A 57,671-nucleotide genomic window follows, 5' to 3' on the forward strand; every position below is an offset into this window, starting at 1 on the left:
AATTACTTCTGCAGATGTAGACAATGGTTCTTTAGACGCTTGCGGTATTGCTAGTATTACTTTAAATATTACAACATTTAACTGTGATAATGTAGGTGAAAATATAGTTACTTTAACCGTGACAGATATTAACGGAAATATAGCCTCGGCGGATGCAGTGGTAAGTGTAGAAGATGTTATAGCGCCGGTTGTACGAACACAGGATCTTAGTTTGGAATTAGATGTTAATGGAGAGGTTTCAATTTTGGCTAGTGAAATTGATAATGGTTCTTCCGACAGCTGTGGAATTGAAGGCTTATCGGTTACTCCAAGTTCATTTACTTGTGCAAATGTAGGAACTAATACCGTAACATTAACTGTCGTTGACGTAAACGGAAATGTTCAAACAAAGGATGCCATTGTGACTATCTCAGACAATATTGAACCTACGGTATTGGTGAATGATATTTCAGTTGTTTTAGAGGACGGAATAGCGACTATTACACCTGAAGATATCAATAATGATAGTTTTGATAATTGTGGAATATCTAGTTTGTCACTTGATATAACTAGTTTTGATTGTAGTTCAATAGGAGATAATACAGTTGTTTTTACCGTTGAGGATTCAAATGGAAATTCAGTGTCTAGTGAGGCAAATGTAATTGTAATAGGTGAGATTCCTACAGTTGAAATTTCTAGTTTTACAACCGTAAATACGCAATCAGAAAATACAATTTATTTAGGTTATGGTCCTAGTGAAGTAACTTTAAGTCCTGTTGTAAGTGGAGGAACTGGTTTTGTGTATGATTGGAAATCGTCTACAGGTGAAGTTGTAGAAAATATAGAAAATCCTACAATTAGACCAATTGAAAGTACTACTTATACGGTAACCGTTACAAATTCAAATGGTTGTTCAGCTACGGCTTCCTTAGATGTTTGTGTTAAGGATGTAAGAAGTTTTGATAGTAAAGGTAGGTTTAAAGGAAAAGTATTAGTTTGTCATCATGCCGGACCGAATGGAAAACAATTTGTGATTAGTATTAGTAAAAATGCTGTTGCTAGTCACCTAAATAATCATGGAGATAGCTTAGGTAATTGCGATTCTCAATGTGTGGGTACTGATGCTAGTTCTTCAATGCTGAGCAAAGCTCATCATGATGAAGAGGAAGCTATGAAGCCTACTGTTTCAATAGTGCCCAATCCGACAAATAATAAAGCAATTGTAAGGTTAAATACCGCTACTGCTGGTGAAATTCAGATTTATGAAATTTCTGGTAAAATGCTTTTTAATGAATACGCTACAGATTTAAGTTCTGGAGTTGAATTTAAGATTGCTCGACTGAAAGGCGGTAATTATTTAGTGAAGATTATTACTGAAAACGGAGTGTATACTTCTGTAATTGTCAAAACAAAATAAAGATTAATTAAGATGAATTGAAAAGGCTAAAGTGTTCTCACTTTAGCCTTTTTTATTGTAAAACCTCAATAAAACAGAAACCGTAAATACACAAACTGTCTGAGTTCTTTTTTCGAGAATAGTTATTTACAAGTAGCTATTAAAATCCTTCAAAAACACCCAAGCCAAATAAGGCAAAATCATATTTTACAGGATCCTTAGGGTCTAATTTTCTTAAAGTAGTATCTAATTCTAAAAGCGCTTTTCCGTCGTTTTGTTTTCTTTTTAAAATTTTTAACTTTCGAGCTACGTTGCCAGAGTGCACGTCTAAGGGACAGGAAAGTAGGGCTGGGGAAATACTTTTCCATAAGCCAAAATCAACACCAAGATTGTCTTGTCTTACCATCCAACGCAAGTACATATTGATTCTTTTGGCTGCAGAACCTTTTAAAGGATCGGAGACATGTTTTGTGGTTCTTTGTTGGTGGGGAATTTCAAAAAATAGTTTTTTGAATTCGTGAATGGCAGGTTGTAAAGATGTGTCTGATTTGTGTTTGGCGAATACAGCTTCTAAGCCCTGGTGTTGGGTATAGATGTTTTTTAAAGATTGGATAAAAAACTTAAAATCTTCTAAATTAAAGGTCCGATGAACAAAATGTTCAAAATTGTCCAAATCGGTATCGGTATGGCTCATCACAAAATCATAAGGAGAGTTACCTAAGAACTCCATCATTTTATGACTGTTTTTGATAATCATAGGTCTTTTTCCCCAAGCAATAGTTGCTGCCAAAAAACCTGCAATTTCAATATCTTCTTTGCACGTATATAAATGCGGAATTTGAACAGGGTCTGAGTCAATAAACTCTAAGGTATTGTATTGAATAACCTTGGCGTCTAAAAATTCTTTTAATTCAGATTTGTTCATTTATAAAGTTGTATAACACTATTAGAAGAATAAGTCAGCAAAAGTTTTAGACGGATCCTTTTTAAGTTTTTCCGGCTGAACCTGTCGAAGCCCAATTAAATTTTTATTTTACCAATTACCAATTACCAATTACCAATTTACCCATGAATAGATTCCGTATTGGCTAATTTTTTCATAATCTCTGCTTCGTACACCAACAAGTCGTCCCAAAGTTTGTCAACTTCTTCACGAACACCAAAATCTCTTGCAAAAGTCAAAAATAAAATATAGTGATTGGCTTCAGAAACCATTAGGTCGTGGTAAAATTTAGACAATTCAGGATCTGCTAAATTTTCAGAAAGTAAACGAAAACGCTCACAGCTTCTGGCTTCAATTAGGGCAGAGTATAACAAACGGTGGATAAGATTGCTTAATTTACTTCCGCCTTTAGGGAAAAATTTAATCAGTTCTACCACATATTTATCACTTCGGTTAGGACCTAAAGGAATACCTCTTGCAATTAATTTGTCATGTACCATTTTAAAATGGCTCATTTCTTCCTTCACCATGGCCACCATAGCGGTAACAAGTTCGGTACGTTCAGGAAAGCTTAGGATAAATGAAATAGCTGTAGAGGCCGCTTTTTGTTCGCAATAAGCATGGTCAATTAAAATTTCTTCAATGTTTTTTTCTGCAATATTTACCCATCTTGGGTCGGTAGGTAATTTCAATCCTAGCATTACTGAATCCATAGTACTTGTATTTTAGTTTCTATTTAATAGAATTATTTTTCTCTATAATTTTTAACAATCGGGTAGCAAAATCTCCCATTGCTTTTATTTCTTTTACACTGGCCAAACGTTCTTTATGCAATATTAATAAGCCATTCGGACCCGATTTTATGTGGTAATAGGTGTTGCTTTCAAAAAATAAAACCAGTTCATCGGTAAAGAATTTTTCAATTTCTTTTTTATTATTTCCATATAAGAAAAACCGTTTTGAAAAGTCGGGATGCCCTTCAATATCAAGATCATCATAACCCGCTAAATGATAAATATACTCAAACATTCCTTCCCTATCTAAGGTGAATTGTGGGGGCGGACTGTCCAATTGAATATGGATCATGGTGCTCCTAATGACTTGCTTGGCAATAAATTCTCCTTCTGTATAAATAACATCGAACAGGGTGCACTTGTCGTTTTTTAAAACATTTTTTATTTTGTCGATGTTTTTTGTTTCAAAATAACTGAATTCTTTTAAAAATTCAAATGGCTTTTTACGAATTGGTCGGTAGGTCCAATGGAAATCTTTGGCAATTGCTTTTAGTGATTTTTGTCTTTTGGTTAAATTTCTAGAAGCAATACGTTTTGTGGCACTAATTCTTCGAAGAGCAAAGGGATGTCCGGTATGTGCACCATGTAAATCCAAACCGATAACTTCAAAATGGCCTCCCTTAGAATTGAAAGATTGAATATAGTTATTTAAATTTTCCATGACTGTATGATCGACAAAAGAACAGCGAGAAAAATCGACAATAACATCTTGGTTTTCGGGAATTTGATCTAGTTTCGATTTTAATTTTGAATAATTTAAAAAGCTACAAAAATTGACGACACTTACATAGTAGTTTTGTTTTTCATCCGCTTCTTTAAACATCAAAACATTTGGTTTTAATACATTTCTTGTAAAGAAGAAAATACTTTTCTTTAAAACGATATGAATGACAAAAGTGATGGCAATTCCGCAAATAATTCCGGTAATTAAATTGGTGAAAATAGTCACCAATAAAGTGGTTAAAAAGATCAATAATTGCTCTTTTCCAATTTTGAAAATTTTGGCAATATTTTTCGGAGCGGCAAGTTTATAGCCTGTAAATACTAAAATAGCAGCCAATGCAGGAAGCGGAATCATCCGCAATTGGTTTTGGAACAATAAAACAAAAATCAATAGAAAACCAGCATGGAAAAAATTAGAAGACCTGTTGGTGGCTCCGTTGTTTACATTTACAGAACTTCTGGCAATTACAGTAACCACATTCAATCCACCTAAAAAACCACTAATCATGGTGGCAAACCCTAGGGCTTTTAAATCTTGATTGATATTTGATCTTCGACGTAGCGGATCTAGTTTGTCTACCGCTTTAACGCTTAATAAAGATTCAATACTGGAAACTAAAGTTATCGCAATAACCACATTGACGAAATCCATATCAAAAATTTTACGGAAATCTGGAAAGGCTAAATTTGAAAGCACATTTTCTGGAATGCTAATTAATAAAGCTTTATCAATAGGGTAGTCGTACGGAGAAATAAAGTTGAAGTAATAACTCATTCCCACGGTTAAAACCACAATCCACATTGGCGCAGGAATTAGTTGAAAAATACGATTTCTTATTTTTGGATAATAAATCATGATCAGCAAACTCACAATACCAACTTCACCAGCGGTAAAGGTTGATTTGTTTGAATTGGTAAAAAAGTTGAGCAGTGTATCCGGAATTTTTAACAGTAAATCTACCGTGTTTCCTTGTATGGATGCATAGCCAAGCATGACGTGAAATTGCTTGGCAAAAATTCCAATTCCGATAGCTGCCAGCATTCCTTGAATGGCTGAGGAAGGAAAAAAATCGCTAAGGATTCCCATTCTTAAAAAACCAAGTACAAGCATAAACCCACCAGAAATAACAATGGCGGCAAGGGTGTATAAAAAACCTTGATGAATATCTCCTAAGGCCAAAGTGGTAATGGCACTAAGCAGTACAACGACCAATCCGTTACCTGGCCCTGTAATGGTTACATTTGAACCACCAAGTATGGCTACCATAACACCACTTACCACGGCAGAAATGATCCCTGCAATTGGTGGCGCTTCAGAGGCAATGGCCAAACCTAAACCTAGTGGCAAGGCTATTAAAGAAACGACAAACCCAGAAAATATATTCTTAGGCAAGTCTTCCATAAATGTTTTTATTGCTGTTTGTTTTTTTACCATCTATTATTTTACAATTAATACGTCTGTAGGAAGTTCTGATAGAATGTATTCAATATCATGCGGGAAAATACGGTCTAATAAATTTGTTTTGTTAGGAGCGTTCATAATTAACAAATCGGCTCTTACAACACGTGCATAATGGCCAATAGAATAACCTCTTTTTCCAAAAATACTTTGTGTTTTTATAGAAATCCCTTCTTTTTTATCTTCATCAATACAATTTAAAAGATCTTTTACACGGATATCTTCTCTATTGCTAATTCGTTCTTTGGCAATTGTTGCTCTACGTAAAGAAGTGTCGTCATTAATCTTGACATCAATTTCGCTTTGCATAATTTCTTCTACAATAGTAATTCTTTTACAACCTATAGCTTGGGCTACGTAAAAAGAAGTGTCAATAGTTTCTGCCGTTTTGGGGTCTTTCAATCCGTTTACAACAATATGGTTACAGGGAACACGAACAATAGAGTGTTTGATCAATAACAAAACCGAACAAGGAGCATTTCTTGTTAATTTTCTAGCAATAGATCCTATATAATATTTGTAGATGTTTTCTTTTTGAAGCGCTCCCAAAATAAGTAAGTCAACATTTTCTTTTTGACAAACATCTAAAATAACATCAACTGGACTACCTGTTTGAAATAATACTTTTACCTCATTTTTGGTTGTAGGACCTTCCTTTAAAATACCTTGTATTTTTTCTTCTTTTTTTTGAGTTCTAGCACCTACATGAACACAAACCAATTGTGCATTAAACATATTTGAAAGTCGTATACCTTCATAAATATTTTGCTTTAGGTTTGGTGAAAAAGCAATACCGATTAAAATTTTATTGAATTGATGCAAGCGATTACAAATTTGTTAAGTGAGCAAGATATTAAAAATTGTGTTTTGAAAAAGGAGGCGTTATAAATCCAATCCGAAAACATTTTTAAGTAATTCTATATGTGGGTTTAATTCTTTGAGTTTGTCATATTTTTCTTGAGGGGTGTAAACAAACTTTTTCACCTCAGTTTCTACAACTTCAATATCCAAATCGACACTAAAGTTATTTAAGTTTTCTCTGATGTATTTTAAAAGTTTGGGTTTTAACCTTCCCAATTGCTCGGCCATTAAATTATTTGGCAAAGCGTATTTTATAGTTAAGCCTGCTAAAACCGGTTTAGAGGCTCTTAAAATAGAAGCCAAACTTTTGTCTCCTTGTCTTATTAAAAGTTCAGCATAGGCATTCCAAAGTTCATGAAATCTGCTTTCTGCGAATGGATCTTTTGGTAAGGTATTTCTATCAATTTCTGATTCGTCTATTACAGCAACAGCTTCTACTTTTTGAGTTAAACTTTTTAAAGACAAAGCTGAAGCTCGTCTTCTAGAAGTCCGTAAAGGAGCATGTACTTTTTTTACTTCAGGTTCCGGTGTTTTTTGTGCAACGGGTTCAACTGTAGTAACAGGTTTTACTGGGGTTGATATTTTTTTTGCAACAACGTCAAGTTGTTCTTTTACAATGGCGCCTCTAAAAAATGAAGTGGGAATTATGTAGTTGCTACTTTTTTTTTTTCTGCCTCGAAGGTGATAGATGCAATTTGCATAAGGGTCAATTCAACTAATAATCGCTGATTTTTACTGGTCTTATACTTGAGGTCACACTCATTTGCTTTTTCTATTGCTTGTAATAAAAACGGAAGTGGTGCTGCACTCGCTTGCGTTAAATATTGTTTTTTAGCATTGTCACCAACTTCTAAAAGAGGAATGGTTTCCGCGTCTTTGGAAACTAATAAATCACGAAAGTGAGAGGCCAATCCGTTGATAAAATGGTGTCCTTCAAATCCTTTGCTTAAAACGTGGTTGAATTCAATTAATACTTGAGGAATGTTATTTTTAAGAACCAAATCAGTTACTTTAAAATAAACATCATAATCTAAAACATTTAAATTTTCAGTAACAGCTTCACGGGTTAAATTTTTTCCAGAGAAACTGATCACTCGGTCAAAAATAGACAAAGCATCACGCATGGCACCATCTGCCTTTTGAGCAATAATGTGTAAGGCGTCATCGTTGGCAGTGATTCCTTCTTGCTCAGCAATTTTCTTTAAATGATTTTTAGCATCAATAACACCAATTCTCTTAAAATCAAAAATTTGACAACGCGATAATATGGTTGGAATAATTTTATGTTTTTCCGTAGTTGCTAAAATAAAAATAGCATGTGCTGGTGGTTCTTCTAGCGTCTTTAAAAAAGCATTAAAGGCCGCTTGTGATAACATATGTACCTCATCAATGATATACACTTTGTATTTTCCTGTTTGTGGAGGAATTCGCACTTGTTCTGTAAGAGACCGAATATCATCCACAGAGTTGTTAGAAGCAGCATCCAATTCAAAAATATTAAAAGCAAAATCTTCATCAGCATGAAGTCCTTCTTCATCATTTATTTTTTTTGCAAGAATACGTGCACAACTCGTTTTTCCAACACCTCTAGGACCTGTAAATAGCAAAGCTTGCGCTAAGTGATTGTTTTTTATGGCATTCTCTAAAGTATTTGTAATGGCTTGTTGCCCCACAACATCCTCAAAAATTTGAGGGCGGTACTTTCTAGCTGATACGATAAATGGTTCCATGGATGCTTGAAAAATTGAAAGACAAATGTAGGGATAACAAAAAGGAAATACAACAAAAATATGGATGTAAAATTGAAAGGGATTTTAAAGGAGGAATTCACTTTTCGACCGCTCAAGGTTCGGGAGGATTTTGTTTGATTATTCGGAGGCTGAGCCTGTCGAAGTTTCGAAGTCACTATATTTTTTTTATATAAAAAATTAAGAAAACAACCTATTAAACTTCTTAGGTAAATCTGCCGACTGAAAAATAGTTTCTTTTGTAAAAGGGTGTGTGAATTCTAAGGAAAATGCATGTAAATACAAACCATTGCCAAACAAGGTTTTTTCTGAAACGGCATATTCTTTATCTCCTAGAATTGGATTTCCTATAGAAGCTAAATGTATTCTTAGTTGGTGTTTTCTGCCAGTTTCCGGCTTTAGTTCTACCAAATTTAAAAAGTCAAAGCGTTCGGATACCAAGCTTTTTTTGACTTCAAATTTTGTTGATGAAATTTTAGTATCGATAGGAGTGTCAATAATACCTTTACCTTCTTGCTTGTTTATGGTAACTGCGAAGTAGGTTTTTTGAATTTCTTTTTTTTCAAATAAATGATTCAAAGTAATAACGGCAGCTGTCGTTTTTCCGATCAATAAAATCCCACTGGTAGGATGGTCTAATCGGTGTATAGGTTCAGGGTGTAATAAGGCATCCTTTTGTAAGCTTGGTTTTAAATTGCTTCTTAGTGCATTTTCCAAGGTCCATTTTTTGTTTCCACTAACGGTAATTCCAGCAGGTTTGTTTATAAAAGCTAAATAATCATCTTCGTAAATAACAGTAAGGTCTAAATCAATGGTTGTTTTTGTAGATTGATCGTCCTTATAGAGTTCTAAAAGTTCACCACCCTGAATAAAATCGGCGGTTGTAGCTTGTTTTTTATTCAGGTACACTAGTTTTTTTTTCAAGACTTTCTTTAAGGAACTTTTGGTTGTAATGCTCTCAAAAAATCCTAAAGGGTAATCTTGTAAACGTGTTTTTTTCTCTAATGGAGGTACGGTGTGACTTGCTATTTTTACAAATTTGCTCATGCATAAATTGGATAAATTACTTTATTCCTGAAAACTCCAAACTAAAATTCGGCTAATTTTTTTTCCATGCGCCATTGGAATAACTTTTACGCTTTTTGCTTTTAATTTCTTCAAAGCTACTTTTAAAGGCCTAACATTTTCTTTTTTAGAAACAAGGCTGGTAAACCAGGTACATTGTTCTTTAAAATATTGACTTTCTCGAACCATGTTTTTTAGGAATAATAATTCTCCTCCATCGCACCAAAGCTCGTTGCTTTGTCCGCCAAAATTTAAAGGCTCAGGATTGTCTAAGTTTAAATTTTTATATTTTTTTAGATTTTCTTTATCTGCTGCCTCTTTAGAACTGTGGAAAGGCGGATTGCAAATACTAAAATCAAATTTGTCATCTTCTTGTATAAGACCTGTAAATATGTTTCTAGGACTTTTTTGATGTCTTAGTTGGATTTTTTCTTTTAAAGAAGGAGTGTGGTCTAAATTTGTTTTGGCAGAACTTAAAGATTTATCTGAGATGTCAGAAGCTATAAAGCTCCAACCGTAAATTTGAGTTCCTAAAATTGGATAAATGCAATTGGCACCTGTTCCAATATCCAAACCTTTTAAACCTTCTTTGTTTTCAAATAAATCGGCTATATGATGAATATAATCGGCTCTACTAGGAATGGCAGGACATAAAAAACCTTTCGGAATTCCCCATTTCGTAATATTATAATGTTGAATCAGTAAACTTTTATTCAATTCTTTAACGGCTCTTGGGTTCGAAAAATCGATGGTTTGGTCGTTCAACTGACTGCTAATAATAAAGGATTTTAAATCTGGATTCGATTTTAGCAAAAGATTGAAATCGTAACCATCTTTATGTACATTATTTGGGTGAAATGAGTTTTCTGTCATGTTTATTTTTTTTCTTTAAAGAAATCGTTGAAAAATACGAATTGATATTTGATGGCATTGTTCCAGTACTTCCAGTCGTGTTTTCCAGGTCGTTCAGTATAGTCGTGCGGTATATTTCGTTCTAATAATTTTTTATGCAAACGCGCGTTGGCCTCGTAAAAGAAATCGCCAGTACCACATTCAAATATTAGTTTTAAGCTTTTCGGGTTTAGTAAATAAGCTAAATTAATGACAGTATTGTTTTCCCAATTATCTTTGTTTTCTGCATAGCTTCCTAATCGTTTTGCAATATCCCAGTTGTTAGGGAAAGGTCGAATATCTACACCACCACTCATGCTTCCTGCTGCTCCCCAAATATCTTGATGTTTGAAAGCTAAGTAAAAAGCACCATGGCCACCCATGCTTAAGCCAGCAATTGCTCTTCCTGATTTGTTTTTTATGGTTCTGTATTTGGCATCTACAGCTTGCACAAGTTCTTTAGAAATATAGGTTTCATATTGCATTTTAGGATCTATGGGACTGTCAAAATACCAACTATTAAAACCACCATTAGGACAAACAACTATAATATGGTATTGATCCGCCAAACGTTGCACATTTGAAGTTTTTTGCGACCAATCTTTATGGTTTCCAAAGGCACCGTGTAATAAATAAAGTACAGGGTAATCAGCTGTTGAATTTTTATAACTATCAGGTGTGATAATAATATTTGGAATTTCTTTGGTCATAACTTTACTATGCACCAATAAACTATCGGTTTTGGCAGCCTTAGAGGTAAAAGAAAAAAGAAGAAGCAATAAAAATAAAAGGAACTGTTTCATGAGAAAATTAGAATGTTTTGGACAAAGATAAGCCGAATACTTAAGCAAACAATTTTTTGTAGACGTCTATCGTTTTATTAGTTTTGCTTTTCAAAATAATAGATATGATTTCTGTAGATGCAATTGCGGTAGAATTTAGTGGTGAAACCTTGTTCAAGGATGTTTCCTTTGTAATAAACGAAAATGATAAGATTGCCTTAATGGGTAAAAATGGAGCAGGTAAGTCTACCATGATGAAAATTATTGCGGGCATGCAAAAAGCGACAAGAGGAAATATTCGTTGTCCGAAAGAAGCCGTTATAGCTTATTTGCCACAGCATTTGTTAACAGATGATAGTTGTACTGTTTTTGAAGAAGCATCAAAAGCTTTTGCGCATGTTTTTGAAATGCGAGACGAAATGGATGCCTTAAATAAAGAATTGGAAACAAGAACAGATTATGAGTCGGATGCTTATATGAAGATTATTGAAAAAGTTTCTGACTTGGGAGAGAAGTTTTACGCTTTGGAAGATGTGAATTATGACGCAGAGGTTGAAAAAGCCTTGCGAGGACTTGGTTTTTCTCGTGAAGATTTTACGCGACAAACTTCTGAGTTTAGTGGAGGTTGGCGTATGCGAATTGAATTGGTGAAAATATTGCTTCAAAAACCAGACTTAATCTTATTAGATGAGCCTACCAATCACGTAGATATTGAGTCGGTTATTTGGTTGGAAGATTTTTTATTGAACAAAGCCAAAGCAGTGGTTGTAATTTCGCATGACAGAGCCTTTATAGACAATGTTACCAATAGAACCATTGAAGTAACCATGGGTAGAATTTACGATTACAAAGCAAATTATTCTCATTATTTGCAATTAAGAGAAGAAAGACGTTCGCATCAAATTAAGGCCTACCAAGAACAGCAAAAATTTATAGCCGATACCAAAGCGTTTATCGATAAGTTTAAAGGAACATTTTCTAAAACCAATCAAGTTAAGGATCGAGAGCGGATGTTGGAAAAACTTCAAATCATTGAAGTAGATGAGGTAGACAATGCAGCGTTAAAATTAAAATTCCCACCAGCACCAAGGTCGGGCGATTATCCTGTAAGCGCAGAAGACTTGACAAAATCGTATGGAGATTTGGTGGTTTTTAAAGAAGCCAATATGTCAATTTCTAGAGGAGAAAAAGTTTCTTTTGTAGGAAGAAACGGTGAAGGAAAAAGTACCATGATCAAAGCGATTATGGGAGAAATAGAATTTGAAGGAAAGTGTGAATTAGGCCACAATGCCAAAGTCGGTTATTTTGCCCAAAATCAAGCCGCTTTGTTAGATCCGGAGTTGACTATCTTTCAAACGGTAGATGAAGTTGCGGAAGGCGATATCCGAACGCAAATAAAAAATATTTTAGGTCGATTTATGTTTAGCGGCGATGATATCGATAAAAAAGTAAGTGTACTTTCTGGTGGAGAAAAAACACGTTTGGCCATGGTAAAATTATTACTAGAGCCTGTAAACGTTTTGATATTGGATGAGCCAACCAATCACTTAGATTTAAAATCGAAGCAAGTATTGAAAGATGCCTTGTTGGCTTTTGAAGGGACTTTAATTTTGGTTTCTCACGATCGAGATTTTTTACAAGGACTTTCTGAAAAAGTATTCGAATTTAAAAATAAAAGAGTCATTGAACATTTTGAAACAATTGACGCTTTTTTAATTCGTAACAGAATTGAAAATTTAAAAGAAATAGATTTAATGGCTAAATAAATCACTTTATATGAAAGAATAGTCTGAAATAAAAAAGACGCGTGTTGTATGCGCCTTTTTTTTGTTTTCACTTTAAAAGAAAACAAAAAATACTTTTTTAGAGAAAGGAGAATTATCCATAAAAACGATTGTACTTTTACAGCCTATATAATTTTTAGTATGAAAGCAGAGATCATTACTATTGGCGATGAAATACTCATTGGTCAAATTGTAGATACCAATTCGCAATGGATGGGTGTTGAATTGAATAAAATAGGGATTCATGTTTATCAAATAACATCCATACAAGACGATAAGCAGCATATTTTAAAAGCGTTAAAAGAAGCTAGTGAAAATGCAGATATAGTAATTGTAACTGGAGGTTTAGGCCCTACAAAAGATGATATTACCAAACACACCTTTGCCACTTTTTTTGAAGATACTTTGGTGTTGAATGAAGCAGTGGTGGATCATATAAAAGAAATGTTTTCAAGTAGAGGAATTCCTTTTTCTGAATTGAACAGAGATCAAGGTTTGGTGCCTTCAAAATGCACGGTTTTACACAATGCCTTAGGAACTGCACCGGGTATGTGGTTAGAAGAAAATAATACGGTGTATGTTAGTTTACCGGGTGTGCCTTTTGAAATGAAAGGTTTGATGACGACTAGTGTATTGCCAAAATTACAAGAAAAATTTACGCTTCCTTTTATTCAGCATAAAACCATAATGACCTATGGAATGGGGGAGAGTTCTTTGGCGGAAACAATAGCTGAATGGGAAGATGCCTTGCCAGAACATATAAGTTTGGCATATTTGCCTTCTCCAGGAACGGTAAAATTGAGGTTGTCAGGAACAAGTTTTAACAAACAAGAATTGTTTGATGAAATAGGAAAACAAGTGCTAGCCTTACAAGAAATTATTGGCGATTTAATTATTGGTTTTGATACAGGAGAAACGATTCAAGCCATGATTGGAAAATTATTGACGGAAAAAGGGCAGACTTTGTCGGTAGCAGAAAGTTGTACAGGAGGCATGATTTCACAATTATTGACAGAAAATTCTGGAGCCTCTCAATTTTTTATAGGAAGTTTGGTTGCTTACCATGCACGGCTAAAAATAAAAGAATTAAATGTTTCTGAAGAAATCATAAAGAAATATTCGGTGGTAAGTGTGGAAGTAGCTGAAGCGATGGCGATTGGCGTTCAAAAGAAGATGGGAACGGACTATGCAATTGCAACCACAGGAAATGCAGGGCCTACAGCCGATGAAACTGATAAAACAGTAGGTGTAGTATGTATTGCTATTGCCACGCCAGATGGCGTTTTTTCCGAAGAATTCAACTTTGGAAGACCTAGAGAAAAAGTAATTTTAAGAAGTTCTAATAAAGCCTTGGAGCTGTTGAGAAAAGAAATATTAAAAAACTATTAAAAATAGTTTGGAGGTAACTAGAAATATTCGTTAATTTGCACCTCGTTAAGAAAATAATACTAAAAAATAGTTTTAAAGATGTCAAGAGTTTGTGAACTTACAGGAAAAAAAGCAATGGTAGGAAACAATGTTTCTCATGCATTGAATAGAACAAAGAGAAAATTTGACGCTAATTTAATTACAAAGCGTTTTTATATTCCAGAAGAAGATAAATGGATCAAGTTGAAAGTTTCTACTTCAGCTTTAAAAAATATCAACAAAAAAGGAATCGCAGCAGTTCTTAAAGAAGCAAAAGCAAAAGGGTTTATTAAATAAGAACACTTTTCTTATAAAAATATATAGAGATGGCAAAAAAAGGAAACAGAATCCAGGTAATTTTAGAATGTACAGAGCATAAAGCTACTGGTCAAGCAGGTACTTCTAGATACATTACAACAAAGAATAAAAAGAATACTCCAGATAGAATGGAATTGAAAAAATTCAACCCTATCTTGAAGAAAATGACAGTTCATAAAGAAATTAAATAAGATAAGACATGGCAAAGAAATCAGTAGCAACGTTACAGACAGGTTCAAAGAGATTGTCTAAGGCTATCAAAATGGTAAAGTCTCCTAAAACTGGAGCTTATATGTTTGTTGAAGCAATTATGGATCCTTCTAAAGTAAATGACTTTTTAAACAAAAAGTAATCTACTTATACTTATAATAGCAAAAGCTACTTTCATTTTATTGAGAGTAGCTTTTCTTATTTGGTATAAATGCTTATTTTTGGCTTGATTGCTAAAAAAAGTAAACACCCTAATGTTAAATTATGAGCTTTTTTAAAAAAATATTTTCGAAAGAAAAAAAGGAAACTTTAGACAAAGGTTTAGAGAAAACAAAAACTAGTTTTTTCTCAAAACTTACCAAGGCCGTTGCCGGGAAGTCTACGGTAGATGATGATGTATTAGATGAGTTGGAAGAAGTTTTGATTTCTTCAGACGTTGGTGTTGATACCACATTAAAAATAATTGATAGAATTGAGGCACGTGTTTCCAAAGATAAATATGTAGGAACTGATGCTTTGAATGGAATTTTAAGAGAAGAAATTGCTGGATTGCTTTCGGAAACCAATTTGGGGAATGATTCTGAATTTACAATTCCAGAAAATAAAAAGCCTTATGTATTAATGGTAGTGGGTGTTAATGGCGTTGGTAAAACAACAACCATTGGTAAGCTGGCTGCACAATTTAAAAAACAAGGTTTGAGTGTAGTTTTAGGTGCTGCAGATACTTTTAGAGCCGCTGCCATAGATCAACTACAAGTATGGGCAGATAGAGTGGATGTACCTATTGTTCGTCAGGAAATGGGTTCAGATCCTGCTTCTGTTGCTTTTGATACGTTAAAATCTGCAGTTGCACAAAATGCCGATGTCGTAATTATTGATACCGCAGGTCGTTTGCATAACAAAGTGAACTTGATGAATGAGCTGACAAAAATTAAACGAGTGATGCAAAAAGTTGTTTCAGACGCACCTCATGATGTATTATTAGTTTTGGATGGTTCTACGGGGCAAAATGCTTTTGAGCAGGCTAAGCAGTTTACATTGGCAACGGAGGTGACTTCATTAGCGGTGACTAAATTAGATGGAACAGCAAAAGGAGGAGTTGTGATTGGTATTTCTGATCAATTTCAAATTCCTGTAAAATATATTGGTGTAGGTGAGGGAATTGATGACTTGCAAGTTTTTAACAAAGTAGAATTTGTAGATTCTTTCTTTAAATAAAAATGTAATTGTAGATTTATTCCTAAGTTCGTACAGAGATAAACGAAATAGCGTTCACTAAATTAAATTTTAGCGAGCGCTATTTTTTTTGCATTCAGTTTAACATAAAATTTAACAGACAAAACAATTTTTTCTACAGGAAGCAAGTTAATTTTGCGAGTATTTTTTCATTCAAATCAGCTAGGCTCGATTTTTGTGTAGAAATTTAGCACCAATAAAATTGTTTAGAATTATTTTCCTTTGAAAAGTCAATTTACATTATGAGACAAATTATAATTATCGTTGCTGCCCTTTGTATATTGGGTGGTTCATTTTTTGTTGCAAATCAATTTGCAAATAGTAAAAAACCTCCTAGAGAAAAAAAGGGGAAAGTAGTAAAAACTGTTTTTGTAGAAACGGTTAAAAACGATTCCATAGCCATTACAATTTCCGAATCAGGAAACTTAGTGGCTAAAAATAAAATATCTCTGTATTCTGAAGTTCAAGGATTGGTGGAAAATGCTGCTTTTCATTTTAGAGTAGGGAATAGGTTTAAAAAAGGAGCCAATTTATTGACCATTGATAGTCAAGATTATCGTGCTTCATTAATAGCACAAAAAAGTACGTTTCAAAAACTCCTAGTCACTTTAATGCCCGACTTGCAAATGGATTATCCAGAGTCGCACGCAAAATGGAAAAAATATTTAGAAAATATTAAGCTTGATGGCGTATTACCTGAATTGCCAAAAGTAAGTCAAGAAAAAGAACGATTTTTTATGACAGGCAAAAACGTATACTCAAGTTATTATGCCTTAAAAAATTTAGAAATCAATTTAGAAAATTATACAATCAAAGCTCCTTTTGATGGGGTGGTTACAGAAGCCGCTATTAACGCGGGTGCCCTAATTAGACCTGGTCAATTATTGGGTGAGTTTATTGATACTTCTGTTTTTGAAGTACCACTTTCTGTAAATGCAAGTTATGCTACCATGTTGCAAAAAGGGAAAGAAGTTCAGCTGTCAGATTTAGACAATATCAAATCGTGGATTGGTAAAGTGAGCAGAATCAATGGTAAGATTGAAAAAGCTTCACAAACAATTGTTATTTATGTAGAAGTTAAAGGAAAAGATTTGCTCGAAGGTATGTATGTACGAGCCAATATAGCCGTTAAAGATGCATTGGAAGCTTATGAAATTCCGAGAAAATTATTGGTAGAAAATAAAGCCGTTTATATTTTAGAAAATTCAAAATTGAAATTATTGCCAATTCAGGCCATTCATTTTAATGAAAATACAGTGGTTGTAAAAGGATTGACTAGCGGTATGAGACTGATTTCAAAGCCGGTTCCAGGTGGGTTTGAAGGAATGACAGTGAAAGTTTACGGAGAAGATAAACCGATGGGGCAACAAGACAAAAATAAAGAAACAAAATAGGTATGAAAAAAACGATTGCTTATTTTATAAAATACCCTGTTGCGGTAAATATAATTATTTTGGCACTTATTGCTTTAGGGGTTTTGGGCTATGCCAATTTAAGTTCCTCCTTTTTTCCCTTAACGGAAAGTAGAAATATTTCGGTAAGTGTTACTTACCCCGGGGCTTCACCTCAAGAGATGGAAGAGGGGGTCGTGTTAAAAATTGAAGACAACTTAAAAGGGTTGTTGGGTATAGAGCGTGTAACATCTGTGTCTAGAGAAAATTCTGCAACTATTTCTGTAGAAACTATTAAAGGTTATGATATCAATATCGCTTTGGCAGATGTAAAGAATGCGGTCAATAAAGTTCCAAATTTCCCATCGGGAATGGAACCTCCTGTTATTTCTAAAAACGAAAAAATTCGAGAAACCATTTCCTTTGTGGTGACAGGAAAAGATATCTCTTTAAAAGCCCTAAAAGATTTTGCGAGAAGTATTGAAAATGACATTCGTAAAATGGAAGGAATTTCTCAGATAGAATTATCTGGCTTTCCTGATGAAGAAATTGAAATTGCTGTTAGAGAAGACGATTTAAGAAAATTTGATTTAAGTTTTCAAGATGTTTCAACAGCCGTTTCAAAAAATAATATTCTAACCTCCGGTGGTTCTGTAAAAACAGAAGCTGAGGAATATTTGATTAGAGCCAGAAACAGATCTTATTATGGTAAAGACATGTTGAATATGGTGCTAAGAGCCAATGAAAATGGACAAATTATTCGATTAAAAGATGTTGCTGAAGTTCGTGATGGTTGGAATGAATCTCCTAATAGAACCTATTTTAATGGAAATTTAGGGGTACGTGTTCAAGTAAGTAATACGAACAGTGAAGATTTATTATCTACCGCAAAAAAAATAAACGATTATGTAGTGGAATACAATGAACAACATGAAAATGTATTTATTGAAATTACGAGAGATTCTTCTATTACGTTAATCCAACGTACCGAATTGTTGTTTACCAATGCATGGCAAGGTATGTTGTTGGTATTGTTGTTTTTGTCGTTGTTTTTACGACCTAGACTGGCATTTTGGGTGGCCGCCGGATTGCCAATTGCATTTTTCGGAATGTTTATGTTGGCTGGGTATTTTAATGTAACCATTAACGTGCTTTCTTTGTTTGGAATGATCATCGTTATTGGAATTTTGGTAGATGATGGAATTGTGATTTCAGAAAATATTTACCACCATTATGAAAAAGGAAAAACACCTATTAGAGCCGCTATTGACGGAACTATGGAGGTTGTTGCGCCAATTATTTCTGCCATATTAACAACTATTTTAGCCTTTTCTGTTTTCTTTTTCTTAGATGGGAATTTAGGGGAGTTTTTTAGTGAAGTGGCTACTGTTGTTGCTTTAACACTTGTGGTGTCTTTGGTAGAAGCTCTGATTATTTTACCGGCCCATGTAGCGCATTCTAGAGCTTTAGACAGAACTCAAAAATTGTATAAAATAAACAAGTATGCAGATCAGTTTATGGAATACATGCGTGATAAATTGTATGCGCCAGCTTTACTTTTTGTATTAAAAAATAAATTTTTCGGACTCATTATTCCAATTGCTTTATTTGTGATTACCATTGGTGCATTTCAAGGTGGAGTTATTCGTGGGACCTTCTTTCCAAGAATTGCTAGTGATCGTGTTTCTATTGAATTGACCATGCCGCAAGGGACCAATGAAAAAATTACAGATTCTATTATTACAATGATAGAAGACAATGTATGGTTGGTCAATGAAGAGTTTAAAGAAAAACAATCTGGCGGTAAAAGTATTGTTGAAAATATCTCTAAAAAAATTGGATCAGGAACGGCAAATGCTTCTTTAAGGGTGAATTTATTGCCTGGTGAAGAAAGAGATTTTGAGTCTAATATTATCAGTAATGCCATTCGAGAAAAAGTAGGAACTGTTTATGGGGTTGAATCTTTGTCCTTTGGTTCAGGAGGAAATTTTGGAGGAAGTCCAGTTTCTGTGGCTTTGTTAAGTAATAATATAGCTGAGCTGAAAGCGGCCAAAGAAGAATTGAAAGCCATATTATTGAAAAATCCGGAATTAAAAGATATTACCGATAATGATCCGCAAGGAATTAAAGAGATAAAAATTAAATTAAACGACAAAGCCTATTTCTTAGGTCTTACGCTAAGCGATGTGATGTTTCAGGTAAGAAGTGGTTTCTTTGGAAATCAGATTCAGCGTTTTCAACGTGGGCAAGATGAAATAAAAGTTTGGGTTCGTTATACCAGAGAAGAAAGATCGTCTATTAAAAACTTGGATGATATGCGCGTGAATACGCCATCGGGTAAAAAAGTTCCTTTTTCAGAAATTGCTACCTATGAAATTGAAAGAGGAGAAATTTCGATCAATCATTTAGAAGGACAGCGTGAAATTTTGATTGAGGCAGATATGAAAAATTCGAAGGCCAGTGCAACGGATATTTTAACAGATATTCAAACCCGTATTTTTCCAGATTTACAGGCAAAATATCCTTCTATTTCTGCTTTGTACGAAGGGCAAAATAGAGAAGCATCTAAAGTACTGGGTTCTTTGCCGATTGTGGGAAGTATCATTTTGATGTTGATTTACATTGTTATTGTATTTACGTTTAGATCTTTCGGTCAGCCTTTATTGCTATTGCTCATGGTTCCTTTTAGTTTAATTGGTGTGGGTTGGGGACATTGGTTCCACGGTTTTTCAGTTAATATTTTATCTATGTTAGGAATCATTGCCCTCATTGGTATTATGGTGAATGATGGATTGGTATTGATTAGTAAATTTAATAGTTATTTAAAGGAAGGAATGCTTTTCGAAGAAGCTTTATTTCAAGCAGGGAAGTCGAGATTTAGAGCTATTTTCCTAACCACTATAACAACGGTTGCTGGTTTAACACCTCTTATTTTTGAAACGAGTAGACAAGCACAATTTTTAATTCCAATGGCTATATCTATTGCTTATGGAATTGTAATAGCTACTTTTTTAACCTTATTGACTTTACCTATTTTATTGTCGATGGCCAACTATGTAAAAGTGGGTGTGCAATGGTTGTGGGTAGGTGAACAGCCAACTCGAGAAGAGGTAGAAAGAGCCATTAAAGAATTGGCAAGTGAAAATGAAGACTTGGAACATTAGAAGAAATAAAAGATGAAAAATATAAAAAGAAATCTATTTATTGCAGGAGTACTCTTATGTGTTTTGCAGGCAGAGTCACAAGAAATATTGTCAAAAGAAAAAGCAATTGAAATTGCTTTGGAAAACAATTTTGATGTTTTGATGATTCAAAAAAACTTGGAAGCTGCTAAAAATAACACCAGTGTTTTAAATGGAGGTTATTTACCAACGCTTTCAACAACAGCTTCTGCAAGGCATTTTATTAGTACGGGTAAAGCGGAAACACAAGATGGTAAGGTAAATACGGTAGAAGATGCTCAGTCGGATAAGTACAGTGCTTCCATTGGATTGGGCTATAATAATTTCAATATTTATGGGCAGATTTACAGCCTGAAAAAAGTGAGAGAGCAGTACAATCTTACAGAATTACAAGTAAAGTCGGTGATGGAAAACACCATTCAAACTTTATTTTCAGCCTATTATGAAGTGGCTAGATTAACAGAAGATCTGCAAATAAAAGAAGAAAACTTAGAAGCCTCTAAAGAACGCTTAAAACGTGTTGAGGTAAATTTTGATTACGGACAAAGCTCTAAGTTGGCAGTGTTAAACGCAAAAGTAGATTTAAAAAATGATGAAGTTGCTTTTTTAGAAAGTGAGCGAACTTTAGACAATGCGAAAAGAGATTTGAATATTGTTTTGGGTAGAGCAATCACAACACCAGTGAATGTACGTTCAGAGGTAGATTATATTTTTGGATTGAATAAAGAGGAGTTGTTGGAGAAATCAAAACAAAATAACACAGCTTTATTACAAGAAAAAAAGAACTTAGAATTAAGTCAGTACGATGTTAAAATAAACCGATCAGGTTGGATGCCTAATGTAAGTTTAACGAGCTCTTATGCCTGGAACAGAAACATCAATGATGCAACTTCATTTCAAGTATACAATCAGGGGAGAGGTATAAATTATGGTGTTGGTTTAAGTTGGAATATTTTTGACGGAGGTGTTTCTATAAACAATACCAGAAACGCAAAAATAGCTTTGGATGTTCAGGAAATTGAAATTGCTAAATTAGGAACAAGCTTAGAAAAGGATGTTAGAAATGCTTGGAAAGTCTATGAAAATTTATTGGCAGTTCTAGAGTTGCAAAAAATGGGCGTAGAGGTAAATACGTTAAATTTTCAACAATCTGAAGAAATGTATAAATTGGGACAAATTTCATCTGTAGATTTTCGTCAAGCACAAATAAATTTAATGAATGCCAAACTTCAACTGAATACCACAAAGTTTGATACAAAGAATTCAGAATTGGCCTTATTACGTTTGGCAGGTGAACTTTTAGAAAATGATAAATTCTAATTTTTTCAGATGGCCAAAAAAGGAAAAGAAAAAAACACAAAAAACAAAGCCAAGCATACCAAGCTGATGACGAGAAAGTTGAATAAATTGCGTGATGAAAAAATTCAACACCAACTTCGTTTGAAAGAACTGGTAAAAAAACACCAGGAGCAAAAAGAAAATAACACAACAAATTCTTAAAAATGGAAGAAGAAATTTGCCCTTGCGGAACTGGTAAAGCCTACAAAATATGTTGTGGAGCTATTCATAAAGGAAAAGTAAAAGCGCAAACAGCAGAAGAGTTAATGCGATCGAGATACAGTGCTTTTACAAAAGCAGATGGCGATTATTTAATGCGGAGCTACCACTCAAGCACAAAACCTTTAAGTGAAAAAAAAGAAATAGTCCGTTGGGCAAAATCAGTGACTTGGTTGTCTTTGCTAATTGTGGCTAAAACTAAAGGTACTGTTAACGATACAGAAGGTACGGTTGAATTTAAAGCCTCATTTTTAGAAAATGGGGAAGTCAAAGTAATTTATGAAAATTCTTATTTTTCGAAAGAAAAAGGGCATTGGGTTTATGAACGAGAAAATTAAATAAAATTCTTAAAAATAATCGATTAGAACCAAGCGAAATTTTTTAAAATAAACTTATCTTTGCAAAAGATTAGAAAATCCATGTGTTCACTTTGAACAGATCATATAATATTAACCGAATACTTTACAATGGCAAAATCAGAACAGACCTTCAATAAAAAAGAAAAAGAAAAGAAACGTTTGAAAAAACGTGAATTAAAAATGAAGAAGAAGGAGGAGCGTAAAGCAAATTCTAAAGGAGGAAGTTTTGAAGATATGATTGCTTATGTAGATGAATACGGAAATTTAACAGATACTCCGCCGGATCCAGCAAACAAAGTTCAGGTAGATGCTGAAAGTATTGAAATTGGTATTCCTAAAAGAATTGAAGAAGAATACGATCCAGTACACAAAGGGACTGTTGCTTTTTTTAACGATTCAAAAGGATTTGGATTTATCAATGATTCAAACTCTCAAGAGAAATATTTTGTACATGCAAATGGATTGTTAGAGCTAATTAAAGAAAATGATAAAGTCCAATTTGAACTTGAAAGAGGAATGAAAGGAATGAATGCTGTAAAGGTTAAGAAAATAAAATAATCGTTTTGCGATCAAAGAAACCGTCTGTTGAATCAGACGGTTTTTTTATGCCTTTTTAGGAAATATTTTAAAGTTTGTTCCTTGAAATGATTCCACTTTTATTTTGTAATTTTGCAGTGTTTTAAAACAAAGATTTTTATAGATGTATAAATCAATAATTCGCCCAATACTTTTTCAATTCGATCCAGAAAAGGTTCATTATTTTACTTTTTCGTTGATCAAAAATTTTTCTAAAATACCAGGAGTTTCTTCCTTAATTAGAAGTCTATTTCAAGTAGAAGATCCTAAATTAGAAAGAGAACTTTTTGGTTTGAAATTTAAGAATCCAGTCGGACTTGCCGCTGGTTTTGATAAGAATGCCGTTTTGTACAATGAACTGGCTGACTTTGGATTTGGGTTTATTGAAATAGGAACCGTTACACCGAAAGGGCAAGAAGGAAATCCTAAAAAAAGAATTTTTCGTTTAAAAGACGACCAAGGCTTGATCAACAGAATGGGCTTTAATAATGCCGGTGTTGAAGCTGCTATTGAAAATTTAAAATCGAACCAAAGAAAAGTTTTAATAGGAGGTAATATTGGTAAAAACACCGACATTCCTACAGAGCAATATACCCAAGATTATTGCGATACTTTTAAAGCATTGCATGCCTATGTAGATTATTTTGTACTGAATGTAAGTTGTCCGAATGTGGGGAGCCATGCCAAATTGCAAGACAAAGATTATTTGTTGGAATTGATTGGATCGGTGCAAAAATTAAATAAGGCTGCAACTTCTCAAAAACCCATTTTATTAAAAATTGCTCCGGATTTAAATAAGCAGCAATTGGATGAAATTGTAGACCTAGTAGCGGAAACGAAAATTGATGGAGTGATAGCATCAAATACTTCTGTAAATAGAGAAGGATTAAAAGCTACGGAAGCCGCTTTAGAAGCAATTGGAAATGGTGGTTTAAGTGGAAAACCGATCAAAGATCGAAGTACGGCAACCATTAAATATTTAGCGGACAAGTCAAATAAATCATTTCCTATAATTGGTGTAGGTGGAATCCATACCGCAGAAGATGCTTTAGAAAAAATAGATGCAGGAGCCGATTTGGTTCAAATTTATACAGGTTTTATTTACGAGGGACCTGGATTGATAAAAAAAATAAACAAAGCCTTATTAGCTAGATAATTATTATGATTACTTTTATTGAAAAGATTTGCTTAACAGGATGGTTAAGATTCTTTATTTTGTGGTTTACCGTTTTATGTATTGCCTTATTAAGTTTCAGAATTCAAATAAATGATGGAACAATTTCTCATAAAGAAAACTGTATATTCGATTATATATAAAGTATCGATGCTCTTTAAATAGCAAATAAAGAAGAGTTAATAAAACAGACAAAAAAAAAGTCACTTATTTCTAAGTGATTTTTCCCTTTTAAATAGGAAATACAATAACCTAAATGGTATCATATTTCTTTTTTTAACTGACTGGGTAAATAGCCCAATTTCTTTTTAAAAGCCACTGTAAAATGTTGTGGGTTTTTATAGCCAACTTCATAAGAAGCTTGAGAAATTGTATAATTTTCCTTTTGAATTAATTCCTTAGCTTTTTCAATCCGTAAAGCCGTAATGTATTTAAAAACGGTGGATCCGTAAAGTTGCTTGAATGATTTTTTTAATTTCGAAGTATTCATTCCAGCTAATAAAGACAATTCCGAAATCGTTAATTCTTTTTGTAGGTTTTGTTTGATGTGTTTTTCGACACTTTTTAAACAATTTTTTTCAGCTAAACTAAGTCCAGATTCTTCTTTTTTACTACCAAAGTTGGTTAAGCATACCAAAAATAATTCTGTAATTTTTGCCTCTAAAAATGCTTTTTTCATGACTTCAGTAAAGTGACAATTCACAATTTCTTTTAGGATGGCGTTGATCTGTTCATTGAGTAAAATTCCATCCTTAAAAAAGACACAAGGGCACTTCTTTAGTTTTGAATTTTTTAAATCTTGTGAGGTTCCTGTAAAACAATAGCCCATTATATTTTGTAAAAAGGGCTCACTAAAATAAATTTCTAAAGAGTTTCTATGTGTTTCCTTGTAGGTATAGGTTCTTTTAGATTCAGGTAGGTAAAATAAATTATAAGTTCCTTTTTCTACTCTGAACGTGTTTTTTTGCGTGTCGTTAAGATTACAGAACACGGTACCTTCAATTTCAAAATGCAATTTAAACAAAGGCGTGTCATTCGAAACTACAAACTCTAAATTGCCTTTGTTTTTTAGATTTTGAATAAAAACATATACTTTATTCAATTCAATATCTTGAAGTGTTCCTTCTAAACGGTCGGTTTTTAGGTTCCATTCATTTTCTTTTATAGCAACACTATAAAAATCTTTTTCGAAAATTTTCACCAATTCTCCTTGCTCTAAATGCACACTTTGTAAACAAATTTCCATTAATTCCTTTTGCGTTATAATAAGTTCTTATTGCGTTAATTTCTCATTTAGCTAATGCCGTAGATTTGCAAAAGTATATTATTTTTATTTAATCTAAATAAGACAATGAGAAAAGATTTACTTTTATTACTATTTGTTAGCATGGCTTCTTTTGCACAAAAAAGCGAATACAAAGTACTTGGTAAAGTAGTAAGTGGAAGCGGAGAGCCTTTATTTGGTGCTACGGTTTTGGTAGATGACAATTTGTATGCTGCTGTTGTAAATGAAAATGGCGACTATAGTATTGAGAATATTCCCACAGGAAAACATATCATAGAGGCTTCTTATATGGGTTTTTCTACAGGGCAGAAAGAAATTTATTTAGAGAGTAAGAATAAAAAGCAACACATTCACGTAAATTTTTCTTTAAGTGAAAATTCAGAAGCTTTAGAAATTGTACATGTTCATGGAGAATCAAAAAAAACAAGAATAGAAAAAAAGGGTTTTGCGGTTGCGATTATTGAAACCAAAGAAGCTAGCCAACGAAATGTTCAAACCAATGAGTTGTTAAAAACCAGTGTTGGTGTCAATATTCGCCAAAATGGAGGGTTGGGTTCTGATGTAAAATATAGTTTAAATGGCTTGTCAGGAAGTGCTGTTCGAATTTTTATTGATGGAATTCCGATTTCGGTTTATGGCTCTTCATTTAGCTTAAATAGCATTCCTCCGTCCATGATAAAAAGAATTGAGGTGTACAAAGGTGTTGTTCCAGGACATTTGGCAGACGATGCTTTGGGAGGGGCTATCAATATTGTGCTTCATAAAGGAACAAAATCAAATTTAAATGCGGCCATTTCTTACGGGTCTTTTAATACTTTTCAAACAAGTTTGAATGGTTTGTATCGTGCTGAAAAATCAGGATTTACGGTAAAAGCATCTGGCTTTTATAATTATTCAGATAACGATTATAAAGTTTCGGGAAAAAGTGTGGTGGTTACGGGTTTGGGAGGTGTGCAAACTCCAATTACTGCCAAAAGATTTAATGATGCTTATGAATCTACTGGTGGAATGTTTCAAATGGGTTTTACCAATGTAAATTGGGCCGATCAGTTTTTTATTGGAATAACAGGATCTGATGATTATAAAGAAATTCAGCATGGTGCCTTTATGACGGTTACTCCATATAAAGACAGATTTATGGAATCGGATGCCATGCTTGGAAATTTAACCTACCAAAAGAAAAATTTATTCACAAAAGGATTGGATGTCAATTTACATGGTTTGTACGGAAAACGAAATCGTGTTGTAAGCGATACAAATGCTTGGGCATATAGTTGGAACGGACAAAAAGCGATTGATTATAAAGGAGATGAATTTGAATACTCTTGGGGATCGCAGCAAGAAAAATTAGAATTCGGACCCGTTGTAAATCATATCAACCGATATGTTGCCTCTATAAGAACAGGAGTTTCTTATCGAATCAATCACCATCATAAATTTTTACTAAACCATGTGTATAGCGGTGTTGATAGAAAAGATCGTGATGCTTTTGCTTCAAGTTTTGAAAATACATTTGTGGGGACAAGAGATTTGTATAAAAATATATTTTCTGCTACTTATGAGTTACAGGCAATGCGTGGAAAATTAAAAGCCAATGTTTTTGGAAAATATTACCAACAAAAAACTGTAAATATAGACCCTTATATAAATGAGGAGACGAATAAAATAGAAGAGGAAGTTATAAAGGCACACACTAAAAACAATGGATATGGTTTTGCATTTTCATTTGCCTTACTACGTACTATTACACTTTTAACTTCTGCAGAAAAAGCCATACGCTTACCAAATGAAAGTGAAGTCTTTGGAGATGATGGAGACAATGTTGTGGCCAATCCAAGTATCAATCCTGAAAAGAGTGAAAATTTTAATTTAGGATTTAGGTTTGGAAATTTCAGTATAAAAAAACACGATTTTACCATTTCTACCAATCTTTTTACAAGAAATATAAAAGATAGAATTGGACTTCCTATTGATAGAAATCCAGATGAAGTATTGCTTTTGTATGAAAACCAAGGTAGTGGTACTTCTAAAGGGATAGAAGCACAATTGGATTATAGATTCCATAATAATTTTGGATTCAATTTTAATGTTTCTCATTTCAGTTTAAAGATTAAAAATAATGGGGTAGAAATAGATGTACCCAACACTCCTTTTTTTACCATGAATGGAAATTTACGATATAGCGTAAACAACTTTATTCAAAAAAAGGCGAGATTAAATTTATTCTACACCCTGTATTTTACAGACGAATTTTCATACATACCCCCACAAGGAAACAATACAATAGGAAATGAATTTTTTAATGTCCCTGTTCAATTGGCACAAGATTTTGGCTTCAGTTATACTTTCCCTAAAAAAGATTTTGTACTAAGCTTCGACATCAAAAACATATTTGACAAACCCTTATACGACAATTTAAGAGTGCAAAAACCTGGAAGGGCTTTTTACTTAAAACTTAACTATTCAATAAATAAATTTTAAATATAAATACAAATGAAACAACAATTTTTAAACCTAAGAACATTTGCTTTTGCAATGAGTTCAATACTACTTATTAGTAGCTGTACAGACGATTCTAGTCCATTAATAGAAGAAGAAAAAGGAAATGAAAGCAGATGGATTACCATTGCTGCTGCACAAATGGGAACCAATCCTGGAGACGGTAATGGAGGCACCTTAATTTATGCAGTTAGTAGTGAAGATGCGAAAGATCCAAGTAAATCGATAGCGCCTTTTGACAACGGATTTATAGTGCCTTCTAATAGAACAGCGAGGTTGCAATCTTCTGAAGATGGAAATACAATATTTAATATTAGTTACGCCGGAGATACAGGAGGTAACTATTCTAAATATACTGTTGAAGGTGGACAAGTTTTTGCTCCGACGGGTAGTGAGGTAAGTATTGCGCCTTATGTAGGAAGTGCACCAAGATGGATCAAATTATTTGACGGAGACCAAACAGGAGCTGCGGTTTACGTGTCTACAGAACATCAAATTGATGACAATGGAACGCCAGATGATGTTACTGATGACACATACACTCGTACAGAAGCAACGATTGGAGTGGTTACTTTAGACCTAGAAAATTCTTTGATAAAAAATTTCCAAGAGCACATTGTTCCTTTAAGTGCAGAAGAAGAAGCAAAGGGCTATTATTTTTCTAGAATTGATATGCCGACTTTAAATGCTGCTGGAGATAAATTATATATTGGTGGTCGTTTAAGTAAACGTGACCCTGCAACTGCTGAAAGCGATAGCAATTATGAAATTTTAGGTTCTAAGACGATTGTGTTGGATTATCCTTCTTTGTTAAATCCAACAGTAATTACATCTACCGTAGGACATGGAAATACAAATGGTTACCGTAGTATCAATGCTTTTGAATACAATGGGAGTGTATATCAAGCCAATCAAAGTGATCCTGAAGGATCTCATATTTTAAAAATTGATGCAAACAATCAATATGACAATTCTTACGATTTTAATTTAGACGATGCTTTGGGAGTTACTGGTGCTTATGTGCTTGCATGGAGACCCGCTGCAAACGGAAAAGCGGTATTGGCGTATCGTCATGAAGGTTCTGAAGAAGGGGTAGCCGGTGCACAAGGATTTTTTGCACTAGTAGATTTAAATGCTAAAACGGCCGTAAAAATTGATGCAATTCCTTATGAAGCTGATTTTTACTTATTCCAATACCAAGGTTTTGCGGTTGATGGAAATGAAATTTACCTAACGCAAGCCCCTGTAGGTAAAAATGGAAATATGTATGTGGTTGATACGGAAACAGGTGTTGTAACCAAAGGTGCTGAATTGGTAAATACAACTGGAAGTCACTTTATAGGTGCATTTTAATTTAGAAGAAATAACAATTCAAAATCCCTTTTTAATTTTAAAAAGGGATTTTATAAGAATGAAATCTCAAACGTATGAAAACAAAGATTCTAATTTTTTTACTGCTTTTACCACTTGCTATTTTTGCACAAAGAGGTCAGAAAAGTGACAATGCTTTTCACAACAGATCTTTTTGGCAAACCAAACCAACTGTGGAAACAGTAAAACAAAAAATAAAAGAAGGACACGATGCCGTTACGCCAAACAAAGCAGCTTTTGACGCTATTTGTTATGCTATTATGGCAAAAGCACCGGTAAAAACGATTGAGTATTTATTGTCGTTGCCAGGGAACAACATAAACAAACCAACCCACGATGGAAGAAGTTATTTAATGTGGGCCGGAAGTGCAGGTGATATTGCCGTTATGAAATTGTTATTGAAAAAAGGTGCAGACACCAAAGTTGTAGGAAGTCATGGTTTTACGTGGTTTACCTTTACCGTAAATGCAGGTCATGAAAATACAGCTATTTACGACTTAATGATAGCAAATGGCGTTGATGTAAAAGAAACAAATAGAGCAGGGGCTAATGCCATATTGTTAATGGCCGGACATTCAAAAGACGGGAAAATTATTTCTTATTTTGAAAAGAAAGGGTTGGATGTGAAAGCAGAAGACAACAAAGGAAATAACCTATTGTTTTATGCGGCACAACGTGGCAATATTGCCTTAATCAAAAAATACATCCAAAAAGGATTTAACTATAAAAAAATCAATTCAGAAGGTGAAAACTTAGTGCTTTTTGCGAGTCACGGTGCTAGGGGGTATAGCAACTCGTTAACAGTATATGAGTATTTAGCAACCTTAGGGTTGGACTTTACTTCGAGTAATAAAAACGAACAAAATGCATTACATTTTTTGGCAAGTAATGCCAAAGAAATTGCTGTAGTAGATTTTTTTATAGCAAAAGGAATTGCTATTCATCAAAAAGACAAGGAAGGAAATACCCCGTTTTTAAACGCTGCTCGTGGTCATAACCAAGTAATTTTGAAAAAATTAATGACTTCGGTTAGCAATATCAACCAGAAAAATAAAGAAGGTTTTTCGGCAATTACCTTTGCAACACAACGTATCAATGGTCAATTGTTTTCTTTTTTAGAAGCAAAAGGAGCCGACTTAAACGTGGTGGATGCTGACGGGAATAATTTGTACTACCATTTATTTACTTCTTATAGCAGAAGAACAAAAGCTGATTTTGAATTGCTTGTAAGGGCTTTGGAAAAAGCGAAAGTTCCATTTGAAAAAGCTTCAAAAAATACAAGTCCTTTGCATATTGCTGTAGAAAAAGGAGATGAAAAACTGATTTTAAAAGCTTTGGAATTAGGAGCGGAAATCAATAAAAAAAACACGGAAGGTTTAACTCCCTTGCATTTAGCGGCTATGAAAGCAAATAATGTGAGTCTGTTAAAAATGCTTTTAAGCAAAGGAGCCGATAAAAACATGTTGACAGATTTTGAAGAAAGTGCGTATGATTTGGCAATAGAAAATGAATTGTTGAAAAAGCAGAAACTCGATATAAAATTTTTAAAACAATCTTAAAACAAATTTCATGAAAATATATGTAGCAATTATTTTAGCAGTTGGGTTTTTAAGCTTGTCTGCTTTTAAAGTAAATACGAATGATGAACCTACACAAAAATTCAAGTGCATGGTTCAGTTAAAAAATTACGAAGGAGAAGGAGCTTATGTTGTGGTCTCTGTCATAGATAAAAATGACAACTATGTAAAAACCTTACAAATTTTAGGAGATGATAAAAAATGGTATCCAGATTTAACCAAATGGTGGTCGTTTTTTGAAAATGAAAAAGGAGCAGAAACGGATGCTATTTCAGGAGCAACCATTGCTGGAGGAGAGCGTTCTGTTTTTGTGCTTTCCATTCCTAAAAGCGATTTAAACAAAGGGAACAAACTTCGGTTTGAAACTGCTGTTGAACATCAGAAATATCATATAAAAGATTTGGAAGTGGTTTTGGATACAGAAACACTAAAAAGTAAATACGAAGGAACGGGCTATATCCGTTATGTAAGAATGATACCAAACTAGCGTACAGATGCTCAAAAAATTATGGAGATATAGTCATTTAACACTGACTGTATCTTCTTCTTTATTTTTATTATTAGCTGCTATTACAGGAGCTTTTTTGGCTTTTAAACCCATTCAAGAAAAACTACAACCTTTTAAAATAAATGCTGTTGAAGAAATTGCTGTGTCTCAATTAATAGAAACACTACAGGCAAAATATGATGAAGTTTTAGAGCTTGAGGTGGATAAAAACTATTTTGTAAAAGCAAGTGTTTTTAGTATGGACAAGGAGTTGAATGCTCCGTTTTTTATGGATCCTATTACTGGAACTAAAATTGGAGACATTCCAAAAGCCAATCCTTTTTTTGAGTTTTTAACCGACTTTCATCGTTCTTTATTTTTAAAAACTCCAGGAAGAATATTTGTAGGAATTACTTCTTTTTTACTTTGTTTAATTGCTATTACAGGTTTGTTGTTGGCCATAAAAAGGCAAGGTGGTTTTGTAAAACTGTTTTCTAACATCATCAAGGATAAATCGGTTCAATACAACCATGTAGCTTTGGGGCGAATTTTATTGATTCCCATTTTTATTATTGCGCTTTCAGGAACGTATTTATCTATGGATCGATTTTCTTTATTACCTGCGGAAGCGAGAGTAATTAGACATAATGAAATGAAAAGTGAAACAATTCCCTTTGCCGATTTTGAGATTTTTAAAAATACTACTTTAAAGGAGGTCACAAAAATTGAGTTTCCGTTTTCTACAGATGCCGAAGATTATTTTACCTTGATTTTAAAGGATAGAGAACTCCAAGTTCACCAAAAAACAGGTGCTATTGTAAAAGAAACTGTTTTTCCATTTGTGCAGCTTTTATCGGTGCTGAGTTTTAATTTGCACACAGGGGCAGGAAGTGTTCTTTGGTCGTTGGTTCTATTTATAAGCTCGTTGGGTATTTTATATTTTATGTATTCGGGTACGGTTATTTCTATTCAGCGTTTGCGTGGTAATACCAAAAATAAATGGAAAGCCCATGAAGCGAATTTGGTTATTTTAACAGGTTCGGAAAATGGAAGTACCAAAAGCTTGGGTAAAATTTTGTACAAAGCCTTATTAAAGGAGAATAAAAAAGTTTTTTTGGATGATTTAAATAATTATCAAAGCTATAAAAACATGGAGCAGCTGCTTATTTTAACAGCTACTTACGGAGATGGTGAACCACCAAGCAATGCAAACTTGTTTTTAAAAAAGTTAGAAGAAATTTCAATTGAAAAGACGTTTGAATGTCATGTTTTAGGATTTGGGTCTTTTTCATATCCAGACTTTTGTGCCTTTGGAAAGGAAGTATACCAAAAAGTAGTCGCACATGAAAAAATACAGGTTCCACAAAAAGAAGCCTTGTTAATTCACAATCAAAATTACAAGCAGTTTAAAGATTGGGCTACGAATTGGGGAAAATCATTAGAAATAAGTTTGTCCTTACCTGCGGAATTGACTTCAAAAAAAAACAAAGAAATTCTTTTTAAAATAAAGGCGAAGCAAAGTGTAAAAGATGCTTTTGATGAAACCTTTACATTGACCTTAACTTCTGAAAAAAAACAACATTTTTTACCGGGTGATTTGTTAAGTATTATTCCTCCAAACGAAAATATTGAACGTTTGTATTCCATTGGAAAAACAGCAGAAGGTGATTTGTTATTAAGTATAAAAAAACACGAGCTAGGAATTTGTTCTAATTATTTAAATGAATTAAAAGTTGGAGAAGAGTTTGAAGGGACCATTCAGCAAAACAAAGCCTTTCATTTGCCTAAAAAACCAAAGAATGTAGCTTTAATTGCCAATGGAACAGGTATTGCCCCGTTTTTAGGAATGATGCATGAAAAAACAAATACAAAATGTACTTTGTATTGGGGGACAAGAACTTTTGTTTCTTTGGAATTGTATAAAAACAGCATTATAAAAGCACATCAAAAAGGAAATTTGCAAAGTTATAATTTTGCCTTTTCTAAGGAAAAAAGTGATTTTAGCTATGTACAAGATTTTATTCAAAGAGATGAAAAAGACCTGGTAGCCCAATTGAAGGAAGGAGATTGTTTAATGCTATGCGGTTCTATTGCCATGAGAGATACCGTTTTTAAGCAATTAGATGAAATTTGTTTGAAGTATGATTTGGAAACTTTGGAGTTTTATAAAAATAAAGGGCAAATTTTAACAGATTGTTATTAGAAAAAATATGCTGTTGCAGTTGCGTAGAAAGTGAAGTAGCACTAATTTTATTTGCGACACAGACATTCTTTTTATTTGAATGTATGCCAAACTTTTTTCGTAGTTTCGCTCGACTTTAAAAGAATGAGTTTTGGGAAAATTGCTTCTTGAAAATAGAGTTTATTTTTTTTATTCTCTGGATCAAGGTTTTAGAAATAGCCAATTAAAGTTTCAGAATTCAAGCAAAGGCTAGCACAATTTCACAAAAAGAAATCTGTATATTTGATTTATATGCAATCAAAAGTAAAAATTATTGAATGTCCTAGAGATGCCATGCAAGGCATTAAGGATTTTATTCCAACAGAAATAAAAGCAAGGTATATCAATGCTTTGTTGGGTGTTGGGTTTGATACTATTGATTTTGGTAGTTTTGTCTCTCCAAAGGCAATTCCGCAAATGCAGGACACGGCAAAAGTGCTTTCTCTTTTAAATTTATCAGAAACAAACAGCAAATTGTTGGCAATAGTTGCCAACACCAGAGGAGCAACAGATGCGGCCTCTTTTGAAGAAATTAATTATTTGGGTTTTCCGTTTTCTATTTCAGAAAATTTTCAAATGCGAAATACCCACAAAACAATTGAAGAATCTGTGGTTGTTTTGGATGAAATATTGAATGTGGCTTTAAAAAGCAACAAAGAAGTGGTAACCTATTTATCTATGGGTTTTGGAAATCCTTATGGAAATCCTTGGAATGTTGATATTGTAGCCAACTGGACAGAACGTTTGTCCAAAATGGGTGTTAATATTTTATCGCTTTCCGATACCGTGGGAACAGCAACTCCAGAAATAATTAGCTATTTATTTTCCAATTTAATTCCTCAGTATCCAAAAATTGAGTTTGGTGCACATTTGCATACAACCTATGCCACATGTATGGAAAAAATTGATGCGGCTTTTATAGCAGGTTGTCAGCGTTTTGATGGAGCTATTAAGGGCTTTGGTGGTTGTCCTATGGCGAAGGATGAATTGACAGGAAATATGCCAACCGAAAAATTACTTTCCTATTTTACTTCTAAATCTGTATCTACTGGCACAAAACCTATGAGTTTTGAAAGTGCCTATAATGCTTCTCTTCAGGTATTTTAGTCTTTTTTTTACTGCTTCTAAAAATAATTTAACTCTTTATTTGAAATTAATCTAAATAAGTTTTGTGATTTAAGAATCATGTGTATCTTTGCAGCAGAAAAATAAAATTATCTTTAAACAATCTAAATAAGAATTATGAAAAGTATTAATTTCACAACTGGAGTTATCGTTGCAATTTCAAGTATGTTTGTAGCCTGTGATAACGGAGAAGATCTTCAGGATATAATTAATAAAGTAGAGGATATTGAAACAGGTTTTACAGTTCCTTCAACGTATAACTTTACAAGAGGTGGAAATACAACAGTAAGTTTTAGTGGACAAACAACACGTTTGTCAATGGCTAAAGAAGTACTTAATTATTTAGCGGTTGACTCAGGTAAATCTGCACAAGAAATTGAGGCGGCTTTTGCGCATACTACAGGTGCGAATGATTTTACAGATACAGATTTAAATGCTTCTGATAAAAGTGTAAAAAGTAAAGTAGCAGCATCGGACGATTTGTTTGGTGAGGATGCCGTAACAAAAGGAGCAATTCAAGCTGATTTTTCAGAATATATTTCAAATCAAGTTAGTGAAGTTGTACCTAATAAAGATGTGGAAGCAACTGCTGGAACAGCGGGATATATTGGTTCAAAACCTAGATATGTAAATGGAAAAGGAATTGAATACAACCAAGTATTTAACAAAGGAATGATTGGAGCTTTGGTTATGGACCAAGTTTTAAATAACTATTTAGGAAATATACGTGTATCAAATGAAGATTATATTTCTAAAAATAATGCAGAGACTTTAGAGGAAGGAAAAAATTACACAAAATATGAGCACCATTTTGATGAAGCTTATGGATATGTTTATGGTGATGCTACTGTAGATTCTGAAAGCCCAATTGATAGAGCAGGGGATAAATTTTTATTCAGCTATATCACGCAGGTAAATGCAGATACAGATTTTGAAGGAATTCAAAATCAAATTTTTAAAGCATTTGTATTAGGTAGAGCGGCAGTTGTTGCTAATGAATATGAAGTGTTAAACAAAGCAATTGACGTATTGCAGTACCAAATATCTAAAGTAGTAGCAGTTAGAGCGGTTCACTATTTCCAAGCAGGTAAAGTTTCTTTGGCTGCAGATGATTATGAATCAGCATTCCATGCATTGTCTGAAGGTTACGGGTTTTTATACAGCTTACAGTTTTCAAGAAATCCTGTTACAGACGCTCCTTATTTTACTTTTGAAGAAGTAACTACTTTGTTAGATAAATTGGAAGCAGGTAACGGTTTTTGGGATTTAAAAGATGGAACTGTTTTAGATGAGGTTTCGAATGCTATTTCTGCAAAATTTGACTTTACAACTGCACAAGCGGCTAATTAATTATCTTAAATTTAAAGTATAAAATAAAGTGTTTGAAGATGCTTAATTCTTCAAACACTTTGTCTAAATTTGCAATCCCTACTAAAAGCGTCTAAATCATGAAAAAAATAGGTCTTTTTTTAATTATTGTTACAGTTCTTGTTTCTTGCGGAACAGAGGGGACGAGTAGCTGTACAAATGATTCTTTTGATAGGAAAGCCATGTTAGAAAACTGGGCAAATAATATTATTATTCCTTCATTTGAAAATTATGATGCATTGGTTAGTACCTTAAAAACCGATGTAACTACTTTTTCAACAACGCCAAATCAAAATAATTTAGCGCAAGCAAGAAGTTCTTGGTTGTTAGCTTATAAGGCTTGGCAACAAGTTGCAATGTTTCAAATAGGAGAGGCTGAAGTAATTCGATTAAAAGAATATTCAAATTCTTATCCTGTTGATGCTGTAGGAGTGGAAAGTAATATTTCTTCAGAAGTATACGATTTAGCATTGTCTACTCAAATTAATAGACAAGGATTTCCTGCCTTAGATTATTTGTTAAATGGCTTAAAAGATACGGATGCTGAAATCATCACAACTTTTAGTGCAACTTCTTATAAAAACTATGCAAACGCTGTTGTAGATCGATTGAAACTTATGTCTACAGCTGTTGTTACAGATTGGAAAACAAACTATGCTGCTATTTTTATAGCCAACGATTGTTCTTCTTCAACTTCTTCAGTAGATAAATTGGTAAACGATTTTATTTTCAATTTTGAAAAAAACATAAGAGTGTCTAAAATTGGAAATCCGATTGGTTTTTTTACCAATACTCCAATTCCTGAAGCTGTAGAAGCTTTTTATAAAAAAGATGTTTCTAAAGAATTATTCCTTACTGCTGTGAATACTTCTAAAGATTTTTTTAACGGAAAACATTTCAATTCAAATACAGAAGGGAAAAGTTTAAAATCGTACCTAATAGAATTACAAGTTGAAGCTGGTGGTAAAAATTTAAGTGACTATATTGTAGAAAAGTTTGACAAAGTTTTGACATCTGCAAATGCTTTAGATGCCAATTTTTATGCACAAATAATAAGTGATAGAGCTGTATTTATAGCTTTGAGAGAGAATGATTTACATCCTTTGTTAGAGGTTATGAAAACCAATATGTTATCGGCTCTTGATATCAAAGCAGACTATAATGATTCTGATGGTGATTAGATTTATAAAAAAAATAATAAAATAGATATAAGGTTCAGGATAATTCATTATTCTGGACTTTTTTTGATGTTTACAATACGTAACAACAATGAGCTTAAAGCAAATCCTACTGTTCACATTAATTTTAGTTCCTGCACTTATTTTTTCTCAGGAAAAGTTAACTGTTAAACTGACTATAAATTCTGAAGAAAATTTGACGGGCATTTCAAATGCACAAGTGTACTTAAAATCAGGAAAAGATTTAGGAAGTACGGATGAAAATGGAATGTTGTTTTTTGAAGCGGAAGAAGGGAAAAATTATCAAATAGTCGTTTTTTCTTTTGAATATAAAATTTTTCAAACGTCAATAATTCCTACTAAAAACTCTAATAAGTACAGCTTTGAATTGGCTCATTTAGGGGAGAATTTAGATGAAGTCCATGTCTCAGGCAATAAAAGGAAGTTCTTTAACCTAGTTCGTTTAAAAAATGTAGAAGGAACGGCCATTTATGCAGGAAAGAAAACAGAGGTTGTTTTGGTTGATCAAATTGTGGGTAATTTGGCCTCAAATAATGCGCGTCAAGTAATGGCGCAAGTAGTGGGCTTAAATATTTTTGACGCTGGAGATGGAGGTTTACAACTAAGTATTGGAGGAAGAGGTTTGGATCCTAATAGAACATCTAATTTTAATACACGTCAAAACGATTATGATATTAGTGCAGATGTTTTGGGCTACCCAGAAAGTTATTATACACCTCCTGCGGAAGCACTTTCAGAAATACAAGTAATTCGTGGTGCAGCTTCTTTGCAATATGGAACACAATTTGGTGGTTTGATTAATTTTAAATTAAAAGAACCTGTAAAGGATAAAGAAATCGAAGTTATTTCAAGACAAAATATTGGGTCTTATGGATTGTTTACCAGTTTCAATAGTATTTCAGGAACGGTAGATAAAAAGTTCAGCTACTATGCCTATTACAATTACAAAAAAGGAGATGGGTATAGAGCCAATTCTAATTTTGATTCAAAAAACTTGTTTGCTCAAATTGGTTACCAGTTTTCTGAAAAAACAAAATTAGTTTTTGAAACCACCTATTTAGATTATTTAGCCAAACAATCTGGTGGACTTTCAGACAAGCAATTTTTAGAAAATCCACGACAAAGCAATAGAACAAGAAATTGGTTTGCTGTAAATTGGCAATTAATGGCGTTGAAATTCACACATAAATTTTCAGAACAAACAGATTTTAGCTTCAATTTATTTTCATTAAATGCGAATAGAAAAGCTTTAGGTTTTAGAACCAATCCCAATTTTGACAATCCAAATGCACTTACAGATATTGATGAAATGGATAGCAATGGTGATTTTTTGCACGAAAGAGATTTGCTAGTTGGGCAATTTAGAAATTGGGGTATTGAATCTCGTTTGCTAACACGTTACCATGTTGGTGAAAAAGATGCTGTATTTTTAATAGGAGCAAAGCTTTACAAAGCCAATAATTCATCAGAACAAGGCTCAGGAAGTAAAGGCGTAGATGCTGATTTTTCTTTTTATAAAGAAACCTATCCAGATTATTCTAGCCAATCTTCTTTTAAATATCCAAACTTTAACGTAGCCATTTTTGGCGAGAACATATTTAACCTTTCAGATTCCTTTTCTTTAACACCAGGTTTTCGTTTTGAATACATTAAAACAATATCAGAAGGAGCGTATTTAAATGCAAATACAGGAAATTTTGTCGATGATAACAATCGCTTCAATCGAAATATTTTATTATTGGGTTTAGGTGCTAGTTATAAACCAGATAATTACTTTGAGGCTTATGCCAACATTTCACAAAATTATAGATCGGTTACTTTTAGTGATATTCGTGTTACAAGTCCTTCTTTTTCTGTGGCAGATGATATAACCGATGAAAAAGGATTTACTTCTGATATTGGAGTAAGAGGGAAAATAGGAACATCATTTTCTTATGATAGTAGTGTTTTTGGCTTGTTATATGATGGAAAAATTGGAACTAATTTTGAAGATAGAATAGGTTGGATTAGAGACAATATTGGTACAGCAGTTGTGTATGGTTTTGAAACCCTATTGGACTGGAATATAAAAGACACATTTTGGGAAAATAGCAATTATAAGTTGAACACTTTTGTTAATATAGCTTTTACTGATTCAGAATATACCAAGTCGAAATTTAATGGAGTTGAAGGCAAAAAAGTTGAATTTATTCCTTTTGTGAATTTAAAAACAGGAATTGGTTTTGGCTATAAAAACTTTTTGGGTAGTCTTCAGTACAGCTACCTTTCTCAACAATATACCGATGTAACGAATGCAGAATATGACCCTCACAATAATTCTTCTGTTAAAGGGGCAATACCCGCCTATGATATTTTAGATTTTTCTGTTTCTTATGTGTATAAAAATATTAAATTAGAAACCGGAATAAATAATGTACTGAATAAAAGTTATTTTACCAGAAGAGCAACGGGTTATCCAGGACCTGGTATTATCACTTCCGATCCGGCTACTTATTATTTAACTGTACAATTTAAAATTTAATAATTATGAAATCGAAAATGAAAAAAATAGGTGTTGTTTTAATAATAGCACTTGTTGTAATGCAATTTATTAGACCGGACAGAACTTATGTGGCCGTTGATACTCAAACAGACTTTTTATCTGTTACACAGGCACCAGAAAATATAGCGGCAATTGTTAAAAAGAACTGTTACGATTGTCATTCAGACCAAACAGCATATCCTTGGTATACGAATGTAGCCCCTCTTTCATTTTGGATCAATCATCATATTGAAGAAGGGAAGGAACATTTAAATTTTTCTAATTGGACAAAATATCCTGCAAAAAAAGCAGCGCATAAATTGGAAGAATTTTTTGAAGAAGTAGAAGAAGGAAAAATGCCTTTAGAATCGTACACCTATTTGCATGGAAGTTTATCGGAAACAGATAAAAGTACATTGTTAACCTGGGTACAATCTATTCGCTAAATTACTTTTAGCTTTTACGAATTCCTAGTAGATTTTTAAAGGGATTTAATAAATTTTGTAAGAAAGAAGTATATTTTGGATTTTCGGATTTTCCGAGTCCAAAATGTACTTTTTTTATTTGCTCAGATCTGACCAACGTTCCGAACAACCAATCCCAAATTGCTAATTTAGAGCCTAAGTTCTTGTCGTAATGAGCCGGGTTATCGCTGTGATGTACTTGATGCTGCAAAGGGCTGATAAATAAATATTCTAAAAAATTATAAAATCTTAAGCGCACATGTGAGTGGCGTAAATTGGCACCCCAACTATTAAATATTAGAGTGAAAACGGTAACACCTGCAAAAGTCCATTTGCTAATTTGTGCACCAGATAGATAGTCAAAAACACCTGTTGTAATTCCAAAAACAAAAATACTTCCCAAATTATTTAAAATTAATTCTAATGGATGAATTCTGTATTGGGTAAAAGGATTCATAGTCGTTGCCGAGTGATGTACTTTATGAAATTCCCATAAAATCGGTATTTTATGCATCGCTAAATGAAGGATATAGGTCATAAAATCGCCAAAAATAGTTAAGGCAATGGTATAGCTAATCATTGTAGTGGTAAACGATAATTGTACCGCTTCGTAACCAAATAAATGATTCAAGTATTCATTGGTCTCAAAAGAAAGTTTTAAGCCATAAATAAATAAGGGAGCAATTAATAGAACTTTTATAGTGCTGTTAAATAGAATGAAATAATAATCGACAAAAGCGGACTTACCGATCCATACTTTTTTGTGAAGTACATAGTTTAGAAAGGATTTTCTTTTTTCTTTTCTGAAAACATAATACACCAAAATTAATGAAGAAAGCATGTAAACAAAATATGTCCTTTTAGAAGCAGTCGTAAGAAATTGTAAAAGCACGTCAGAACATTTAAGTAGGAAATCTTGAATATTTAATAAAATCATACACCGTGTTTTACGAGGGTAAAGTTACTCAATATCCAATTATGGAAACGTATTTTATTAGAAAACTAGATGTTTTAGTTCATTTTCGTGTTGATGATTTTAGCCTTTCTTAAAAAACAGGACACTTATTTAGAACTAATCAAAATAATGATTATATTTGCACAAGTTTATAAATGACGTGAAATTATTCTATAAAGAATAGCTAAAAAATTGAAAAATAGATGAATACAGTTATTGAAGGTTTATTAAATGATCAAATAAAATACGAAGCAAAAGCTTCTATGCAATACTTAGCGATGGCTTCTTGGGCAGATGCAAGTGGCTATAACGGAGTGGCTACTTTTTTTTACAACCAGTCAGAAGAAGAGCGTTTGCATATGACCAAATTAGTGAAGTTTGTTAATGAACGTGGCGGTCAAGTAATTATTTCAGAGTTAGAAAAACCAAAAGCTGTTTTTGAATCTTTAAATGAATTGTTTGAAACTTTTTTAAGCAGCGAGATTTTTGTTACCGAACAAATTAACAAAGTAATTTTTGAATGTTTGCAAAACAAAGATTACAACGTTCATAATTTTATGCAGTGGTATGTTACCGAACAATTAGAAGAAGAGGCTTTGGCAAGAACACTTTTAGATAAATTAACAATTATTGGTGGCGATAAATCTGGGCAATATTTATTTGACAGAGATATAAATACCATAGCAGCAAAAAATACACTGTAATGAGCTTTTTGATTATTAGTAGTCCATCTATACCTATACAAACAGCTTGCAACTTAAGTTGTGGTACTAAGAAAAAGAAATGTTGTAAAAAGTATAAAAAGAAGGGGAAAGTTAATTGTAAAAGTTGCCCGAAGATATAATTTATAAAATCCTGTAATAATTTATTAATTACAGGATTTTTTTAGTTTTATGAGCAAGCTAAGCCTTTTTCTAAAGTCCTTATCTCAAAAAAAAATGAACTTATTTACAGGAAAAAGAGAGGATTTATGAGTTGTTAAAAAAAAAAGCTACTTTTGTTTAGATAATCCTATGTTTAGATGAACACTATTAAAAATACTTTTACCATTTACGACCTTGAAATATTAAGCGGAATTAAAGCGCATACCATACGAATTTGGGAAAAGCGATACGCCGTATTTAATCCAGATCGTATCAATAGAAATGTTCGTATTTATAGCCTGTTAGATTTACAAAAAATGCTAAACCTTAGTCTTTTGTACAATCATGGGATAAAAATTTCAAAATTAACAGATTTGTCTGATCGTGAATTGGCAGACAAAGCAAAAGAAGTTGCCTTAGAAGGAATAGCCAATAATTATCAAATAAATGCACTTATTGTTAGCATGTATACCTTTGATGTAGCTGTTTTTCAAGATGTATATTTAGAAGAAATAAAAAATAATTCTTTCGAAACTATTTTTATTTCAATTTACTTACCCCTTTTAAAGCATATTGGCGTTTTGTGGCAAACAGAATCTATTAAGCCTGCGCATGAACATTTTATTTCAAATTTAATTTACAAAAAAATTAGTTTGCATATCTCCAAGTTGCCAAGGATAGAAGACACAACAAAAACAGTACATGTTTTATTTTTACCTGAAGGAGAAGGACATGAAATTGGTTTGTACTTCCTAAATTATTATTTGTTAAGTAAGGGGCAACGCACTATTTACTTAGGACAAAGTATTCCTTTTGAAGATTTGTTTTTTATCAATTCTCAATTTCAAAATATTCAATGGGTAAGCTCATTTGTAATTGACTTGGTTCCGAAAGCGAAAAAGCAATTTGTGATTAATGCCGCAAAATTATTAGAGAATACCAAAAATAATTTTTGGATTATTGGAAGTATTTGGGACGATTTTGAAAAGAAAAACCTACCTAAAAATATTAGTTTTTACAATGGTTTTAAGGAACTTATAAAATTATAATTTTTTTTAGATTGTTTTTTGTTTAATAAAATTGTATTTTTGTTTAACATGAAGAAAACAATAAAAATATTAGGATCCGGATTTTCGTCTTTATCAGCTGCTTGTTATTTAGCCAAAGAAGGACATGACGTGAGCGTTTATGAGAAAAACGCAACTATAGGTGGTAGGGCACAGCAGTACAAAAGAGAAGGTTTTATTTTTGATATGGGGCCAACATGGTATTGGATGCCTGATGTTTTTGAACGCTTTTTTGCAGATTTTGATAAAAAACCGTCAGATTATTATCAGTTGGAGAAATTAAATCCAGCCTACAAAGTCTATTATGATGTCAATGATTTTATTGCCATTTCTTCCAACTTAGATGAAATTTATGCTTTGTTTGAAAAAGAAGAAACTGGAAGTTCCGTGGCTTTGAAAGAGTTTTTAAGCAAAGCAGAAAGTAATTACAATGTGGCTGTCAAAGATTTGGTGTACCGCCCAGGTGTGTCTCCTTTAGAATTAATCAGCCCAAAAACTGTGACAAAACTAAATCAATTGTTTTTTGATATTCGCAGACAGATCAAAAATAAATTTTCCAATCCACGACTCATTAAAATACTTGAATTCCCTGTACTTTTTTTAGGGGCAAAACCTGGCAATACACCTGCGATGTACAATTTTATGAATTGGGCAGATTTTGGATTAGGTACCTGGCATCCAAAAGGAGGTATGTTTGAAGTGGCCAATGGTATGGCTACTTTAGCGAAAGAATTGGGAGTGAAATTTGTACTGAATTCTCCTGTAGATAAAATTTCAGTAAATGAAAAAGGAGCTGCTATTGGCATTACTGTTCACAACAAACTGATTCCTGCAGACATTGTCTTAAGCGGTGCCGATTATCATCATACAGAGAAATTATTGGACTTTAAATTACGCCAGTACTCTGAAAAATATTGGGAAAAGAAAACTTTTGCCCCCTCTTCTCTATTATTTTATGTAGCTTTCGATAAAAAGTTAATCAATGTTGCGCATCATACGTTGTTTTTCGACAAAGAATTTGACTCACATGCGGAATATATTTACGATACGCCTGCTTGGCCAAAAGATCCTTTATTTTATGCTAGTTTTCCTAGTATGTCTGATGATACTTTTGCTCCACAAGGAAAGGAGGCTGCAACTTTTTTAATTCCAATTGCGGCCGGACTAGATGATACGCAAGCACATAGAGATGCTTATTTGAAAATAATTTTAGAAAGATTAGAAAATTTAACCAAGCAAAAATTGACAGATGACATACTTTTTGTGAAATCCTATTGTGTTAAAGATTTTATAGAGGATTATAATTCGTATAAAGGAAATGCTTACGGTTTGGCGAATACCTTAACACAGACGGCTTTTTTAAGACCTAAAATTAAAAGTAAAAAAGTAGGCAATTTATATTTTACAGGACAATTAACAGTACCAGGACCAGGAGTTCCACCAGCTCTGATTTCTGGAAAAGTGGCCGCAGAATTAATTTTAAAACAGCTAAACTAATGAAAGCACTCTATGATGAGATCTCTTTTCAGAGTTCAAAATTAATCACCAAAAGTTACAGTACTTCATTTTCTATAGCCGTTCGTTTATTGGCGCCTAGTATCCGACAAGCCATTTATAATATTTATGGTTTTGTGAGGTTGGCCGATGAAATTGTGGATAGTTTTGAAGGTTATCCAAAAGAAATATTACTAGATCGTTTTGAAGAAGAATATTTTTTATCCTTAGAAACTAAAATTAGTACAAATCCTGTAACCAATGCTTTTTTACAAACGGTAATGGAATACAATATCGATCAAGAATTGGTAAAAGCTTTTTTAAAGAGTATGCGTGCCGATTTGACCAAGCAGGTGTATCAAAGTGAGGAAGAGGTAGCCGAGTATATTTATGGCTCTGCGGATGTGGTTGGTTTGATGTGTTTGAAAGTTTTTGTGAAAGGTGATGAAGATGCTTATCAAAAATTGAAAGAACCTGCTATGAAATTAGGGTCAGCTTTTCAAAAAGTAAATTTTTTACGCGATATGAAAGAAGATTTTGAAGAATTAAGTCGTACCTATTTTCCGGATATAAATCCGAAAACCTTGAGCAACGAAGATAAAAACAGAATTATTTCTGAAATTAATAAAGAGTTCGAAGAAGCTTATATGGGAATTAAAAAATTACCTAAAGAGGCTAAATTAGGTGTATTTGTAGCCTATCGCTATTATTTAAGGTTGTTGAAGAAAATTGAAAAAACACCTGCAAAAGTACTTTCAGAAAAGCGTGTTCGAATTTCGAATCTCTTAAAAACCTATCTGTTATTTCGCTCTTATGTCAAATTTCAATTAAAATATGTGTAGTTTTTATGTGATTTTATTTGTGAGTTTGTTTGGGCATTTGGAAACGAATCTGCCGGAGTTGGTAAACGAATTCCATCAATTAAATTCTGAAAAAACAGAAGAAATATTTATTCAGAAATATGAAAATTTTGAAGATCCCTCTATTTTGGCCTATGTGTATGCCTTAAAAATGAAACAAGCTAGTTACACGTTAAATCCGTATACAAAATTGAAAATTTTTAATAACTCAAAAAAAGCTTTAAATAAGTTGATTACTGAAAATACAACAAATATACATTTGCGATATATCCGATTGATGTTACAGGAAAAAACACCTAAAATTTTAGGTTTCAACAATTTTATTACTTCGGATAAAGCTTTTTTATTAAAAAAAATGAAGATAAAAGACGAAACCGATTACTTAGATAAGTACATTTATAAAAATACTTCGTTATGATGATTATGACTTACATTTTTATTACACTCCTTACCTATATCCTTATGGAAGTGGCTACTTGGTTAACGCATAAATATGTGATGCATGGTTTTTTGTGGGCGCTACATGCCGATCACCATCAACCTAAATATGCGGGCGTTTTTGAAAAAAATGATGCCTTTTTTGTGATTGGTGCAATTCCCAGTATTACCTTGTTTTATTATGGGGTTCATCCTGAATTTAATTATAAATTTTTTATTGGCCTTGGCGTTTTATTTTATGGAATTACCTATTTTTTAATTCATGACGTTTTAATTCATCAACGGTTCAAATGGTTCAAACACACAAAAAATAAATACTTATTAGGTTTGCGTAAAGCACATAAAATTCATCATAAACATTTAGGAAAAGAACATGGGGAGTGTTTTGGAATGCTAAATGTTCCAAAGAAATATTTTAATAGATAGACAATGATGCAACCGCTCTATTTATATGTGCTAATAGGATCATTTAGCATTCCATTTTTATTCACTTTTTTCTGTATAGATTTTATTAAGAAGTGGAAGAATTTCTGTATTTCAACCTTGTGCATAGCATCCTTCTTTCTTATTTGGGATGCCATTTTTACAAATTTTGAAATTTGGGGTTTTACCCATTCCTATTGTGCGGGTTGGTATTTTCTTAAAATGCCTATAGAAGAGTGGCTCTTTTTTTTAGTCATCCCTTTTTGTAGCTTGTTTACACATTTTGCTTTTTTTTACGCTTTTCCAAAGCTTGTACTTAATAAAAAAGCAACAATTCTTATTACAGGTATACTTGTTTGTGCAGCTGTGCTGTTGCTGATTTTTAATTATGATAAATGGTATACTTTGGTCAATTATGTTTGTTTTATTTTGGTGTTGATTTTTGGATTGTTTCGTTTGCAATTATTGCAACAATTCTACATTTCGTTTCTAATCATATTGATTCCCTTTTTTTTAGTGAATGGAATACTTACCGGAATGCTAACAGAAATTCCGGTAGTGTGGTATGACAATACAGAAAATTTAGGAAGGCGAATAGTGACCATTCCTGTGGAAGATATAGGCTATGCTTTTTCCATGTTATTTGGTAATCTATTAATTTTTGATCTATTAAATAGAAGAGAAGAAAACAGAATTAGTAAAACTACTTAAAACAAAATTAAATGTCAGTAAACATAATTTCTCATTCCAATATCTATACTTTGTCGGCGCAACAAGTCTTGCCAATTTCTATTTCAGAAGCCTGGAAGTATTTCAGTTCTCCAGAAAATTTAAAAGAACTAACGCCGCCAGAAATGCAAATGAATGTCACTTCTGGAAAACCAGAAAAAGCCTATGCCGGACAAATTATCACTTATAATTTAGCCGTAGCAAAAGGAATTCGAATCAATTGGGTAACAGAAATTACACAAGTCCTACAAGAAAAAATGTTTATTGACGAACAACGTTTCGGTCCCTATAAAATGTGGCATCATGAGCATACATTTGAAAAAATTGACGAACACAGTTGTTTAATGAAAGATAAAATTTCATACAAATTACCACTGGGGTTTTTAGGGAAAATTGCACATGTTTTATTTGTAAAGAATCAATTAAAAGGAATTTTTAATTTCAGAGAACAAAAAGTAAATGAAGTTTTTGGGAAGTTGTAAAAAGAATACAATTCCCAAGTAAATATTGAATTTATTCAAAAAGAAAATCTATGTCTATGCTTCCATCCAAAGCATCAAATTCTTCAATTTCTATTTTTTCAAAAAAGTGCACTATTAAATTTCTTTTGACCAATTCCGTATAATATTCATCTAAAAGTGAGACTTTGCATTCGTGGTGCTCAATTCCATTTGGTAAAAAAGTAAACCGATCAATAGAAGTAAGGGTACAAACAGCAGTGTCAGTTGTTTTTAACTCTTTGATATGAAATAACATCATATTTGTTTTGTTGTACTCTTTAATTGTCATTAGTTTTCCATTATCCATATCATGTTGGTGGTCATGTTTATGCTCATGGTCATGATGATGCTGGTCGTGGCTATGTTTGTGTTTACTCAAAATATCTATTTATTTCTGATTCTGAAAGATTGTAATCGGTTACTTTATGGTGTTCTAAGATTTCTGCAATGGCATCCGTTTTAAACTTTAAAATGGCTTTGTTAAGATCTTTACCTTCTAAAAATTGTTTAAAACAAGTGTTGTTGTCGTTTTCTATTACCTCATTGGCAATATGCATGCTTTGTCTAAACAATACGACCAAACGAAATTTTTTCGTCTTGCTTTTTTTGTCATATCCAAAACCAAGGATGTAATTATTTCTAAATTCTGTTACTGTCATGTATATTATATCTAAATAACCAATGTAATTTTTATTGGTGTCTGTTTTGTTTTTAATTAAGAACTGATTGAAATAAGGTTTTCCAATAGTTCAACACAAGCATCTAATTCTGTTTGTTCAATAAATTCATTTGCCCTATGTGCTTGGTCTATAGATCCTGGTCCGCAAATAATACTTTCAATTCCTGCGGCAGCAAACTGTCCTGCTTCTGCGGCATAAGGAACAGTTCCAAGATTTGTATTTGGATTTATCTTTTTTAACAATTGAACTATTTCTTGATTTTCTTTGGTGTCTAATGGAGGAACAGGAGCATGCTGTTCTACCGTTTTAATTTTAAAATCAGGATAAATACTTTTTAATTCCTCTTCTCTTTGTCTACAATGAGTTTCAAATGCTTCAAAAATTTCGTGTAAATTATCCTTCGGTATAATTCTAGCGTCCCATGAAAACGTTGCTTTGTCGGCAATGACATTTGCGGCAATTCCACCCTGAACAACTCCTGTATGCAAAGAAGTGTGCGGTGGTGTAAAGCGTGTGTCAATACTTCCTGAGGCAACCAAGGCCTTCATTTTATCTTCCAACCATAAAATAAGTCGTGCACTTTCATGTACAGCGCTGACTTCTTTTAAAATTCCACTGCTATGTCCAGCAGAACCATTAACATAAGTGTCGTATAAACAAATTCCTTTATGTCCAATAATTGGTTGCATTAAAGAAGGTTCTCCTATAATGGCAAATTTCGGTTTTTCGGAATAGTGATTTTGTAGGTGGGTAATAAGTTCTGGTGCAGCTAAACAGCCTATTTCTTCATCGTAAGAAAAAGCAAAATAAATAGGCGTTTTTAAGTCTGTTTTTACCATTTCAGGTAGAATAGCCAAACAACAAGCCAAATAACCTTTCATATCACAAGACCCTCTTCCGTATAATTTTCCATCACCTTTGTCGCTTAGCTCAAACGGATTTGTATCCCAGTTCTGTCCTATTACAGGAACCACATCGGTATGACCAGAAAGAATAACGCCCCCATCAACGGCAGGGCCAATTCTACAGTGCAAAGATGCTTTGGTATTTTCCACATTCGGAACCAGTACCGTTTCTATGCCAAAGGATTCAATATAATCTTTGATCCAATGAATGATTGTTGTATTACTTTCTCCTCCTAAAACAGGAAATGAAACTAATTTTGATAATAGTTGAGCGGCCGTCATAAGTTTAGTTTGCGATTTCAATTTTGGCGTTTTTCTTTTTAATTTTTTTATTGCGGGCTTCTTTAAGCAAGCGATTGCTTTTGTTTCTTTTGATGGCAACATAAACAGCGTAATCTTTTACTTCAATAAGTCCCAAGTCTTCCTTGTTCATAAAATCGAATTGCAGACAAAATCCAACTACATCCATTTTATTCACCTTGTCTTTTTTCCCTTTGCCAATATAAACAGTAACCCATTCAGGCTCCGTAATTGTCTTCTGATTGGCTAATGTTAAGATAACCGGTTCTGTTTTTACATATTCGGGTAAATAATCCTCTTCCGTTCTTAATAAAATACTGACTCCAGAAGCTTTCATTCTAGCGGTTCGTCCATTTCTATGGGTAAACGTTTTCTCAGTTGTTGGCAATTGATAATGTACCACATAATCCAAATCGGGTATGTCAATTCCTCTGGCAGCTATATCCGTTGCAATTAAAAATTGTGCACTTCCATTTCTGAATTTCAACAATTCTAATTCTCGTTGAGGTTGTTCTAAACCACCATGAAATATTGCGTAGTCAACTTTATGATCGTCCAAATAGTCACAAATTCTGTCGCAAGCTTCTCTATGATTGCAAAAAACTATGGTATTTGTATTTGGTTCAAATGTTTTGAAAAGACTTAAAAGTCCTTCAGCCTTTTCGTCATTTGCCGTAACAACTTGCTGTAACTCTAAATTGTTTTCTTCCGTTGAAGAAAAATCTAATGTATGAATTTCTTTTATTTCTAAAAATTCAGGTATGTCAATAGAGTTTGTGGCAGAAACTAAAAGGTGTCCTTTTATATTTGGAATATTATGAACTATTTTTTCCATTTGCGTAACAAATCCAAATTCTAAGGATTTGTCAAACTCATCAAAAACCAAATGAGAAATAGCTGAGGTGTCAAAAGTTTCTCGTCTCATATGATCTTCAATTCTACCAGGGGTGCCGACAAGAATAGTAGGGGGGGATGAGAAATTTTTACGTTCAACAGAAAAAGGATGACCACCATAACAGGCATTTATTTTAAAAGGAAGTTTCATTGCTTTTAAAACATTTTCTATTTGTAAAACCAACTCTCTAGTAGGAGCTAGGATTAGTATTTGAACTCCTGTTTTTTCTTTAATTTTAGAAAGCATGGTTAAAACATAAGCTACGGTCTTTCCACTTCCTGTAGGAGAAAGTAATAGTAAGTTTTTATTGGATTTACTGGCATCTAAAGAAGCTTGTTGCATTTCATTAAATTCTGAAAAGCCTAAGTTTTTTAGAAGTTCACTCTGATTTATTTTAAAATTATCCATGGTACAAATGTAATTCAACTATCTTTAGCGTTCTAAAAATGTATATACAAATATCAGGAAATGGACGCACAACCAAACAATCCTATTCATGGAAAAAGAATAGAAGATATATTGAAAGAATTAGTAGCCTATTATGGTTGGGAACATTTGGGGCATAAGGTTAAAATAGGGTGTTTTAGAAACAATCCAACCATTGGTTCAAGTTTAACGTTTTTAAGACGAACCAATTGGGCAAAGAGTAAAGTAGAGGCATTGTATATTGAAATGCATAGAAAAATAGAGCAGTCAAAGAAGTAGATTTCTCTCTTTGATTGAAATGACAAACATTAACGCTAATTATACTACTTATCAAGTTATGGGAACGGTGATATCCCTACCAGGAGTAAGTTTACCAAAAAAAAACATGGGTACAAAAAAAAGGCTGTATGAAAATTAATTTTCAGACAGCCTTTTTTTGTTAGTGCCTCTTAATGAATGGCTAAAATTAAAATAATGTCAGGTCGAGCGGAGTCCACACCCTGTTTAATTTTAATTGTATAAGTTCTCGACTCCGCTCGAGGAGGCATTTAATAGCGTAAAAGAATTCTGTTATATTAAAGTTGCTAAAGACCTAAAATTTTCTTTAATTGTTCTTTGTCTATATCCGCTCCAGCAAAATCATCAAAAGTTTTTCCTGTAGATTCTATAATATGTTTTTGAATAAAAGGAGCTCCTTCTCTTGCTCCTTGTTCAGGCGATTTTAAGCAGCATTCCCATTCCATTACAGCCCATAAATCACATTCGTATTTGGTCAATTTAGAAAAAATACTTTTGAAATCTACTTGGCCATCACCTAAAGATCTAAATCTACCCGCTCTGTCTTTCCAGTTTTGATATCCTCCATAAACCCCTGTTTTACCAGATGGGTTAAATTCAGCATCTTTTACATGGAACATTTTGATGAATTCATGGTAGTAATCAATGTATTTTAAATAATCTAATTGCTGTAGTACAAAATGACTTGGGTCGTATAAAATATTTACTCGATTGTGTTTTCCTGTAGCTTCTAAAAAACGTTCAAAAGTAATTCCGTCATGTAAGTCTTCACCTGGATGAATTTCATAACAAACATCCACACCTTTTTCATCAAAGTGATTTAAAATTGGCAACCATCTTTTGGCTAATTCTTCAAATCCCATTTCAACTAAGCCATCTGGTGCTTGTGGCCATGGATACATGGTATGCCATAAAAGTGAACCAGAAAATGTTGCATGTGCTTTAATTCCTAAATGCTCACTTGCAGTTCCAGAATTTTTTAATTGTTGCACGGCCCATTCTGTTCTTTTCTTTGGATTATTTTTACAATGATCTGGCGCAAAATTGTCAAACATTAAATCGTAAGCCGGGTTTACAGCCACTAATTGTCCTTGTAAATGCGAAGCCAATTCTGTGATTTCTAAGCCATGTGAATTGACCAAGCCTTTTAATTCGTCACAGTAGGTTTTGCTTTCCGCAGCGGTATCTACATCGATCAATCTTGTGTCCCAAGTAGGAATTTGAATTCCTTTGTAGCCTAAGCCAGCAGCCCATTTACACATACCATCAAGGGTATTGAAGGGAGCTTCATCTCCGGCGAACTGTGCTAAAAACACAGCAGGTCCTTTAATAGTACTCATAATTATGGTTATTTTTTAGTAAGTTGGTATTATTTTCTAAGCTAATTTTGTCCAGCTAGCATTTTTGTTATTACTTTCAACGGCAGCGTAAATAAATTGCATACCTCTAATTCCGTCTTCTATCGTTGGATAATCAGGTGTGTCTATTGTTTCTCCATTGTTAATAGCTAGTAAATGATTGGCGAAGTTTTTATAAATAGTTGCAAAAGCTTCTAAATAGCCTTCAGGATGTCCGGCAGGGATTCTTGAAACTTCTAAGGCTTCTGGATACAAGCCATTTCCATTAGGAGTATAGATCTTAACAGGTTCATCTAACCAGCGTGTAATTAATTGATTTGGATTTTCTTGATGCCATTCCAAACTTCCTTTTTCGCCATAAACTTTGATGGCTAAATTGTTTTCTTCTCCTACAGCAATTTGTGAAATAGATAAAGTTCCTTTGGCTCCATTATTCATACGAATCAATACGTTTCCATCATCATCTAAAACTCTTCCTTCACCAAAAACACCTAAATCAGCGGCCAATTCTTCAATATGCAAACCGGTAATGTATTCTGTTAAATTTTCAGCGTGGGTACCAATATCACCTAAGGCTCCACCAATTCCCGATTTTTTAGGATCCACTCTCCAGGCGGCTTGTTTTTGATCTGTTTTTTCAATAGAAGTCGCTAACCACCCTTGTAAATATTGGACTTGTATTTTTCTTATTTTTCCTAAGTCTCCATGGGCAACCATTGCTTTGGCTTGTTTTACCATTGGATTTCCTGTATAGTTATGTGTCAATGCAAAGGTTTTGCCAGAAGCATCAATTACTTTTTTCAATGCTAAGGCTTCTTCTAAAGAAAGCGTAACGGGTTTGTCGCAAATTACGTTAAAGCCATTCTCTAAAGCCATTTTAGCAGGAGGGAAGTGCATGTGATTTGGAGTTACAATGGCAACAAAATCCATGCGTACATCTTCAGGAAGTTCTTTTTCCTTAAGAATCATTTCTTCATAATTGGCATAGCAACGATCTTCAGCTAAAAATAAATTTTTTCCAGAATTAATCGATTTTTCAGCGGTACTACTAAAAGCACCACAAACCAATTCGATCATTCCATCTATAGAAGCCGCTTTTCTATGTACATCACCAATAAATGAACCGGTTCCACCACCGATCATTCCCATTCTTAATTTTCTCATTCTCTACGTATTAATTTTTTACTTCTTTTCTTTTTTTCATGTACATACTCAATCCTAAAAAACAAACTATTAGAATTGCCGGTAATATAGACATGGTTCTTAAGGCTTCAGTAGCATTTGCATTGTCCATTAAATGCCCCATAATAGGCAATACAATAGAAACAGATAACATTCCTGCTCCTCCCATAATAGACATTCCTAAGGCACCGGTTTCTGGTAAATATTCAGCAACAAAACCAATCATAGTTGGCCAGAAAAAAGTAACACCAACAGCAAAAACAGCTGCTGCAACAAAGGTCATTCCTCCACTAGTTATGGTTAATAACCAAAGTCCTGCTAAAGTAAAAATAGCTGAATACAAAAGCATTCCTGCAGGTTTTAGCCTATGTACTACTTGTCCTGCCGACAATCTACCCAAAGCCATAATTCCATTAATAAAAGCCAAAACTAACAAAGGTGCGGCTACGGATGTTTTTAATAAAGATTCTATTCTTTGTGTAGTTCCTAGTTCTGATGCTGCTGTTAAAAACATACAAAAAACCATAAATAAGAACAAAGGTTTTCCTAGGCTGGCAAACATTTTACTTGTGCTAATTCCCAATTGGACTCTTTCTGTAACGGGGAATTTTTGTCCGTAAAACAAAACTCCATAAATAATTACAGGAACAAATAGGGTAGCAACCATAGCTTGCCAAGGTAATCCCATAACATCCATGATTAAATAACCTACTAAGGATCCAATTACAATTCCTCCAGGGAACCACACATGAAAACGATTCAACATTTTGGTTTTGTTATCGGTATACATAGAAGCAACCATCGGATTTAGAGCGGCTTCCACCATTCCGTTTCCAATACCTACAAATAAGGTAGCAATAAATAAGGAAGTCATGGTATCAGCCATTAAGGTCAATACAATACCAATGGCATGTGTAATAAAGGCTATCCAAGTAATTTTTTTTATTCCCAACGAATCTACCAACGGGCCACCAATAATCATGGCCAAAGTGAATCCCCAAAAAGCAGGTGTAAATGCATACCCAATTTGTTCTAGTGTCAATCCGGCTCCATCGGGTCCGAATACGGTTTCCAATCTAGCACGAATAGCAAAGGTCATAGCTGTCGTAATTAATGCAAGACAGCTTGCAAGAAATAATCTGTTTTTGTTGATAGTTTCCATTTTTTTTAGATTTAGTTTAAGGTTTAGTTTTTATGAAATTTGATTTCCTACTTTTATAAGTAGGTCACGGGTTAATTCAATTCCTTTGTATTCAGAAACATTGGCACCTTCGTATTCAATACCTACAAAACCAGTATAGCCAACTTCTTTTACCATTTTCATTACTTTTAAATAATCGGTTTCAATTTCGTTACCTAAGCTGTCAAAATTTCTTGACTTGGCACTTACGGCTTTTGCAAAAGGCAGCAATTCTTTCATTCCTACATAGCGGTCATAATCTTCCATGCAGTTTTTTGCGATGTCTTTTTTGATGCAAAAATTCCCGAAATCGGGCAAAGTACCACAATTGGAATTTTGTATTTGAGAAAATACGCCATGCATCCAAGCTCCATTGGAAGAAAATCCTCCATGGTTTTCTACCAAAACATTGATCTTTGCCTGTTTGGCATAATCTGATAATTTCGTTAAGGAATCTATAGCTGCTTTTGTAGCTTCAGTTTTGTCAATACCTCCTGCTAAATTTACACGAATGGCATGACAGCCTAAGTGATGTGCCGCATCTACCCACTTGTAGTGGTTTTCAATTGCTTTTAATCTTTCTGATGTTTCATGATGCGCCATAGAACCTTCTCGGTCTATCATAATAAGTACATTGTCAACACCTTCTGATTTTGCTCTCGAATTCATTTCATTTAAGTAAGAAATGTCTTTTGCTTTTTTAAAGAAAAAACCATTGACATATTCCACACCTTCACAACCAAATTTTCGAGCTGTGGCCGCAAAATCCAAATGATCCATTTCTTTTTTCTTAAGCATTCGGTGCAAGGACCATTCAGCTAATGAGATTTTAAAAAATAATTCTTTTTCCTTTGGAGAACAAGCAGCGGTTAATCCTAAGATAGATAAGGCTGTTCCTGTTTGAGCAGTTTTGACAATAAAATCTCTTCGATTCATAGATTGGGTTTTACACAAATTTAGAAAATGGTTTTTCCTTTCCTGTTTATATTTAGTCAGTGAAAGAATTTGAACATTTGTATGCGCTAAAAAAATTAATTTTATTGTAATATTACAAAATATAGTTTTTTAAAATAAGTACACATGGCATATGTAGAAAGAGAGAACAAAACAAGAAGAATAACGAACCTCATTTTAGGAGCATTGTTTGCCCTTTTTGCTTTGGTTCAATTAAATGATCCGGATCCTATTCAATGGGTGTTGTTATATGGAGTGGTTGCGGTAATTTCGTTTGTAGCAAATTATACAACAATTCCAAAGTTGTTGATTTGGATATTATTTATTGCGTATTTAATTTATGCAGGAACCTATCTTTCTTATTTTTTAGATTGGTTGGATATTGATAAGAAAACTGAACTTTTTGGAAAAATGGTTTATGAAAAACCTTACCTAGAAGGAACTCGTGAATTTTTAGGTTTATTGATTGCCGCGGCAGGGTTGTTGTACCAACTAAAAGAAAAAACAAAAAGGTAATTACTTATTTTATAGTATAGTTTTATGATTACAAAAGTGGAGCAGCAGAATTTTATAGAGATTGCTAAAACGAAATTATCGGATATAGAGAGCAATTGGCTGCAACAAAAAGGAACTAGTGTATCTGCTCAAGAGTTTGAAAAAAAATTCCCGATAGTTTTTAGTTTGGTAGCTCGTTTTATAAAGAAAGAGGAAGTAGTTTGGTTAGAACAGGAGTTATTAACGCTAGAAACTATATATCCTGGTTTTTCTAAAGGAGTTTGGACAAAACAAGATTTAGCTAGGGTAGTTTTAATGCTGACATTAAATACCGATACTAACAAAGCTCGTATTTCTTCACTTTTTGAAACTGCCGAAGTGTTTGAACTAATAGCCTTATACAAAGGATTGTATTTGTTGGAAAATGCTAGCGAATTTAAAGCGCATTTTGAGGAAGGAATTCGAACCAATATGATGAATGTTTTTGAAGCTCTTTCGGCAGGAAATCCTTTTGCTAAAAAGTACTTGTCAGAAGCTGGTTGGAACCAATTGATTTTAAAAACATTATTTGTCGAACAGAAATTATACAAGGTTGAAGGAATTGATGCAGGAAAGAATGAAAACCTAGCCAATATGTTGCAAGATTTTGTCAAAGAACGATGGGCAGCAGGTAGAAGTGTTTCTCCGGAAATGTGGAGAATGCTCTATGGTTTTTTAAGAGAAGACGTAAAAACATTAATTGGCAAAAGAAATTTTGAAGGGAAAGAAAAAAAAACAATTGATTGTGTATTGACACAAAATGAGCAATTGAATACGAGTGAATTTTGGAATGCAATAGGAAAATAAAATAAATAGAAAAAATGAAGTATATAGATCCGCATATTCATATGGTTTCAAGAACCACAGATGATTATGAAGCAATGCAAGCAGCAGGAATTGTTGCTGTTATAGAACCTGCATTTTGGTTAGGGCAACCTCGTACAAATGTAGGGTCTTTCAAAGATTATTTTAGTACGCTTGTAGGTTGGGAGCGTTTTAGAGCTTCACAATTCGGAATCAAACATTATTGCACCATGGGATTGAACTCAAAGGAGGCGAATAATGAAGCGATGGCAGAACAAGTAATGGAATTGTTACCACAGTTTATAGCCAAAGAAGGCGTTGTTGCCATTGGAGAAATTGGTTATGACGACCAAACAGCATTAGAAGATAAATATTTTAGAATTCAATTAGAAATGGCAAAGGAATACGATTTGCCTGTTTTAGTACACACACCACATAGAGATAAAAAACAAGGTACTTTACGAAGTATGGATGTGGTAAAAGAACACGGAATTCCACCACATTTGGTGTTGATAGACCACAACAATGAAGAAACGGCTAAGGCTGTTTTGGATCAGGGATTTTGGGCTGGTTTTACCATCTATCCAAAAACTAAAATGAGTAAAAAACGTATGGTTGCTGTTGCACAGCAATATGGTTCGGCAAAAGTTATTGTTGATAGTTCAGCAGATTGGGGAGTTAGTGATCCTTTATCGGTTCCTAAAACAGCTGCTTTGATGTTGGAAAACGGGGTGTCTAAAGCGGATGTTGAAAAAATATGTTATCAAAATGCCTTGTCTTTTTACGGGCAAAGCGGACAATTTAACGAGGCTGATTGGAACCAAGAACTGACAGTTGATCAAGCCGATTTACATTTAGGAAACAGTGTGTTAAGA

At 33.3% G+C, this 57,671-nt stretch carries 53 protein-coding genes and 1 pseudogene (1 of these 54 running past the window's edge); 36 read left to right on the forward strand and 18 right to left on the reverse strand.

The genetic code is table 11. The features are described from left to right. On the forward strand, positions 1 to 1,396 hold a 1,396-nt coding region (locus FGM02_RS17025; RefSeq protein WP_139959707.1), incomplete at its 5' end, for a T9SS type A sorting domain-containing protein. A gap of 139 nt (positions 1,397 to 1,535) precedes the next feature. Here FGM02_RS17025 and FGM02_RS17030 read toward each other — a convergent pair. The 8 genes and pseudogenes from FGM02_RS17030 to FGM02_RS17065 form a co-directional block, all read right to left on the reverse strand. Then, positions 1,536 to 2,300: a TIGR02757 family protein gene (locus FGM02_RS17030; protein ID WP_139959708.1), complete on the reverse strand. Its 765-nt coding sequence runs from the start codon at positions 2,298 to 2,300 to the stop codon at positions 1,536 to 1,538. A gap of 137 nt (positions 2,301 to 2,437) precedes the next feature. Then, entirely contained in the window at positions 2,438 to 3,019 is a 582-nt protein-coding gene (gene miaE / locus FGM02_RS17035) for a tRNA-(ms[2]io[6]A)-hydroxylase (RefSeq protein ID WP_139959862.1), read from the reverse strand. Positions 3,020 to 3,050: 31 nt separating this feature from the next. Continuing rightward, the gene (locus tag FGM02_RS17040; RefSeq protein WP_139959709.1) at positions 3,051 to 5,270 is read right to left on the reverse strand and encodes a SulP family inorganic anion transporter; all 2,220 of its coding nucleotides are present in this window, start codon (positions 5,268 to 5,270) and stop codon (positions 3,051 to 3,053) included. Positions 5,271 to 5,273: 3 nt separating this feature from the next. After that, entirely contained in the window at positions 5,274 to 6,116 is an 843-nt protein-coding gene (locus tag FGM02_RS17045) for a universal stress protein (RefSeq protein WP_139959710.1), read from the reverse strand. A 60-nt stretch (positions 6,117 to 6,176) separates the two neighbouring features. Beyond that, a pseudogene (dnaX, locus tag FGM02_RS18230) lies at positions 6,177 to 7,885 on the reverse strand (DNA polymerase III subunit gamma/tau). A gap of 198 nt (positions 7,886 to 8,083) precedes the next feature. Continuing rightward, positions 8,084 to 8,950 carry an RluA family pseudouridine synthase gene (locus tag FGM02_RS17055; protein WP_139959711.1) on the reverse strand — a complete coding sequence of 289 codons (867 nt, stop codon included), beginning with the start codon at positions 8,948 to 8,950 and terminating at the stop codon, positions 8,084 to 8,086. A 21-nt stretch (positions 8,951 to 8,971) separates the two neighbouring features. After that, positions 8,972 to 9,841 (reverse strand): 23S rRNA (adenine(1618)-N(6))-methyltransferase RlmF, encoded by an 870-nt coding sequence (gene rlmF, locus FGM02_RS17060; RefSeq protein WP_139959712.1) that lies wholly within the window; start codon positions 9,839 to 9,841, stop codon positions 8,972 to 8,974. Between the two features lie 2 nt (positions 9,842 to 9,843). Continuing rightward, the gene (locus FGM02_RS17065; RefSeq protein ID WP_139959713.1) at positions 9,844 to 10,662 is read right to left on the reverse strand and encodes an alpha/beta hydrolase; all 819 of its coding nucleotides are present in this window, start codon (positions 10,660 to 10,662) and stop codon (positions 9,844 to 9,846) included. A gap of 104 nt (positions 10,663 to 10,766) precedes the next feature. On the opposite strand from FGM02_RS17065, the gene FGM02_RS17070 reads away from it, so the two are divergent. The 13 genes from FGM02_RS17070 (at position 10,767) to FGM02_RS17125 (ending at position 23,817) form a co-directional block, all read left to right on the forward strand. Further along, positions 10,767 to 12,407, forward strand: coding sequence for an ABC-F family ATP-binding cassette domain-containing protein (locus tag FGM02_RS17070; protein WP_139959714.1), 1,641 nt, complete (start codon positions 10,767 to 10,769; stop codon positions 12,405 to 12,407). Positions 12,408 to 12,566: 159 nt separating this feature from the next. Further along, entirely contained in the window at positions 12,567 to 13,814 is a 1,248-nt protein-coding gene (locus FGM02_RS17075; RefSeq protein WP_139959715.1) for a competence/damage-inducible protein A, read from the forward strand. A 78-nt stretch (positions 13,815 to 13,892) separates the two neighbouring features. Beyond that, complete coding sequence (gene rpmB / locus FGM02_RS17080; RefSeq protein WP_139959716.1) at positions 13,893 to 14,129, forward strand: 50S ribosomal protein L28; 237 nt, start codon at positions 13,893 to 13,895, stop codon at positions 14,127 to 14,129. A 29-nt stretch (positions 14,130 to 14,158) separates the two neighbouring features. Beyond that, positions 14,159 to 14,341 carry a 50S ribosomal protein L33 gene (gene rpmG, locus FGM02_RS17085; RefSeq protein WP_139959717.1) on the forward strand — a complete coding sequence of 61 codons (183 nt, stop codon included), beginning with the start codon at positions 14,159 to 14,161 and terminating at the stop codon, positions 14,339 to 14,341. A gap of 8 nt (positions 14,342 to 14,349) precedes the next feature. Further along, entirely contained in the window at positions 14,350 to 14,502 is a 153-nt protein-coding gene (locus FGM02_RS17090; RefSeq protein WP_139959718.1) for a DUF4295 domain-containing protein, read from the forward strand. 122 nt (positions 14,503 to 14,624) lie between these two features. After that, positions 14,625 to 15,578 carry a signal recognition particle-docking protein FtsY gene (gene ftsY / locus FGM02_RS17095; protein WP_139959719.1) on the forward strand — a complete coding sequence of 318 codons (954 nt, stop codon included), beginning with the start codon at positions 14,625 to 14,627 and terminating at the stop codon, positions 15,576 to 15,578. A 260-nt stretch (positions 15,579 to 15,838) separates the two neighbouring features. Then, complete coding sequence (locus tag FGM02_RS17100) at positions 15,839 to 16,990, forward strand: efflux RND transporter periplasmic adaptor subunit (RefSeq protein ID WP_139959720.1); 1,152 nt, start codon at positions 15,839 to 15,841, stop codon at positions 16,988 to 16,990. A 2-nt stretch (positions 16,991 to 16,992) separates the two neighbouring features. Then, on the forward strand, positions 16,993 to 20,151 hold the full coding sequence (locus FGM02_RS17105) for an efflux RND transporter permease subunit (RefSeq protein WP_139959721.1): 3,159 nt from the start codon (positions 16,993 to 16,995) through the stop codon (positions 20,149 to 20,151). Positions 20,152 to 20,163: 12 nt separating this feature from the next. After that, on the forward strand, positions 20,164 to 21,489 hold the full coding sequence (locus tag FGM02_RS17110) for a TolC family protein (protein WP_139959722.1): 1,326 nt from the start codon (positions 20,164 to 20,166) through the stop codon (positions 21,487 to 21,489). A 9-nt stretch (positions 21,490 to 21,498) separates the two neighbouring features. Next, positions 21,499 to 21,669, forward strand: a complete 171-nt coding sequence (locus FGM02_RS18145) for a hypothetical protein (RefSeq protein WP_166461218.1) — start codon at positions 21,499 to 21,501, stop codon at positions 21,667 to 21,669. A gap of 2 nt (positions 21,670 to 21,671) precedes the next feature. Then, positions 21,672 to 22,064: a YchJ family protein gene (locus FGM02_RS17115; RefSeq protein ID WP_139959723.1), complete on the forward strand. Its 393-nt coding sequence runs from the start codon at positions 21,672 to 21,674 to the stop codon at positions 22,062 to 22,064. 129 nt (positions 22,065 to 22,193) lie between these two features. Next, on the forward strand, positions 22,194 to 22,643 hold the full coding sequence (locus FGM02_RS17120) for a cold-shock protein (protein WP_139959724.1): 450 nt from the start codon (positions 22,194 to 22,196) through the stop codon (positions 22,641 to 22,643). Positions 22,644 to 22,785: 142 nt separating this feature from the next. Then, the gene (locus FGM02_RS17125) at positions 22,786 to 23,817 is read left to right on the forward strand and encodes a quinone-dependent dihydroorotate dehydrogenase (protein ID WP_139959725.1); all 1,032 of its coding nucleotides are present in this window, start codon (positions 22,786 to 22,788) and stop codon (positions 23,815 to 23,817) included. Positions 23,818 to 24,097: 280 nt separating this feature from the next. Here FGM02_RS17125 and FGM02_RS17130 read toward each other — a convergent pair whose 3' ends face one another. Then, positions 24,098 to 25,081: a helix-turn-helix domain-containing protein gene (locus FGM02_RS17130; protein ID WP_139959726.1), complete on the reverse strand. Its 984-nt coding sequence runs from the start codon at positions 25,079 to 25,081 to the stop codon at positions 24,098 to 24,100. A gap of 105 nt (positions 25,082 to 25,186) precedes the next feature. Here FGM02_RS17130 and FGM02_RS17135 point away from each other — a divergent pair, with 105 nt between their 5' ends. The 10 genes from FGM02_RS17135 to FGM02_RS17180 all read left to right on the forward strand — a co-directional run bounded on the left by FGM02_RS17135 (position 25,187) and on the right by FGM02_RS17180 (position 39,934). After that, on the forward strand, positions 25,187 to 27,601 hold the full coding sequence (locus tag FGM02_RS17135) for a TonB-dependent receptor (RefSeq protein WP_139959727.1): 2,415 nt from the start codon (positions 25,187 to 25,189) through the stop codon (positions 27,599 to 27,601). Between the two features lie 12 nt (positions 27,602 to 27,613). Next, the gene (locus FGM02_RS17140) at positions 27,614 to 28,972 is read left to right on the forward strand and encodes a hypothetical protein (protein ID WP_139959728.1); all 1,359 of its coding nucleotides are present in this window, start codon (positions 27,614 to 27,616) and stop codon (positions 28,970 to 28,972) included. Between the two features lie 74 nt (positions 28,973 to 29,046). Then, a complete protein-coding gene (locus FGM02_RS17145) occupies positions 29,047 to 30,549 on the forward strand; it encodes an ankyrin repeat domain-containing protein (protein ID WP_139959729.1) in 1,503 nt (500 codons plus the stop codon). A gap of 10 nt (positions 30,550 to 30,559) precedes the next feature. Next, entirely contained in the window at positions 30,560 to 31,054 is a 495-nt protein-coding gene (locus tag FGM02_RS17150) for a DUF2271 domain-containing protein (protein WP_139959730.1), read from the forward strand. A 7-nt stretch (positions 31,055 to 31,061) separates the two neighbouring features. Continuing rightward, entirely contained in the window at positions 31,062 to 33,257 is a 2,196-nt protein-coding gene (locus FGM02_RS17155; RefSeq protein WP_139959731.1) for a PepSY domain-containing protein, read from the forward strand. Positions 33,258 to 33,527: 270 nt separating this feature from the next. Then, complete coding sequence (locus FGM02_RS17160) at positions 33,528 to 34,382, forward strand: hydroxymethylglutaryl-CoA lyase (RefSeq protein ID WP_139959732.1); 855 nt, start codon at positions 33,528 to 33,530, stop codon at positions 34,380 to 34,382. A gap of 135 nt (positions 34,383 to 34,517) precedes the next feature. Next, positions 34,518 to 35,750, forward strand: a complete 1,233-nt coding sequence (locus tag FGM02_RS17165) for a DUF4856 domain-containing protein (protein ID WP_243739437.1) — start codon at positions 34,518 to 34,520, stop codon at positions 35,748 to 35,750. Between the two features lie 98 nt (positions 35,751 to 35,848). Beyond that, a complete protein-coding gene (locus tag FGM02_RS17170) occupies positions 35,849 to 36,949 on the forward strand; it encodes an imelysin family protein (RefSeq protein ID WP_139959733.1) in 1,101 nt (366 codons plus the stop codon). Positions 36,950 to 37,037: 88 nt separating this feature from the next. Next, entirely contained in the window at positions 37,038 to 39,488 is a 2,451-nt protein-coding gene (locus FGM02_RS17175) for a TonB-dependent receptor domain-containing protein (RefSeq protein ID WP_139959734.1), read from the forward strand. Between the two features lie 5 nt (positions 39,489 to 39,493). Then, a complete protein-coding gene (locus FGM02_RS17180; RefSeq protein WP_139959735.1) occupies positions 39,494 to 39,934 on the forward strand; it encodes a heme-binding domain-containing protein in 441 nt (146 codons plus the stop codon). A 7-nt stretch (positions 39,935 to 39,941) separates the two neighbouring features. Here the strand turns inward: FGM02_RS17180 and FGM02_RS17185 are convergent, their stop codons facing one another. Next, positions 39,942 to 40,889, reverse strand: coding sequence for a sterol desaturase family protein (locus FGM02_RS17185; RefSeq protein ID WP_139959736.1), 948 nt, complete (start codon positions 40,887 to 40,889; stop codon positions 39,942 to 39,944). Between the two features lie 221 nt (positions 40,890 to 41,110). On the opposite strand from FGM02_RS17185, the gene FGM02_RS17190 reads away from it, so the two are divergent. From FGM02_RS17190 to FGM02_RS17225, 8 genes are all read left to right on the forward strand, one after another. Next, entirely contained in the window at positions 41,111 to 41,611 is a 501-nt protein-coding gene (locus FGM02_RS17190; protein WP_139959737.1) for a ferritin, read from the forward strand. Positions 41,612 to 41,928: 317 nt separating this feature from the next. Further along, positions 41,929 to 42,819 (forward strand): MerR family transcriptional regulator, encoded by an 891-nt coding sequence (locus FGM02_RS17195; protein ID WP_139959738.1) that lies wholly within the window; start codon positions 41,929 to 41,931, stop codon positions 42,817 to 42,819. Positions 42,820 to 42,867: 48 nt separating this feature from the next. Beyond that, positions 42,868 to 44,334: a phytoene desaturase family protein gene (locus FGM02_RS17200; protein ID WP_139959739.1), complete on the forward strand. Its 1,467-nt coding sequence runs from the start codon at positions 42,868 to 42,870 to the stop codon at positions 44,332 to 44,334. Then, complete coding sequence (locus FGM02_RS17205) at positions 44,334 to 45,173, forward strand: phytoene/squalene synthase family protein (RefSeq protein WP_139959740.1); 840 nt, start codon at positions 44,334 to 44,336, stop codon at positions 45,171 to 45,173. Before FGM02_RS17200 ends, FGM02_RS17205 begins: the two co-directional genes overlap by 1 nt. Next, positions 45,166 to 45,609 carry a hypothetical protein gene (locus FGM02_RS17210; RefSeq protein ID WP_139959741.1) on the forward strand — a complete coding sequence of 148 codons (444 nt, stop codon included), beginning with the start codon at positions 45,166 to 45,168 and terminating at the stop codon, positions 45,607 to 45,609. Before FGM02_RS17205 ends, FGM02_RS17210 begins: the two co-directional genes overlap by 8 nt. Next, the gene (locus FGM02_RS17215; RefSeq protein WP_208021547.1) at positions 45,606 to 46,055 is read left to right on the forward strand and encodes a sterol desaturase family protein; all 450 of its coding nucleotides are present in this window, start codon (positions 45,606 to 45,608) and stop codon (positions 46,053 to 46,055) included. The genes FGM02_RS17210 and FGM02_RS17215 overlap by 4 nt, the downstream gene beginning before the upstream one ends. Positions 46,056 to 46,058: 3 nt before the next feature. Continuing rightward, on the forward strand, positions 46,059 to 46,763 hold the full coding sequence (locus FGM02_RS17220; protein WP_139959742.1) for a lycopene cyclase domain-containing protein: 705 nt from the start codon (positions 46,059 to 46,061) through the stop codon (positions 46,761 to 46,763). An 11-nt stretch (positions 46,764 to 46,774) separates the two neighbouring features. After that, positions 46,775 to 47,263, forward strand: coding sequence for an SRPBCC family protein (locus FGM02_RS17225; RefSeq protein ID WP_139959743.1), 489 nt, complete (start codon positions 46,775 to 46,777; stop codon positions 47,261 to 47,263). 31 nt (positions 47,264 to 47,294) lie between these two features. Here FGM02_RS17225 and FGM02_RS17230 read toward each other — a convergent pair whose 3' ends face one another. Genes FGM02_RS17230 through FGM02_RS17245 form a run of 4 tightly spaced genes read right to left on the reverse strand, consistent with a single transcriptional unit; the run spans position 47,295 to position 50,469 of the window. Beyond that, positions 47,295 to 47,660 (reverse strand): hypothetical protein, encoded by a 366-nt coding sequence (locus tag FGM02_RS17230; RefSeq protein WP_139959744.1) that lies wholly within the window; start codon positions 47,658 to 47,660, stop codon positions 47,295 to 47,297. Continuing rightward, positions 47,653 to 47,940, reverse strand: a complete 288-nt coding sequence (locus FGM02_RS17235) for a hypothetical protein (protein WP_139959745.1) — start codon at positions 47,938 to 47,940, stop codon at positions 47,653 to 47,655. Before FGM02_RS17235 ends, FGM02_RS17230 begins: the two co-directional genes overlap by 8 nt. A gap of 56 nt (positions 47,941 to 47,996) precedes the next feature. Next, positions 47,997 to 49,148: an acetylornithine deacetylase gene (argE, locus tag FGM02_RS17240; protein ID WP_139959746.1), complete on the reverse strand. Its 1,152-nt coding sequence runs from the start codon at positions 49,146 to 49,148 to the stop codon at positions 47,997 to 47,999. A 4-nt stretch (positions 49,149 to 49,152) separates the two neighbouring features. Continuing rightward, a complete protein-coding gene (locus tag FGM02_RS17245; protein ID WP_139959747.1) occupies positions 49,153 to 50,469 on the reverse strand; it encodes a DEAD/DEAH box helicase in 1,317 nt (438 codons plus the stop codon). Between the two features lie 60 nt (positions 50,470 to 50,529). Between FGM02_RS17245 and FGM02_RS17250 the strand changes: the two genes are divergently transcribed. After that, positions 50,530 to 50,766 (forward strand): VF530 family protein, encoded by a 237-nt coding sequence (locus FGM02_RS17250; protein WP_139959748.1) that lies wholly within the window; start codon positions 50,530 to 50,532, stop codon positions 50,764 to 50,766. A 305-nt stretch (positions 50,767 to 51,071) separates the two neighbouring features. On the opposite strand, the gene FGM02_RS17255 is transcribed toward FGM02_RS17250, so the two are convergent. Genes FGM02_RS17255 through FGM02_RS17270 form a run of 4 tightly spaced genes read right to left on the reverse strand, consistent with a single transcriptional unit; the run spans position 51,072 to position 55,440 of the window. Further along, entirely contained in the window at positions 51,072 to 52,124 is a 1,053-nt protein-coding gene (locus FGM02_RS17255) for a sugar phosphate isomerase/epimerase family protein (protein ID WP_139959750.1), read from the reverse strand. Between the two features lie 36 nt (positions 52,125 to 52,160). Continuing rightward, the gene (locus tag FGM02_RS17260; RefSeq protein ID WP_139959751.1) at positions 52,161 to 53,306 is read right to left on the reverse strand and encodes a Gfo/Idh/MocA family protein; all 1,146 of its coding nucleotides are present in this window, start codon (positions 53,304 to 53,306) and stop codon (positions 52,161 to 52,163) included. A gap of 10 nt (positions 53,307 to 53,316) precedes the next feature. Beyond that, complete coding sequence (locus FGM02_RS17265) at positions 53,317 to 54,486, reverse strand: MFS transporter (RefSeq protein ID WP_139959753.1); 1,170 nt, start codon at positions 54,484 to 54,486, stop codon at positions 53,317 to 53,319. A gap of 30 nt (positions 54,487 to 54,516) precedes the next feature. After that, positions 54,517 to 55,440, reverse strand: a complete 924-nt coding sequence (locus FGM02_RS17270; RefSeq protein ID WP_139959755.1) for a sugar phosphate isomerase/epimerase family protein — start codon at positions 55,438 to 55,440, stop codon at positions 54,517 to 54,519. 144 nt (positions 55,441 to 55,584) lie between these two features. On the opposite strand from FGM02_RS17270, the gene FGM02_RS17275 reads away from it, so the two are divergent. The 3 genes in view from FGM02_RS17275 to FGM02_RS17285 are tightly spaced (at most 24 nt apart) and all read left to right on the forward strand, a layout consistent with a single transcriptional unit that may run on beyond the window. Further along, complete coding sequence (locus tag FGM02_RS17275; RefSeq protein WP_139959757.1) at positions 55,585 to 55,974, forward strand: transmembrane 220 family protein; 390 nt, start codon at positions 55,585 to 55,587, stop codon at positions 55,972 to 55,974. Between the two features lie 24 nt (positions 55,975 to 55,998). After that, positions 55,999 to 56,799 (forward strand): EboA domain-containing protein, encoded by an 801-nt coding sequence (locus tag FGM02_RS17280; RefSeq protein WP_139959759.1) that lies wholly within the window; start codon positions 55,999 to 56,001, stop codon positions 56,797 to 56,799. Positions 56,800 to 56,813: 14 nt separating this feature from the next. After that, positions 56,814 to 57,671 carry the 5' portion of a TatD family hydrolase gene (locus FGM02_RS17285; RefSeq protein WP_139959761.1) on the forward strand. 42 nt of this gene lie beyond the right edge of the window, so the window shows 858 of its 900 coding nt (coding positions 1-858); it begins with the start codon at positions 56,814 to 56,816; its stop codon lies off the right edge, out of view.

The sequence above is a fragment of the Flavicella sediminum genome (assembly GCF_006381105.1).
GTDB classification, from domain to species: Bacteria; Bacteroidota; Bacteroidia; order Flavobacteriales; family Flavobacteriaceae; genus Flavicella; species Flavicella sediminum.

Bases quoted from the DNA above. Each gene is read 5' to 3' on its own strand.
- FGM02_RS17185 (WP_139959736.1), bottom strand. From the start codon at position 40,889: ATGATTTTATTAAATATTCAAGATTTCCTACTTAAATGTTCTGACGTG.
- miaE (WP_139959862.1), bottom strand. From the start codon at position 3,019: ATGCTAGGATTGAAATTACCTACCGACCCAAGATGGGTAAATATTGCA.
- FGM02_RS17200 (WP_139959739.1), top strand. From the start codon at position 42,868: ATGAAGAAAACAATAAAAATATTAGGATCCGGATTTTCGTCTTTATCA.
- FGM02_RS17215 (WP_208021547.1), top strand. From the start codon at position 45,606: ATGATGATTATGACTTACATTTTTATTACACTCCTTACCTATATCCTT.
- FGM02_RS17260 (WP_139959751.1), bottom strand. From the start codon at position 53,306: ATGAGAAAATTAAGAATGGGAATGATCGGTGGTGGAACCGGTTCATTT.
- FGM02_RS17195 (WP_139959738.1), top strand. From the start codon at position 41,929: ATGAACACTATTAAAAATACTTTTACCATTTACGACCTTGAAATATTA.
- FGM02_RS17130 (WP_139959726.1), bottom strand. From the start codon at position 25,081: ATGGAAATTTGTTTACAAAGTGTGCATTTAGAGCAAGGAGAATTGGTG.
- FGM02_RS17235 (WP_139959745.1), bottom strand. From the start codon at position 47,940: ATGACAGTAACAGAATTTAGAAATAATTACATCCTTGGTTTTGGATAT.
- FGM02_RS17065 (WP_139959713.1), bottom strand. From the start codon at position 10,662: ATGAAACAGTTCCTTTTATTTTTATTGCTTCTTCTTTTTTCTTTTACC.
- rpmB (WP_139959716.1), top strand. From the start codon at position 13,893: ATGTCAAGAGTTTGTGAACTTACAGGAAAAAAAGCAATGGTAGGAAAC.
- FGM02_RS17155 (WP_139959731.1), top strand. From the start codon at position 31,062: ATGCTCAAAAAATTATGGAGATATAGTCATTTAACACTGACTGTATCT.
- FGM02_RS17270 (WP_139959755.1), bottom strand. From the start codon at position 55,440: ATGAATCGAAGAGATTTTATTGTCAAAACTGCTCAAACAGGAACAGCC.
- FGM02_RS17105 (WP_139959721.1), top strand. From the start codon at position 16,993: ATGAAAAAAACGATTGCTTATTTTATAAAATACCCTGTTGCGGTAAAT.
- FGM02_RS17075 (WP_139959715.1), top strand. From the start codon at position 12,567: ATGAAAGCAGAGATCATTACTATTGGCGATGAAATACTCATTGGTCAA.
- FGM02_RS17280 (WP_139959759.1), top strand. From the start codon at position 55,999: ATGATTACAAAAGTGGAGCAGCAGAATTTTATAGAGATTGCTAAAACG.
- FGM02_RS17250 (WP_139959748.1), top strand. From the start codon at position 50,530: ATGGACGCACAACCAAACAATCCTATTCATGGAAAAAGAATAGAAGAT.
- FGM02_RS17150 (WP_139959730.1), top strand. From the start codon at position 30,560: ATGAAAATATATGTAGCAATTATTTTAGCAGTTGGGTTTTTAAGCTTG.
- rlmF (WP_139959712.1), bottom strand. From the start codon at position 9,841: ATGACAGAAAACTCATTTCACCCAAATAATGTACATAAAGATGGTTAC.
- FGM02_RS17115 (WP_139959723.1), top strand. From the start codon at position 21,672: ATGGAAGAAGAAATTTGCCCTTGCGGAACTGGTAAAGCCTACAAAATA.
- FGM02_RS17275 (WP_139959757.1), top strand. From the start codon at position 55,585: ATGGCATATGTAGAAAGAGAGAACAAAACAAGAAGAATAACGAACCTC.
- FGM02_RS17175 (WP_139959734.1), top strand. From the start codon at position 37,038: ATGAGCTTAAAGCAAATCCTACTGTTCACATTAATTTTAGTTCCTGCA.
- FGM02_RS17225 (WP_139959743.1), top strand. From the start codon at position 46,775: ATGTCAGTAAACATAATTTCTCATTCCAATATCTATACTTTGTCGGCG.
- FGM02_RS18145 (WP_166461218.1), top strand. From the start codon at position 21,499: ATGGCCAAAAAAGGAAAAGAAAAAAACACAAAAAACAAAGCCAAGCAT.
- FGM02_RS17210 (WP_139959741.1), top strand. From the start codon at position 45,166: ATGTGTAGTTTTTATGTGATTTTATTTGTGAGTTTGTTTGGGCATTTG.
- FGM02_RS17055 (WP_139959711.1), bottom strand. From the start codon at position 8,950: ATGAGCAAATTTGTAAAAATAGCAAGTCACACCGTACCTCCATTAGAG.
- FGM02_RS17100 (WP_139959720.1), top strand. From the start codon at position 15,839: ATGAGACAAATTATAATTATCGTTGCTGCCCTTTGTATATTGGGTGGT.
- FGM02_RS17140 (WP_139959728.1), top strand. From the start codon at position 27,614: ATGAAACAACAATTTTTAAACCTAAGAACATTTGCTTTTGCAATGAGT.
- FGM02_RS17245 (WP_139959747.1), bottom strand. From the start codon at position 50,469: ATGGATAATTTTAAAATAAATCAGAGTGAACTTCTAAAAAACTTAGGC.
- FGM02_RS17040 (WP_139959709.1), bottom strand. From the start codon at position 5,270: ATGGTAAAAAAACAAACAGCAATAAAAACATTTATGGAAGACTTGCCT.
- FGM02_RS17070 (WP_139959714.1), top strand. From the start codon at position 10,767: ATGATTTCTGTAGATGCAATTGCGGTAGAATTTAGTGGTGAAACCTTG.
- argE (WP_139959746.1), bottom strand. From the start codon at position 49,148: ATGACGGCCGCTCAACTATTATCAAAATTAGTTTCATTTCCTGTTTTA.
- FGM02_RS17090 (WP_139959718.1), top strand. From the start codon at position 14,350: ATGGCAAAGAAATCAGTAGCAACGTTACAGACAGGTTCAAAGAGATTG.
- FGM02_RS17110 (WP_139959722.1), top strand. From the start codon at position 20,164: ATGAAAAATATAAAAAGAAATCTATTTATTGCAGGAGTACTCTTATGT.
- ftsY (WP_139959719.1), top strand. From the start codon at position 14,625: ATGAGCTTTTTTAAAAAAATATTTTCGAAAGAAAAAAAGGAAACTTTA.
- FGM02_RS17190 (WP_139959737.1), top strand. From the start codon at position 41,111: ATGAATACAGTTATTGAAGGTTTATTAAATGATCAAATAAAATACGAA.
- FGM02_RS17220 (WP_139959742.1), top strand. From the start codon at position 46,059: ATGATGCAACCGCTCTATTTATATGTGCTAATAGGATCATTTAGCATT.
- FGM02_RS17030 (WP_139959708.1), bottom strand. From the start codon at position 2,300: ATGAACAAATCTGAATTAAAAGAATTTTTAGACGCCAAGGTTATTCAA.
- FGM02_RS17145 (WP_139959729.1), top strand. From the start codon at position 29,047: ATGAAAACAAAGATTCTAATTTTTTTACTGCTTTTACCACTTGCTATT.
- FGM02_RS17255 (WP_139959750.1), bottom strand. From the start codon at position 52,124: ATGAGTACTATTAAAGGACCTGCTGTGTTTTTAGCACAGTTCGCCGGA.
- FGM02_RS17265 (WP_139959753.1), bottom strand. From the start codon at position 54,486: ATGGAAACTATCAACAAAAACAGATTATTTCTTGCAAGCTGTCTTGCA.
- FGM02_RS17170 (WP_139959733.1), top strand. From the start codon at position 35,849: ATGAAAAAAATAGGTCTTTTTTTAATTATTGTTACAGTTCTTGTTTCT.
- FGM02_RS17165 (WP_243739437.1), top strand. From the start codon at position 34,518: ATGAAAAGTATTAATTTCACAACTGGAGTTATCGTTGCAATTTCAAGT.
- FGM02_RS17180 (WP_139959735.1), top strand. From the start codon at position 39,494: ATGAAATCGAAAATGAAAAAAATAGGTGTTGTTTTAATAATAGCACTT.
- FGM02_RS17160 (WP_139959732.1), top strand. From the start codon at position 33,528: ATGCAATCAAAAGTAAAAATTATTGAATGTCCTAGAGATGCCATGCAA.
- FGM02_RS17205 (WP_139959740.1), top strand. From the start codon at position 44,334: ATGAAAGCACTCTATGATGAGATCTCTTTTCAGAGTTCAAAATTAATC.
- rpmG (WP_139959717.1), top strand. From the start codon at position 14,159: ATGGCAAAAAAAGGAAACAGAATCCAGGTAATTTTAGAATGTACAGAG.
- FGM02_RS17135 (WP_139959727.1), top strand. From the start codon at position 25,187: ATGAGAAAAGATTTACTTTTATTACTATTTGTTAGCATGGCTTCTTTT.
- FGM02_RS17125 (WP_139959725.1), top strand. From the start codon at position 22,786: ATGTATAAATCAATAATTCGCCCAATACTTTTTCAATTCGATCCAGAA.
- FGM02_RS17120 (WP_139959724.1), top strand. From the start codon at position 22,194: ATGGCAAAATCAGAACAGACCTTCAATAAAAAAGAAAAAGAAAAGAAA.